Source organism: Parabacteroides sp. AF18-52 (assembly GCF_003479145.1).
In the GTDB taxonomy this organism is placed as follows: domain Bacteria; phylum Bacteroidota; class Bacteroidia; order Bacteroidales; family Tannerellaceae; genus Parabacteroides; species Parabacteroides faecis.
Window position 1 is genome coordinate 173,014 of record NZ_QUGR01000005.1, and the last position, 57,671, is coordinate 230,684.

49 protein-coding genes and 3 tRNA genes (3 of these 52 cut by a window edge) are annotated in these 57,671 nt (G+C 47.2%); 28 read left to right on the forward strand and 24 right to left on the reverse strand.

What is annotated here, in order from left to right; genetic code table 11:
- Nucleotides 1-120, forward strand: partial view of a DUF3788 family protein gene (locus DWX23_RS10860; RefSeq protein WP_122374507.1) — the end only. It extends 297 nt beyond the left edge of the window; the window shows 120 of its 417 coding nt (coding positions 298-417); its start codon lies beyond the left edge, outside the window; its stop codon occupies nt 118-120.
- A 134-nt stretch (nt 121-254) separates the two neighbouring features.
- Complete coding sequence (locus DWX23_RS10870; protein ID WP_122374508.1) at nt 255-1,043, forward strand: aspartate dehydrogenase domain-containing protein; 789 nt, start codon at nt 255-257, stop codon at nt 1,041-1,043.
- Here the strand turns inward: DWX23_RS10870 and DWX23_RS10875 are convergent.
- Complete coding sequence (locus tag DWX23_RS10875) at nt 1,026-1,910, reverse strand: D-isomer specific 2-hydroxyacid dehydrogenase family protein (protein ID WP_122374509.1); 885 nt, start codon at nt 1,908-1,910, stop codon at nt 1,026-1,028. The two genes, DWX23_RS10870 and DWX23_RS10875, sit on opposite strands and share 18 nt — an antisense overlap.
- A 196-nt stretch (nt 1,911-2,106) precedes the next feature.
- Here DWX23_RS10875 and DWX23_RS10880 point away from each other — a divergent pair, with 196 nt between their 5' ends.
- From DWX23_RS10880 to DWX23_RS10895, 4 genes are all read left to right on the forward strand, one after another.
- Nucleotides 2,107-2,496 carry a VOC family protein gene (locus DWX23_RS10880; RefSeq protein ID WP_122374616.1) on the forward strand — a complete coding sequence of 130 codons (390 nt, stop codon included), beginning with the start codon at nt 2,107-2,109 and terminating at the stop codon, nt 2,494-2,496.
- Nucleotides 2,497-2,539: 43 nt separating this feature from the next.
- The gene (locus tag DWX23_RS10885) at nt 2,540-3,082 is read left to right on the forward strand and encodes a GrpB family protein (protein ID WP_233587578.1); all 543 of its coding nucleotides are present in this window, start codon (nt 2,540-2,542) and stop codon (nt 3,080-3,082) included.
- 68 nt (nt 3,083-3,150) lie between these two features.
- Nucleotides 3,151-3,996, forward strand: a complete 846-nt coding sequence (locus DWX23_RS10890) for a GyrI-like domain-containing protein (RefSeq protein ID WP_122374511.1) — start codon at nt 3,151-3,153, stop codon at nt 3,994-3,996.
- Nucleotides 3,997-4,003: 7 nt separating this feature from the next.
- Nucleotides 4,004-4,771 carry an N-acetyltransferase gene (locus DWX23_RS10895; protein WP_122354039.1) on the forward strand — a complete coding sequence of 256 codons (768 nt, stop codon included), beginning with the start codon at nt 4,004-4,006 and terminating at the stop codon, nt 4,769-4,771.
- Nucleotides 4,772-4,794: 23 nt separating this feature from the next.
- Here the strand turns inward: DWX23_RS10895 and DWX23_RS10900 are convergent, their stop codons facing one another.
- Nucleotides 4,795-5,316, reverse strand: coding sequence for a methylated-DNA--[protein]-cysteine S-methyltransferase (locus tag DWX23_RS10900; protein ID WP_122374512.1), 522 nt, complete (start codon nt 5,314-5,316; stop codon nt 4,795-4,797).
- A gap of 235 nt (nt 5,317-5,551) precedes the next feature.
- A tRNA-Ser gene (locus DWX23_RS10905) sits at nt 5,552-5,636 on the reverse strand.
- Nucleotides 5,637-5,826: 190 nt separating this feature from the next.
- Between DWX23_RS10905 and trxA the strand changes: the two genes are divergently transcribed.
- Nucleotides 5,827-6,300 (forward strand): thioredoxin, encoded by a 474-nt coding sequence (gene trxA / locus DWX23_RS10910; RefSeq protein ID WP_122354041.1) that lies wholly within the window; start codon nt 5,827-5,829, stop codon nt 6,298-6,300.
- 98 nt (nt 6,301-6,398) lie between these two features.
- Here trxA and DWX23_RS10915 read toward each other — a convergent pair whose 3' ends face one another.
- Nucleotides 6,399-6,947, reverse strand: a complete 549-nt coding sequence (locus DWX23_RS10915) for a 30S ribosomal protein S16 (protein WP_122354042.1) — start codon at nt 6,945-6,947, stop codon at nt 6,399-6,401.
- Nucleotides 6,948-7,141: 194 nt separating this feature from the next.
- Between DWX23_RS10915 and DWX23_RS10920 the strand changes: the two genes are divergently transcribed.
- On the forward strand, nt 7,142-8,785 hold the full coding sequence (locus DWX23_RS10920; RefSeq protein WP_122354043.1) for an ABC-F family ATP-binding cassette domain-containing protein: 1,644 nt from the start codon (nt 7,142-7,144) through the stop codon (nt 8,783-8,785).
- 175 nt (nt 8,786-8,960) lie between these two features.
- Here the strand turns inward: DWX23_RS10920 and DWX23_RS10925 are convergent, their stop codons facing one another.
- A complete protein-coding gene (locus DWX23_RS10925) occupies nt 8,961-10,436 on the reverse strand; it encodes a DUF3943 domain-containing protein (protein WP_122374513.1) in 1,476 nt (491 codons plus the stop codon).
- A gap of 160 nt (nt 10,437-10,596) precedes the next feature.
- Here DWX23_RS10925 and DWX23_RS10930 point away from each other — a divergent pair, with 160 nt between their 5' ends.
- The 7 genes from DWX23_RS10930 (at nt 10,597) to DWX23_RS10960 (ending at nt 14,609) form a co-directional block, all read left to right on the forward strand.
- Nucleotides 10,597-11,208: a trimeric intracellular cation channel family protein gene (locus tag DWX23_RS10930; RefSeq protein ID WP_122354045.1), complete on the forward strand. Its 612-nt coding sequence runs from the start codon at nt 10,597-10,599 to the stop codon at nt 11,206-11,208.
- 30 nt (nt 11,209-11,238) lie between these two features.
- On the forward strand, nt 11,239-12,297 hold the full coding sequence (locus tag DWX23_RS10935; protein WP_370449275.1) for an asparaginase: 1,059 nt from the start codon (nt 11,239-11,241) through the stop codon (nt 12,295-12,297).
- Nucleotides 12,298-12,343: 46 nt separating this feature from the next.
- Complete coding sequence (locus tag DWX23_RS10940; RefSeq protein ID WP_122354047.1) at nt 12,344-13,147, forward strand: MBL fold metallo-hydrolase; 804 nt, start codon at nt 12,344-12,346, stop codon at nt 13,145-13,147.
- 115 nt (nt 13,148-13,262) lie between these two features.
- Nucleotides 13,263-13,335, forward strand: a tRNA-Lys gene (locus DWX23_RS10945).
- Between the two features lie 18 nt (nt 13,336-13,353).
- Nucleotides 13,354-13,426: transfer RNA gene (locus tag DWX23_RS10950), tRNA-Lys, on the forward strand.
- Between the two features lie 195 nt (nt 13,427-13,621).
- Nucleotides 13,622-14,245 carry a hypothetical protein gene (locus DWX23_RS10955; RefSeq protein ID WP_122374514.1) on the forward strand — a complete coding sequence of 208 codons (624 nt, stop codon included), beginning with the start codon at nt 13,622-13,624 and terminating at the stop codon, nt 14,243-14,245.
- 130 nt (nt 14,246-14,375) lie between these two features.
- Nucleotides 14,376-14,609: a YecH family metal-binding protein gene (locus DWX23_RS10960; RefSeq protein WP_122354048.1), complete on the forward strand. Its 234-nt coding sequence runs from the start codon at nt 14,376-14,378 to the stop codon at nt 14,607-14,609.
- 206 nt (nt 14,610-14,815) lie between these two features.
- On the opposite strand, the gene DWX23_RS10965 is transcribed toward DWX23_RS10960, so the two are convergent.
- Nucleotides 14,816-15,106: a hypothetical protein gene (locus tag DWX23_RS10965; protein ID WP_222941130.1), complete on the reverse strand. Its 291-nt coding sequence runs from the start codon at nt 15,104-15,106 to the stop codon at nt 14,816-14,818.
- A gap of 317 nt (nt 15,107-15,423) precedes the next feature.
- Here DWX23_RS10965 and DWX23_RS10970 point away from each other — a divergent pair, with 317 nt between their 5' ends.
- The gene (locus DWX23_RS10970) at nt 15,424-16,284 is read left to right on the forward strand and encodes a pyridoxamine kinase (RefSeq protein ID WP_122354049.1); all 861 of its coding nucleotides are present in this window, start codon (nt 15,424-15,426) and stop codon (nt 16,282-16,284) included.
- A gap of 74 nt (nt 16,285-16,358) precedes the next feature.
- The gene (locus DWX23_RS10975) at nt 16,359-17,291 is read left to right on the forward strand and encodes a ketopantoate reductase family protein (RefSeq protein ID WP_122354050.1); all 933 of its coding nucleotides are present in this window, start codon (nt 16,359-16,361) and stop codon (nt 17,289-17,291) included.
- 187 nt (nt 17,292-17,478) lie between these two features.
- Here the strand turns inward: DWX23_RS10975 and DWX23_RS10980 are convergent, their stop codons facing one another.
- The gene (locus tag DWX23_RS10980; RefSeq protein ID WP_122374515.1) at nt 17,479-18,453 is read right to left on the reverse strand and encodes a type I phosphomannose isomerase catalytic subunit; all 975 of its coding nucleotides are present in this window, start codon (nt 18,451-18,453) and stop codon (nt 17,479-17,481) included.
- Between the two features lie 21 nt (nt 18,454-18,474).
- Entirely contained in the window at nt 18,475-20,493 is a 2,019-nt protein-coding gene (locus DWX23_RS10985; RefSeq protein WP_122354052.1) for an alpha amylase C-terminal domain-containing protein, read from the reverse strand.
- A gap of 102 nt (nt 20,494-20,595) precedes the next feature.
- Between DWX23_RS10985 and DWX23_RS10990 the strand changes: the two genes are divergently transcribed.
- Both DWX23_RS10990 and DWX23_RS11000 read left to right on the forward strand, forming a co-directional pair.
- Nucleotides 20,596-22,902 (forward strand): cation:proton antiporter, encoded by a 2,307-nt coding sequence (locus DWX23_RS10990; protein ID WP_122354053.1) that lies wholly within the window; start codon nt 20,596-20,598, stop codon nt 22,900-22,902.
- A 598-nt stretch (nt 22,903-23,500) separates the two neighbouring features.
- Entirely contained in the window at nt 23,501-24,004 is a 504-nt protein-coding gene (locus DWX23_RS11000; RefSeq protein ID WP_122354055.1) for an RNA polymerase sigma factor, read from the forward strand.
- Between the two features lie 235 nt (nt 24,005-24,239).
- On the opposite strand, the gene DWX23_RS11005 is transcribed toward DWX23_RS11000, so the two are convergent.
- The 5 genes from DWX23_RS11005 to DWX23_RS11025 form a co-directional block, all read right to left on the reverse strand.
- Nucleotides 24,240-26,132, reverse strand: a complete 1,893-nt coding sequence (locus DWX23_RS11005) for a TonB-dependent siderophore receptor (RefSeq protein ID WP_122374517.1) — start codon at nt 26,130-26,132, stop codon at nt 24,240-24,242.
- Between the two features lie 86 nt (nt 26,133-26,218).
- Nucleotides 26,219-26,620: a nickel-responsive transcriptional regulator NikR gene (gene nikR, locus DWX23_RS11010; protein ID WP_122354057.1), complete on the reverse strand. Its 402-nt coding sequence runs from the start codon at nt 26,618-26,620 to the stop codon at nt 26,219-26,221.
- Nucleotides 26,621-26,844: 224 nt separating this feature from the next.
- Nucleotides 26,845-28,464, reverse strand: coding sequence for a SusD/RagB family nutrient-binding outer membrane lipoprotein (locus DWX23_RS11015; protein WP_122374518.1), 1,620 nt, complete (start codon nt 28,462-28,464; stop codon nt 26,845-26,847).
- 15 nt (nt 28,465-28,479) lie between these two features.
- Nucleotides 28,480-31,866 (reverse strand): TonB-dependent receptor, encoded by a 3,387-nt coding sequence (locus tag DWX23_RS11020; RefSeq protein WP_370449276.1) that lies wholly within the window; start codon nt 31,864-31,866, stop codon nt 28,480-28,482.
- A 163-nt stretch (nt 31,867-32,029) separates the two neighbouring features.
- Nucleotides 32,030-33,058 carry a FecR family protein gene (locus tag DWX23_RS11025; RefSeq protein WP_122374519.1) on the reverse strand — a complete coding sequence of 343 codons (1,029 nt, stop codon included), beginning with the start codon at nt 33,056-33,058 and terminating at the stop codon, nt 32,030-32,032.
- A 149-nt stretch (nt 33,059-33,207) separates the two neighbouring features.
- Here DWX23_RS11025 and gpmA point away from each other — a divergent pair, with 149 nt between their 5' ends.
- The 7 genes from gpmA to DWX23_RS11060 all read left to right on the forward strand — a co-directional run bounded on the left by gpmA (nt 33,208) and on the right by DWX23_RS11060 (nt 38,929).
- Nucleotides 33,208-33,960 carry a 2,3-diphosphoglycerate-dependent phosphoglycerate mutase gene (gpmA, locus tag DWX23_RS11030; RefSeq protein ID WP_122354061.1) on the forward strand — a complete coding sequence of 251 codons (753 nt, stop codon included), beginning with the start codon at nt 33,208-33,210 and terminating at the stop codon, nt 33,958-33,960.
- Nucleotides 33,961-34,067: 107 nt separating this feature from the next.
- Entirely contained in the window at nt 34,068-34,628 is a 561-nt protein-coding gene (locus DWX23_RS11035) for an RNA polymerase sigma-70 factor (RefSeq protein ID WP_122354062.1), read from the forward strand.
- A 270-nt stretch (nt 34,629-34,898) separates the two neighbouring features.
- A complete protein-coding gene (locus DWX23_RS11040; RefSeq protein ID WP_122374520.1) occupies nt 34,899-35,780 on the forward strand; it encodes a DUF3078 domain-containing protein in 882 nt (293 codons plus the stop codon).
- A gap of 130 nt (nt 35,781-35,910) precedes the next feature.
- On the forward strand, nt 35,911-36,930 hold the full coding sequence (gene pheS, locus DWX23_RS11045) for a phenylalanine--tRNA ligase subunit alpha (protein ID WP_122354064.1): 1,020 nt from the start codon (nt 35,911-35,913) through the stop codon (nt 36,928-36,930).
- A 75-nt stretch (nt 36,931-37,005) separates the two neighbouring features.
- The gene (gene crcB, locus DWX23_RS11050; RefSeq protein ID WP_122354065.1) at nt 37,006-37,392 is read left to right on the forward strand and encodes a fluoride efflux transporter CrcB; all 387 of its coding nucleotides are present in this window, start codon (nt 37,006-37,008) and stop codon (nt 37,390-37,392) included.
- 4 nt (nt 37,393-37,396) lie between these two features.
- Nucleotides 37,397-38,038 (forward strand): endonuclease III, encoded by a 642-nt coding sequence (nth, locus tag DWX23_RS11055; RefSeq protein ID WP_122354066.1) that lies wholly within the window; start codon nt 37,397-37,399, stop codon nt 38,036-38,038.
- Nucleotides 38,039-38,041: 3 nt separating this feature from the next.
- Nucleotides 38,042-38,929 (forward strand): hypothetical protein, encoded by an 888-nt coding sequence (locus DWX23_RS11060; protein WP_122374521.1) that lies wholly within the window; start codon nt 38,042-38,044, stop codon nt 38,927-38,929.
- An 89-nt stretch (nt 38,930-39,018) separates the two neighbouring features.
- Here DWX23_RS11060 and DWX23_RS11065 read toward each other — a convergent pair whose 3' ends face one another.
- The 3 genes from DWX23_RS11065 to DWX23_RS24860 form a co-directional block, all read right to left on the reverse strand.
- Nucleotides 39,019-39,774, reverse strand: a complete 756-nt coding sequence (locus DWX23_RS11065) for an MBL fold metallo-hydrolase (protein ID WP_122374522.1) — start codon at nt 39,772-39,774, stop codon at nt 39,019-39,021.
- Nucleotides 39,774-40,787 carry a UDP-N-acetylmuramate dehydrogenase gene (murB, locus tag DWX23_RS11070; RefSeq protein ID WP_122374523.1) on the reverse strand — a complete coding sequence of 338 codons (1,014 nt, stop codon included), beginning with the start codon at nt 40,785-40,787 and terminating at the stop codon, nt 39,774-39,776. The genes DWX23_RS11065 and murB overlap by 1 nt, the downstream gene beginning before the upstream one ends.
- A 128-nt stretch (nt 40,788-40,915) precedes the next feature.
- Nucleotides 40,916-41,875 carry a hypothetical protein gene (locus DWX23_RS24860; protein WP_158583194.1) on the reverse strand — a complete coding sequence of 320 codons (960 nt, stop codon included), beginning with the start codon at nt 41,873-41,875 and terminating at the stop codon, nt 40,916-40,918.
- A 274-nt stretch (nt 41,876-42,149) separates the two neighbouring features.
- Between DWX23_RS24860 and DWX23_RS11085 the strand changes: the two genes are divergently transcribed.
- Both DWX23_RS11085 and upp read left to right on the forward strand, forming a co-directional pair.
- The gene (locus tag DWX23_RS11085; RefSeq protein WP_007652950.1) at nt 42,150-42,440 is read left to right on the forward strand and encodes an HU family DNA-binding protein; all 291 of its coding nucleotides are present in this window, start codon (nt 42,150-42,152) and stop codon (nt 42,438-42,440) included.
- Nucleotides 42,441-42,784: 344 nt separating this feature from the next.
- Nucleotides 42,785-43,438 (forward strand): uracil phosphoribosyltransferase, encoded by a 654-nt coding sequence (gene upp / locus DWX23_RS11090; RefSeq protein ID WP_122354072.1) that lies wholly within the window; start codon nt 42,785-42,787, stop codon nt 43,436-43,438.
- A 6-nt stretch (nt 43,439-43,444) separates the two neighbouring features.
- Here the strand turns inward: upp and DWX23_RS11095 are convergent, their stop codons facing one another.
- A complete protein-coding gene (locus DWX23_RS11095) occupies nt 43,445-45,817 on the reverse strand; it encodes a PAS domain-containing sensor histidine kinase (RefSeq protein ID WP_122374524.1) in 2,373 nt (790 codons plus the stop codon).
- A gap of 159 nt (nt 45,818-45,976) precedes the next feature.
- The gene (locus tag DWX23_RS11100; protein WP_122374525.1) at nt 45,977-49,435 is read right to left on the reverse strand and encodes a DUF1080 domain-containing protein; all 3,459 of its coding nucleotides are present in this window, start codon (nt 49,433-49,435) and stop codon (nt 45,977-45,979) included.
- 35 nt (nt 49,436-49,470) lie between these two features.
- Nucleotides 49,471-50,727, reverse strand: coding sequence for a Gfo/Idh/MocA family oxidoreductase (locus DWX23_RS11105; protein WP_122354075.1), 1,257 nt, complete (start codon nt 50,725-50,727; stop codon nt 49,471-49,473).
- Nucleotides 50,728-50,827: 100 nt separating this feature from the next.
- A complete protein-coding gene (locus DWX23_RS11110) occupies nt 50,828-51,718 on the reverse strand; it encodes a sugar phosphate isomerase/epimerase (protein WP_122374526.1) in 891 nt (296 codons plus the stop codon).
- A gap of 83 nt (nt 51,719-51,801) precedes the next feature.
- Nucleotides 51,802-53,583: a RagB/SusD family nutrient uptake outer membrane protein gene (locus tag DWX23_RS11115; RefSeq protein ID WP_122354077.1), complete on the reverse strand. Its 1,782-nt coding sequence runs from the start codon at nt 53,581-53,583 to the stop codon at nt 51,802-51,804.
- Nucleotides 53,584-53,594: 11 nt separating this feature from the next.
- On the reverse strand, nt 53,595-57,107 hold the full coding sequence (locus tag DWX23_RS11120; protein WP_122374527.1) for a TonB-dependent receptor: 3,513 nt from the start codon (nt 57,105-57,107) through the stop codon (nt 53,595-53,597).
- A gap of 74 nt (nt 57,108-57,181) precedes the next feature.
- Nucleotides 57,182-57,671 carry the 3' portion of a FecR family protein gene (locus tag DWX23_RS11125; RefSeq protein ID WP_221267813.1) on the reverse strand. It continues 38 nt past the right edge of the window, so only the last 490 of its 528 coding nucleotides appear in the window; the start codon falls outside the window, past its right edge; the stop codon is at nt 57,182-57,184.
- Nucleotides 57,669-57,671, reverse strand: the final stretch of a protein-coding gene (locus DWX23_RS11130; protein WP_122374528.1) for a FecR domain-containing protein. Its footprint extends 513 nt past the window's final position; 3 of the gene's 516 nt are visible here — the last part of the coding sequence; its start codon lies off the right edge, out of view; it ends in the stop codon at nt 57,669-57,671. Before DWX23_RS11130 ends, DWX23_RS11125 begins: the two co-directional genes overlap by 41 nt.

A 57,671-nucleotide genomic window follows, 5' to 3' on the forward strand; every position in this document is an offset into this window, starting at 1 on the left:
GAAGAATTCTACCGGGCCAAACCCAGCGGAAAACTCATCCCTATGACCGTTGCCATCACCGAAAAAGAGCAGGTGAAGGATGCCTTATCGATGATACTTTTCAAAAAAGGATTAAAATAGACGCATATGCAACCCAACGAGATCATAAAGAAACATATCGCCCCCTGCGGACTTCACTGCGGAGGCTGCTTTGCCTTCACATATTCGCCAGTCCCGTTTGGGAAATCAGATTAAAATCGAGTACCTTTGCCTGCATGGAAAAGTTAGTAATTGTTGGATGCGGACGGCTCGGAGGTATCGTAGCCGACGCTGTGATCAAAGGCATTTTGCCTGAATATGAGTTAGTGGGGGTCTACTCCCGCACAGTCTCCAAAGCAGAAAACCTGGCTGCCCGGATGCAACAACACGGGAAACCTTGCCGGGTATGTGCGACCATCGAAGAATTGCTTGCCCTGAAGCCGGACTATCTGGTGGAAGCCGCCTCGCCTGCCGCCATGAAAGAGCTGGCGGTGCCTGCACTGAAAAACGGCACTTCCATTGTCACCCTTTCGATCGGGGCACTGGCCGACGACCTCTTTTATCGCGAGGTAGCGGAGACAGCCAAGGCAAACGGCACCCGTGTCTACCTGGCCTCCGGGGCTACCGGCGGCTTCGATGTGCTGCGGACTACCGCCCTGATGGGAAACGCCACCGCCCGTTTTTTCAACGAGAAAGGCCCTAACGCCCTGAAAGGAACCGCCGTCTACGATGAATCGCTGCAAACGGAACAGCGCGTCGTCTTCTCCGGAAATGCGGTGGAAGCCATCCAACTCTTCCCGACGAAAGTCAATGTTACGGTAGCGGCCTCGCGGGCTTCGGTAGGACCAGCGAACATGGAGGTGACAATGCAGTCCACCCCCGGATTTACGGGCGATACCCAGCGGGTAGAGATCAGGAACGATCAGGTGCATGCCGTCATCGACGTCTACAGCGCAACGGCAGAGATAGCAGGATGGTCGGTAGTGAACACCCTGCTCAATATCACCTCACCCATCGTATTCTGAGAGGTTGGCCAGTACTTTTTCGCTCAGGCGGTCGAACGCCTGGCGTGTACGGCCGGTCGACACCTGCATGCAACGTACGTGCGGATGGCTCAACAACTGGGCGTTGCCCAAAGCACCTGCGGTATCGCAGAAACAAAGGTTGTCGCCTTCCAGCCACTTCACAAACGGAGTCTCGTCCCAGGCGGGAGACAACCCCGTATTGAACAATATCTTTTTATTACCGAGCTGCTTAAATTCCGCTTCATGCAGCAAGACCGTGTTCTTATTCAGGCAGCAGCAAACCACTTCACTTTGTGCCAGCAGCTCACCCAGTGGCAGGAAACGGTAGCCCTTCCTACGTGCCTCTTTCTTCTCGCTCCGGGCGAAATAGGCGACATCGGCACCGAAGAACTTCAAGGCATCGGCAATCATCCCACCGGACTTACCCAGCCCGACGATCCCCACTTTCAATCCGGTGATCTCGCGAGGCATCTCATCCCATGCCTCCTGTCCGAAGCCGTGCAGGCAACGAACCAGCTCGCTGATAACATACTCCACCACCCCTTCGTCGCCATAATCGCGGATACCGGTCACAACAATCCCCCGCTCGTTGGCATAGCGGATATCGACATTGGCGCTCTCCGGCGAGTAAAGGGAACAGCACATCCCGATATAGCGGACATTCGGGCATTTCTCCAGTGCCGCCCGTTCGATCCGGGAGGTGTAACTCAAAAGGACAGCGTCCGCATCCCCGATACGGGCAGCCACCTCTTCATCTCCCGCGGGTATGTCATCGTACATAACTACTTCTTTCGCAAAATCTTGCAATTTCTTTTCTGCTGACGGAATCAGGCTTACAGGCTCTATCGCCACTAATTTATTGAACATGAATATTTCTGCTTATTTGTTTCCTCACAAAATTAATCCTTTTCGGTAAGAAACAAAAGACTATTTCCATCCATTCTTCCCTTCTCTCCCCTATTTGCGCATCTGTTATGCTGCCGGGAAGCATCTGTTATGCCTCCGAATAGCATCTCTTTCCCGGAAATTCCATATCTCGAAAACTTATCTTATCTTTGGAAACATGGAAACAAAGCAAGCAACAATCAACCGGATCAACATCGTGATCGACTGTAAGGACGCGGGCCTCATGGCTTCCTTTTACAGCCGCCTCCTCAACTGGCAGTGGACACACCCGCAGGCAAACGGCTGGTCGGCCATCACCTCTCCCACCGGCATGGTCATCGCCTTCCAGGAGATAGAAGAATACGAACCGCCCGTCTGGCCCTGGCAAGAAGGGAGACAGGGACAAATGCTCCACCTCGACTTCTACGTCGACGACCTGGAAGAAGCCATCCGCCACGCCCTCAGCCTGGGAGCCAGCTTGGCCGGCGAGCAATACTTCAAAACTTCCCGTACACTGCTCGACCCCTCCGGCCATCCTTTCTGCCTGGATACGGACGAACCGGAATAACCTTTCCAACCCTACCGTCATGAAAAATAAGAATTTAAACGAAATGAGTAACGAAGAACTCTGGCAGCTGTTCCCGATCATCCTCTCGGCACACGACCGGGACTGGCCCAATCGTTACGAAACAGAAAAAGACCGCCTCGTGAAAGCCATAGGAGCGGAAAACATCGTCCGCATCAGCCATATCGGAAGCACATCCGTACCGGGACTGACAGCCAAACCGACGATCGACATATTGCTGGAAATACAACAGAAAACCGACCTTGCCCGCTTCATCCCGACCATCGAAGCGGAGGGTTACATCTATTCCCCCCAACCCGGGAATCCGCCTCCTCATATGATGTTTATGAAAGGCTATACCCCCGAAGGCTTTAAAGGTCAGGCCTTCCACCTCCACATAAGATACTCCGGCGACTGGGACGAACTCTATTTCCGCGACTACCTTCTCTCCCATCCCGACACGGCGCAAGCCTACGGAGAATTGAAAGTCAAACTACAAAAAGAGTATGAACATGACCGCGACGGCTACACCGATGCGAAAACCGGTTTCATCCGCGAAATAACGAACCGGGCAAAAGAACAGATTTGAATTTGGCCGGATTGGACAACTCCCGGTCAGTATAGATTGCCTACTTTTGTCGCTAAAGAATCAGAAGCATGCGAAGCAGTACCGAAAATATCTATCAGGAAAAGGTGAACCAGGTAATCGATTACATCAGCGCTAACCTGCACCAGCCGTTACAACTGGACGTTATAGCCGGAAGGATCTGTGTATCCCGGCGGCAGTTGCTCCGCATCATGCGCTCCGCCCTCGATGAATCCCTCTATGCCTACATGGCCAGGCAGCGGATGGAACGGGCCATCATGTATATGCAGACGGAGGAGATGACGCTTGCCGAACTGGCCGCGCGGGTAGGCTACGACAATCCGCAATCGTTCTCGAAAGCCTTCAGGAAGCTGTTCGGAATCTCGCCGAAAGCCTATATCAACGAGTTGAACGCCCGCTTGCAGGAATATGTGAAAAGCAGCGGTGGCAAATACGAAACCGTCCCTTCGGAAATCTGCGAGGAGGAAGACCTGAATCTGATTTATATCCGCATCGTGGGACAATACGGGGAGGAAAAGCCTTACGAAACGGCCTGGAACAAGCTGATAAAGTTCCTGGAAGAAAAGCAGGCACTATCCGCCGCCACCCGCTTCATCGGCCTGAGCTTCGACGATCCGAATGTCACCACAGCCGGACAATGCCGCTTCTACGCCTGTGCAACGGTGGATAAGCCGGTCGAAGCGGCAGGCGTCTTCGGCACACTCCGGCTGCGGAAAGGGAAATATGCCGTTTATACGTTGAAAGGCAGTTATTCCAGCCTGCAGGAGTTTTACAACAACATCAGCGTCAGCTTCAACCACACCATCCGCCACGGGATGCCTTTCGAGGAATACATCCATTACACCGGGACGAACAGCGAAGCGGCTCTAACCAAGATTTACATACCCATAAAATAAGATCATCATGGAAACGAAATACATCACCCTGACGAAGGAAAACATCGCAACCGAACATATCTGCTGCGCCTTCTCCGACAAGAAATGCAAGGAAAGTTACGAGCTGAAAAAAGAATGGCTCAGGAAAGAGTTCGATAACGGATACGTATTCCGCCGTCTCGACGAACGCGCCAAGGTATTTATCGAATATGTTCCCGCCGAAAAGGCATGGGTTCCCGTCGATGCCCCCGGTTATCTGATGATAAACTGCTTCTGGGTTTCAGGGCAGTACAAAGGATGCGGGCACGGAAAGGCCCTGTTGCAATCCGCCATCGACGATGCCAGGACACAGGGAAAGGCGGGGCTGGTCACCGTAGCGGGCACCTCCAAGTTCCATTTTATGAGCGACACCAAATGGCTTTTGCGCCAGGGTTTCCAAACGGTGGAGAAGCTGCCTGACGGTTTCAGCCTGCTGGCTTTGAAAATCGACTCCGAAGCCCCCGACCCGTCGTTCAGGGCAAGCGTGCGAAGCGGGGAATGCGAGGAGAAGAACGGCGCGGTCGTCTATTACACCAACCGTTGCCCGTTCACGGAATTTCATGTACGCGGTACGCTGGCAGAGATGGCCGAAAGGAAAGGTATACCGCTGAAAATCATCAAACTGGAGACGATGGAACAGGCACAGGACGCTCCTACCCCGGCTACCCTGTTCACTCTTTTCTACAACGGGAAGTTCGTTACGACCGACGTCAGCGTATGTATGGAGAAGCGGTTCGAGAAGATTGTCGGGATTTGATCGCCCGTCTGCCAGCAGACGGGTTACCCGAACAGGCCGGCAGGCGACTCCAATTCGAGCAGCAGCTTCTTTGCCGGAAGACCTCCGGCATAACCTGTCAGTTGGCGGTTGCTGCCGATAATACGATGACAGGGCACAAAAATCGAGATAGCATTCGCACCGTTAGCCGCCGCCACCGCACGCACTGCCTTGGGATTGCCCAGGCGTTGGGAAAGCCCGGCGTACGACTCGGTCGCTCCATAAGGGATCTTCAGTAGTTCATTCCAGACCTTTTTCTGAAAATCGGTTCCGGCAAAAAGCAGGGGGATATCGAAAAAGGTACGTTTATGGTCGAAATATTCGTCGAGCTGGGTGATCGCTTCTTCGATCGCCGCGGATCCGCCCTCCTCATATCCGGCATGCAATTCTTTCTGAAGCCGGGCGTCGATCAGCTTTCTACGCTCCTCATCCTGCCAGTCGCACAGGCATAGTTTATCACCGTATGAACCGATAATCAATTTTCCGCAAGGGGACTGATAGTATTGTATCCGGATCGTTTCTTCCATTTGGGTATCGTATTTATTTGTATGACAGCAAATCTACAAACTTTACAGGGAGGAAACAACAGGATAACAGGTGTTTTCATACATTTTAAGTTATAGGGAAACTGTCCGTTGTTTCAACAAAAAAGATACATTGCCCGGATAGGATACATGAATTTTCCAGATAAAAGACATTCGAAGTCTGCATAAAAAGAAAAATCCTCATAAACCTAAGTTTACAAGGACTTCTTATACTCTGCGGAGAGATAGGGATTCGAACCCCAGGAACCTCTCAGTTCAACGGTTTTCAAGACCGCCGCAATCGACCACTCTGCCATCTCTCCAGTACGTTTTGCTATCGTTTTCTCTCGATTGCGGTGCAAAGGTAGTGATTATTTTTATATCTCCTAATCTTTGGAGAGATTTTTTTCTTTTTACGCTAATATTTTTCTTTTAACCGCAAGGGATGGGAGTTGTATCCGTTTTATTGCTATTTTTGTATTCTATAATTATCAATGAAGTAATAAGTTTTATATGAGAAAGTTGAAAGATTTATTCCTGATTTCAGTCGTGTTGCTGCTCGTCAGTTGCTCCATGTCTGCCAAATCGGATAAAAACGAAACGGGAGGTGTCGCTGCTCAGGGCGAAGTGGTCGTTCTGAACAAGGCAGATTTCCTGACCAAAGTATATAATTACGAAAAAAATCAATCGGAATGGGTGTACGAAGGCACCAAACCTTGCATCGTGGATTTCTATGCCGACTGGTGCGGACCCTGCAAGAAAGTGTCGCCGATCCTGAAGGAACTGGCCGGAGAGTATAAGAACGACATCATCATCTATAAGATCAACGTCGATAACGAAAAGGAACTGGCCGCCGCTTTCGGCATACAGAGCATCCCTACCCTGCTGTTCATCCCGGCAAAAGGAAAACCGCAGATCGCACAGGGCGCGCTTTCAAAGGAACAGTTCGTTGAACAGATCAACGGATTCCTGCTGGGTAAAAAGTAATTTTCAGCCACGTGGTTATATCATTCCACGTGGTTTCAACCATAAAAAAAGAGGGCACCTCAACGAGATGTCCTCTTTTTTATTTGGCATTGAGCGAATTATTCAGCGCTTTCTGCTGCGGGAGCTTCTTCTGCAGGAGCGTTGGCTGCTGCTTCTTCAGCTGCCTTTGCTGCAGCAGCTGCTGCTAATTCTGCTTTCTTTTTAGCTACTTCTTCAGCTTTTGCCTTGTTAGCTTCTTTTTCAGCGTCCATACGAGCTTTTTCAGCAGCCTTAGCTGCTTCGCTGTCTTTAGACTTTACTGCTTCAACAGAAGCCTGTTTGTTTTTCAACCAAGCCTGGAACTTTGATTCCGCTGCTGCTTCGTCGAATGCACCTTTCTTTACACCTTCCAGTAAATGCTTTTTCATGCATACACCTTCGCGTGACAGAATGTTGCGAGTTGTGTCTGTAGGCTGTGCACCTACCTGTAACCAATACAAAGCTCTTTCGAAGTTCAAATCTACTGTAGCAGGATTAGTGTTCGGATTATAAGAACCTATCCTTTCAATAAACTTTCCATCACGTGGAGCCCTGCTGTCTGCGACTACGATCTGATAAAAAGCGTAGCTTTTGCGACCGTGTCTCTGCAATCTAATTTTTGTTGCCATGTTTGAATAATTAATTTAAGCTGTTTGTATTAGCGGGTGCAAAGATAAGTTGTTTCGATTCATAAAACAAATCTTCGGAGAGGAAATATCCGGGAAATCCGGACTTTTTATGCGACAAATTGGATCGCCGGTTGCTTTTACAGACATTTTTCCTACCTTTGCGCCTTCTTTTTACACATATATATAATGTACGTATGATTTCTATAGACGGACTTACAGTAGAGTTTGGCGGAAGCGCCCTCTTTTCTGATATATCTTTCGTGATTAACGAGAAGGACCGGATCGCCCTGATGGGGAAAAACGGTGCGGGCAAATCGACTTTGCTCAAAATACTTGCCGGGACACGCGAACCGACACGCGGAAAAGTGTCGGCACCCAAAGATACGGTGATCGCTTACCTGCCCCAGCACTTGATGACGGAAGACGGCCGGACGGTTTTTGAAGAAACGGCACAGGCCTTCGCCCACCTGCATGAGATGGAAGCGGAGATCGAGGCGATCAACAAGGAGCTGGAGACACGGACCGACTACGAATCGGACAGTTATATGGAGCTGATCGAGCGTGTCTCGACACTCAGCGAGAAGTTTTATTCGATCGAAGAGATCAACTATGACGCCGATATCGAGAAAACATTGCTCGGACTGGGATTCAAGCGCGACGACTTCGGGCGGCAGACCAGCGAGTTCAGCGGCGGATGGCGCATGCGTATCGAGCTGGCAAAGCTGCTGTTGAAGAAACCCGACGTGCTGCTGCTGGACGAGCCGACCAACCATCTGGACATCGAATCGATCCAGTGGCTCGAAGACTTCCTGATCGACAACGGACAGGCGGTGGTTGTGATCAGCCACGACCGCGCGTTTGTCGACCATATCACCACCCGTACGATCGAGGTCACGATGGGCCGCATCTACGACTACAAGGTGAATTACAGCAGTTACCTGCAACTCCGCCAGGAACGCCGCGTACAGCAGCAGAAAGCCTTCGACGAGCAGCAGAAGATGATTGCCGAAACAAGGGAATTTATCGAACGTTTCAAAGGTACATACTCCAAGACCCTGCAGGTGCAGAGCCGCGTCAAGATGCTTGAAAAGCTTGAGATACTGGAGGTGGACGAGGAAGACACTTCGGCACTTCGCCTGAAATTCCCACCCTCTCCCCGCTCCGGCAACTATCCGGTGATCGTGGAGGACGTGGCAAAGGCGTATGGCGACCATGTGGTGTTCCGCAACGCCAACCTGACCATCGAACGGGGCGACAAGATCGCTTTCGTAGGGAAAAACGGTGAAGGAAAGTCCACCCTCGTGAAATGTATCATGAAAGAGATCGAACACGACGGCACACTGACGATCGGGCATAACGTGATGATCGGCTATTTTGCGCAGAACCAGGCTTCGATGCTGGACGAGAACCTGACGGTTTTCCAGACCATCGACGACGTGGCGGTGGGCGATATCCGCAACAAGATCAAGGACTTGCTGGGCGCGTTCATGTTCGGCGGCGAAAATTCAGCCAAGAAGGTGAAGGTTCTGTCGGGAGGCGAGCGCACACGTCTGGCGATGATCAAGCTGCTGCTCGAACCGGTCAACCTGCTGATCCTCGACGAGCCGACGAATCACCTGGACATGAAAACGAAAGACATCCTGAAACAGGCGTTGCTCGACTTCGACGGTACGCTGATCGTGGTGTCGCACGACCGTGACTTCCTCGACGGCTTGGTAACCAAAGTCTACGAGTTCGGCAACCAGCGGGTGACGGAACATCTGGAAGGCATCTACGAATTCCTGCAACGGAAGAAGATGGAAAACCTGAACGAGTTGGAGAGAAACCAGAAGAAATAAAACGCTCCGCCACGAAGGTGTGCGGAGAAGAGACAGGCGAGCAACAGGCGGCCGTCCACAGAGCAGCCGACCTATCTCCTGAAAAGGATGCATGCTTTTCCGAAAAAGGGTGCATGCTTTTTCAAAAGAGGATGCACCCTTTTTATCGAAAGGGCGCATCCTTTTTTTTGCGAGTTTAAATCTTCACTCCGAAAGTGAGCATGAGGTCGTAAGTGGCGCGGTTCACGTCGTCATGATAGCTATAATGCGTGCGCCGCGAGAAATAGCGGTTCGAGAGCGCGATATTCCATTTTTTCCCGGAGAAATAAACCAGCTTGATGCCCATCACCGTCAGGCGTGAATGCCCTTTGTCGCCCTGTACGCTGAAGGTATTCGGGTCGACCGTACTCAAATCGATGTCCGGATTGTAACCTTTCCAGGTAAAAATATGGTAGTTCTCCATATTCAGCAGAAACGACCAGTGCCTGTTGTAAGTCAACCCCGTGAAAGCCTTCACACTATAACCGCTTCCCATATTGTAATCGCGTTCGTCGAGGCGGAAATAATCGGACGAGCCACCGCCCAGGGCGACACCGTTCACATAAAATTCGCCGTAAGCATCCACCTTGTCACTCGGTTCCGACCGTTTGTAATAGATCAGGCCGCCACCCACCGCTGCCGCTTCCGAGATGCGGTAAGGGGAAACTTTGTCGCCCTCGCTGTCGCGCAGCTGCGAGTCATAATAGTCAAAATGCTGGAAAATACCTGCCGTCAACGTGCGCGGACCTTTCTCCCACACCCGTTTCCCCCACAGGGCGCCGATGGCATTCACCTGGGTGATGACGGGCTGACTGGAGAAGAAATCGAAACCGGCACGCAGTTGGAACCACTCGTAGGGCGAATAGAACTCATCTTCAAACGGGTCGCCATAATCCAGCCGCAGCGACAGGTGCATACTGGTCGTGCCATGCTTCGAATGCTCCTGTTCGGCCAGGAAACGGGGACCGGCACTCACGATAAAGTTCACGGGCACAAACGAATAGGTACGGCCTTTGTGCGGACGATGACGCCACGCCTCACCTGTTATCAGACGGTTGATGCCGCGCACGGGCGATATCAGTCCCGAAAGGATCTCGCGCCCGACACGCTCGGCTCCCGAGGTACGGTCGTCGATGAAAAGGTCGGACAAGCGGTAGGTGATCTCACCCAGCTCCACGCCGCCGAACGTAGTGGCCATCAGGTCGTTGATGGAGGGCGGCTCCGCCTCCATGAAGAATTCCCACATCAGACTTCCTCCGGCGGCGAAGGGAATGGATTGCCAGAAGTTCATCCCATTGCTACGGGCAGCATTGAAATACAACGATCCATGATAAGGATGCGCCACCAGGTTGGTAGAGAATTTATCCGTGTCCCAGACGGGACCTGTCTTGAAATTGTTCTTGATCGTACGGCCATTGATGCGGGCGAAGTCTTCGTTCATCGCAAAACGGTCGAAGGCCCAGATCGCCATGTTCAGGCCAAACACCTCACCGGCTGCCAGCCAAGGCTTCTTAGGCATAAAGGTGGTCGAGTCGCTCACGTAATTTCTTGTATCCATTTTTGGGAAGTGCTGCGCCCGAATCCATTGGGTCGAAAACAGAGCCAGCACCCCTATCCAAATAAACTTTTTCATTTTTTTTCAATCTTGTGCCTTAAAGACTAATCAACTAACTCATGCAAACTTATACATAATTAACAGTATGGAACTCGTTTGGTTTAAATTATTCTTAGGTTGTGTTGCTAGAAACAGACACAATTCAAAGGAAATACTTACTTTTGCAGAAAAAAACAAAATGATAGATTTCATTACCTTTTGCGACTACACCGGAACGTTCGCCTTCGCAATTAGTGGGATCAGACTAGCTTCTGCCAAACAATTTGATTGGTTTGGCGCCTATGTGGTCGGGCTGGTGACGGCCGTCGGAGGCGGTACGATACGCGATATCCTGCTGAACGCGACTCCTTTCTGGATGGAGCAGACTTCTTATTTAACAGTTTCGGCTCTCGCTTTATTATTTGTTATCATCTTCCGGAAATATGTGATCCGGCTGAATAATACCTTTTTCATATTCGACGCCATCGGCCTGGGGCTGTTCGGCGTGGTCGGGATCGCCAAAACACTCGAATTCGGCTTCCCCATGTGGGTGGCAATCGTGATGGGAACGATCACAGGGTCGTTCGGAGGTATGATGCGTGACATATTGATCAACGAGGAACCGCTGATCTTCCGGAAAGATATCTATGCCCTGGCGTGCGTGTTCGGCGGAGGCGTATATTATTTATGTATGCTTGCCGGGCTGAATCCCTCCATCACCCAGTTCGCGGCGGCGCTGGGCATATTCCTGGCACGTATTATAGCCGTAAAATATCACATAAGCGTTCCCGTATTGAAGGGAGAAGAATAAATTTATTACCTTTGCATTATGACAGTAAATATGAACGATCAGCGAGATAAGGCCTCCATCCTGCTCATCTACACAGGCGGAACAATCGGTATGATTGAAAACCCCGAAACCGGAGTATTAGAATCATTTAATTTCCAGCATCTTAGAGACAATATGCCGGAATTGAAGAAGCTCGGTTACGCGGTTTCGACCTATCAGTTCGACCCGGTGCTCGACTCGTCGGAGATGGGCCCCGACTCCTGGATGAAGATCGTGAAGATCATCGCAGACAATTATGCGAAATACGACGGCTTCGTGGTGCTGCATGGCACGGATACGATGTCGTTTACCGCCTCTGCCTTGAGTTTCATGCTCGAAAACCTGAGCAAACCGGTCATCTTCACCGGTTCGCAGTTGCCCATCGGCATGTTGCGAACGGACGGGAAGGAAAACCTGATCACGGCGATCGAAATAGCTGCTGCCAAGGAAAACGGCGTACCGATCGTACCCGAAGTCTGCATCTTCTTTGAAAACGACCTGTTGCGCGGCAACCGGACAAGCAAGATCAATGCGGACAATTTCAACGCATTCCGTTCATACAATTACCCGGCGTTGGCGCATGCCGGTATCTATATCAAATATGACACAGGCCAGATTTATCACCCTGTTTCGCGCAAACCGCTGAAACCCCACTATCTGCTCGACCGCAACATAGCGATCCTGAAGCTGTTTCCCGGCATCTCGCCGCAAGTGGTGGAAAGCATCCTCAATATTCCCGACCTGAAAGGGGTCGTGATGGAAACCTTCGGCAGCGGAAACGCTCCGAGCTACGACTGGTTCCTGAAGATGCTCAAAGAGGCGGTCGACCGTGGCATCGTGATCGTAAATGTAACCCAGTGTTGCGCCGGAAGCGTTGAGATGCACAGATACGAAACGGGCCATAAATTACTGGAAGCCGGCGTTATAAGCGGGTTCGACAGCACAACGGAAAGTGCCGTCGCCAAGCTGATGTTCCTTTTCGGCCACGGACTTTCTCCGGAGGAAGTGAAGGACCACATGAACTGCTCGCTGATCGGGGAAGTGACAATCCCTGATACGTTCCGTTCCTGAATATACTATGTAAAACAGAATGAGCCGCGAGGCGGAATAGAAAAACATGAAACTATCATTTCTTAGCTTAGCAAGTGGAAGCAGTGGTAACTGCTATTATCTGGGTACTCCCGAGTTCGGGATACTGATTGATGCTGGTATCGGAATACGTACCATAAAGAAGGTGTTGAAAGATAAGGCGATCGACTTTTCTAAAATCGTGGCTGTCCTGATAACCCACGACCACGCCGATCATATAAAGACGGTAGGTTGCCTGGGAGAGAAAATGAACATTCCGGTATATTCTACCGCCGCCGTCCACCGGGGGATCGAAAAGAGCCGCTATGTGGAGGAAACCTTGATCGGTTCGCGCCGGATCATCGAGAAGGAAGTGCCTTTCTCGATACGCGATTTCCTGATCACCGCCTTTGAAGTTCCGCACGACAGCACCGACAACGTCGGCTATTATATCGAGTATGGCGATCATAAGTTCACCTTCGCTACCGACGTGGGCCATATCACGGATACGGTCAGCCATTACATGCGGCTGGCGACCCATCTCATCATCGAAGCGAACTATGACGAGGAAATGTTGAAGTTCGGCACCTACCCCGCTTTCCTGAAAGAGCGTGTAGCAAGTCCGACCGGCCACCTGAGCAACCGCGAAGCTGCCGAATTCCTGGCCGCCAACTACGACCCCAAACTGAAGGATATCTGGTTGTGCCACCTCAGCCGCGACAATAATCATCCGGAGCTAGCCTATAAAACCGTCGATATCCGTCTTTTCCAGGAGGGTGTCCGTGTCGGCAAAGATGTCTCACTTATAGCACTTAAGCGTACGACTCCGTCTGATATATTTGAATTCGAGTAAAATTTAGTCAGAAAAAAGCGACAAAAAAATTTGCAAAGAAAAATTAAACCCCTATCTTTGCACCCGCAATCGAGAGACAAAGATCACGATCAGGAAACGAAGATAGCAACAGATTGACTTGGTAGCTCAGTTGGTAGAGCAAATGACTCTTAATCATTGGGTCGAGGGTTCGAGCCCCTCCCAGGTCACTCCAAGATACCAACATCGACTTGGTAGCTCAGTTGGTAGAGCAAATGACTCTTAATCATTGGGTCGAGGGTTCGAGCCCCTCCCAGGTCACTTAAAAAGAATTACATTCTTATTCTGAAAGCCTTTCGTAAATAAACTACGAAAGGTTTTTCTTTTTTATGAAAAGATAAAAAACGCATCTATTTTTTTTGCATACAATACAAAGAGAATCAAGCAGAAACAACCGCATTCAAATATAAAAAACTTGAAAATAACAAATCAAAAACAATCTAAATCATCTGTCAAATGAAAAAAATTCTGACAACACTGCTACTGGCATTCATTACCCTGTGTACCATAAATGCCCAACTTCCTTATTCAAAACTACTCGGACTCAGCGAAGATGGCTTAAAAGAAGGACATTTCAAGTACGACAAAAATAAAAACCAGTATGTCCTCAAAAAAAGTAACGGACTTAACAGTACCATGAACGTCCTTAGTGCGATAAACGGACAAACGGCAGACATCAAACCTCATCCTGATGATTATGTCATCGTTCTGCAAGAAGGAAAAGAGAAAGTATCTTCATTAACTGTCGTTTTCTATAAAGACGAAACATTCCACGAAATACAAACATGGTTGGCCGATAATAATATCGATGTACTGGAAACCAGTTCCGGAAAACTGACCATGCAGAAATTTAATTATGAAGATTACGCCGTCGAGTTGGACATTGAAAAGGTGGGAGTAAGCACGACTACAGGAAATACGGCTGCTTTGGCTAAGTCGATCGACGAATCCTATAACATATATACCTATACAATATATACAGGTGTACTTCCCTACTCTAAATGGCATGAAAAACAGGCTGGCAAAAAGGCCAAAAGAGATGAAAAAGGGAAAAAGAAAGATCTGGATGATTTAATGTAAAAACATCACCGATGCCAATTACAGGATATTTAGTTTGTATTTGCATCAGTTATTATTTACTGTAACATTTGTTACATTTTTAAATAGAAGTATCGTGTACCTTTGTTCCAAATTATTTAAGAATTAAAATATGGAACAGTTACATGCACACGAAGTCCTTTTCATGATGGAAGGAAATAGTTATTCGGAAGCCAGCCTGCGGGAAGCTATCATCGGGAAATTTGGCCGGGAACAACGTTTTTATGCTTGTTCGGCTGAAAATATGAATGTGGATGAGTTGATCGAATTCCTGAAACAAAAAGGGAAATTCATGCCGAAGGATGATGGTTTCACTGTGGATATCACGAAGGTTTGCAGCCACTAAAAAGATTTCTTCGGAATGAGAATCACACTTTTTCTGATTAAATAGATAATACTATTTAATACGGCAAATAAAAACCGCCCCATTCTCACGAACAGGGCGGATGTTTGCCCACTAAAGGGCTTGGGATACAACGTTATTAGATATGAGGATTAACGTTATAGAGTAAAAAGTATGATTTCACCAATTACATTGAATTCATAAAAAAATTAGTTAGTCCAATCAACTACAAAATCAACGCCGGGGTCCTCTCTTGTACCCTGCGGCTCCTTAGGGATTTCCCAATCCGTAATAAAAGCACCTGTATAATCAGATCCGTAACCTGCCTCCTGGGTTTTATCGTCGCCGTCAGCAGGCTTTTTACAATTCCATACCGGTGAAGCACCACGTTTGCGTCTTGCAAGGCAAACGGCATACACTGATCTCTGTCTTCTTTTGTTCCCTCCACCCTTCCGGGGGAAGGAATTAGTTTCAGCACCAAAATATTCAACTCCAATCATCTATAAATAAATTTTCTCAAGTGACCCTGGTAAGAGTTTTTTTAACTCTGATGTAAAGGTATCCTACCGAATGTATTGTTTTGCACCCATCTCCAACTATTTTATTTACGAAATTTATAAATGTGGGGCATCGCTTAGCCGGAATACTCCAAAAACGCCAAAACGGGAGAGTGGAAAGAAAAAATACTCCTTTTCTATCAAAGCTGACTGTTTGTTGATAAAATCAGCTTATTTTGCAACGGCTGGCAGAAACGGAGGAAATACGCCTCCAACATTTCGCATCCGCCTGTTGTTGTATTGATACAAAAAGAAAGAAAATGAAGAATAAGACACACCAAAAAAGAGTCGCAGCCATACACGACATTTCCGGCTTCGGAAAATGCTCGCTGACGGTAGCGTTACCCATTTTATCGGCCGCAGGAATCGAGACCTCGGCGCTCCCCACAGCCATCCTCTCCACCCATACCGGAGGAATCAGCGGATACACTTACCGGGACCTGACCGACGATATGCGCCCGATCATGCAGCACTGGAAGTCGCTCGGCATACCATTTGACGCCATCTATACCGGCTATCTCGGATCGTTCGAGCAGCTGGACATCGTAAAGGAGTTCTTCGACACCTTCCGCAGAGACGGCAACCTGATACTGGTCGACCCCGTGATGGGCGACAACGGCGAGCTCTACACCAGCTTCACCCGCCAGTTTGCCGCCGGAATGAGGGCGCTCTGCCAGAAAGCGGACATCATCGTGCCCAACCTGACCGAGGCCGCCTTGCTGCTGGACGAACCTTATCAGCCGGGACCTTATACGCACGCCTACATCGAAAGTATGCTGCACAAGCTGGCTGACCTCGGACCGAAACAGGTGGTCCTGACAGGCGTTTATTTCAAAGATGACGAGCTGGGCGCGGCTACCTACGACCGGACGACGAATGCGGTGGACTATGCCTTCACCAAGAAAGTGCCCGGCTATTACCACGGGACAGGCGATGTGTTCGCAAGCGCCTTGCTGGCCGCCTTGCTGAACGGCTTCACCCTGATCGGAGCGGCCGCTATCGCCGTGCATTTCACCGCCGAAAGCATCCGCCGCACCTATGAAGCAAAGACAGACTACCGCTTCGGTGTTAATTTTGAAGAAAGTTTTCCCGACTTTCTAAAAGAACTGAAACTCATATAAATAGTTTCGATTTTATTTTTCATCTTTGCGCTATTATAATAAAGTATAAACTTGAAACCGCCGATATTACAGATATGAGTAAAGTAAAAATTGCTATTTCCGGAATAGGAGCTGTAGGAGGCTATTACGGTGGGTTGCTGGCAGCCTACTATCAGAACTCGGAAAACGTGGATATCTTCTTCATTTCACGGGGCGAAAACCTGCAGGTTATCAGAAAAGACGGATTAGAAATAAAGAAATCATTCAAGAAAATAAACGCCCGACCGACGCTGGCCACCGACGATCCGGCAGAGATCGGCCCGGTAGACTACCTGTTCTGCTGCACTAAAAGTTACGACCTGGAGGATAATATCCGGAGCCTTGCCCCGGCGATCGGTCCCGACACCGTGATCATCCCGCTGCTCAACGGCGCGGATATCTCCGAACGGATACAGCAGGTGTTGCCCGGCAACAAGGTATGGAAAGGCTGCGTTTACATCGGCTCGCGGCTCGTCGCCCCCGGCTATGTACAAAAGTTCACGCTGAAGGACCGTCTGTTCTTCGGACTCAACGGCAAGGACAAGGAAAAACAAGCCGAGTTGCAGAAAATACTTAGCAGCGCACGCATCCTGTCGACCAATCCGGACGACATAGACTTCGAGATCTGGAAGAAATTCTTTATGATCTCTACGGCCGCTACGGTCACCTCCTATTTCAACGAGACGATCAACGAAGTGATAGACAAGCACATCGACCTGTTCATCACCCTGGGATACGAACTCCAAAGCGTAATAGAGGCCAAAGGGATCAAACTGCCGGAAGACATCGTTTTCTCGTCGATCAAGTCGCAGCAGATGATGCCGAACGGTTCGACCACCTCCATGCACAGCGATTTCAGACGCGGAAGCAAGACCGAAATAGAGACGCTGACCGGCTACGTGATACGCGAAGCGGAGGCGCTGGGGCTGGAAGTCCCGACCTACCAGTTCATGTACAAAGGGCTGACCCAATTCCCCTATCCCCGCTAAGGTTCACGGAGAACGTCCGGACAGCCTGACAAAACAAAAGGGAACGCAGACAACGCAAAATACGCAGAGAAGTGCAGGTATCATATTGATCGGTAATCAAATATCCTGCAAGACTCTGCGTATTCTATTTTATCTGCGTTCCCTGATATCTGTTTTCAGAAAGACGCATACCGTTTTTCCCGAAAGATCAGCCGATATAAGTTTCCATAAACTTCGCATTCGGAGCCGGCGAGATCGTCACCACTTCCGTATCAGCCGGGATCAGCACGGTCTGCCCCTGGTGGACAAAGACCTCGTTCCCCTTATTGTCGCGGATGGAAGCCTTGCCCTCCATACATATATATACGACAAACGAATCGAGTTCGGAGAAGTCGCGCACCATCATCGTATCCAGGTCGAGCAGGTTGGTCGTGAAATACTTGCAGTTGGCAAGCTCGACCGTAGCGTTGGTATGAGCCTTGTAATGCGTGCGGTAGTCGGGAAGCGTCGTATAGTCGATCGCATCCTTAGCCAGTTCGGTGTGCAGCTCGCGCCCGTTGCCGTTGGCGTCCTTGCGGTCGTAGTCGTAGATGCGGTAAGTGATGTTGCTGGTCTGCTGTATCTCGGCGATGAAGCACCCGGCACCGATGGCATGCACGCGTCCGGCAGGCAGGAAGAAAACATCGCCCGGAGAGACTTCATAGCGCTGCAAAACATCCATGATGGTGTTGTCGCCTACCCGTTTCACATACTCGTCCGCGTCGATCTGCTGCGAGAAACCGGAGTAAAGCCCTGCGCCCTTTTCGGCCTTTATCACGTACCACATTTCCGTCTTTCCGAAAGAGTGATGCCGTTTCATGGCCAGTTCGTCATCCGGATGCACCTGGATAGAGAGGTCATCGCGGGCGTCGATGAACTTGATGAGCAGGGGGAAGGTGGAACCGAATTGCTCCATCACCTTCTCACCCAGCAACTGCTTGCCGTAGGTACGGATCAGTTCGTCGAGCGATTTGCCTTCCTGTTCGCCGTTATCGACGATCGAATAGTTTCCTTCCACATGAGAAAGTTCCCAGCTTTCGCCGATACCTTCTTCTACTGGCGTGATGCCCTTGAACGGGCAGATGTCTGCGCCTCCCCAAATGATCTTCTTGAGGATAGGCTTAAATGTCATTGGATATAACATAACTGTGTTTTTGTTGTTTGGTTATTTCTTTACTTTTACTTTTCTCAGTACAACAGCACTGCGTGCCGGAATGTACAGTTTCAACCACTCTTTTTTCTCTTTTTTATACAAAGGGTCAAATTGTGTGAAATGATGTACCGAATCGTCCGCGATGCCGAAGCCTCCGAAACGGGTAGCATCGGTGTTCAAAACCACCTCATACTCGCCTTGGGGCACAAGGAAGCCGTAATCGGTATAGGATTTTGAAGGACTGAAATTGAAGACGAACACGAGGTCTTTGCGCATATAGGCCAGGATCTGGTCGCCATCGCTGTCCCACACCTTCTGTATCGGGGTGGACTGGAAATTCTTCACACTACGGATCAACTCGATCATCTCGCGGTCGAAATCGCCCAGGTAGTGGTATTTCAAATCCATGTTGTCTACCAGCTCCCACTGGCGGCGTGCGTACTTGCATGACCAGCCGTTGCCCTCGCGCGGGAAATCGATCCACTCCGGATGCCCGAACTCGTTGCCCATAAAGTTGAGGTAGCCGCCGTTGATGGTCGAAGCCGTCACAAGGCGTATCATCTTATGGAGTGCCACACCGCGTTCGACCACGAAGTTACGGTCGTCCTTCTGCATATGCCAGTACATATCCGCATCTATCAGGCGGAAGATGATGGTCTTATCTCCTACCAGCGCCTGGTCGTGGCTTTCGGCGTAACTGATCGTCTTTTCGTCGGCCCTGCGGTTGGTCGTCTCCCACCAGATGGAGGAAGGATGCCAGTCCTCGTCTTTCTTCTCCTTGATCGTCTTGATCCAGTAGTCGGGAATGTTCATCGCCATGCGATAGTCGAAGCCATAGCCGCCGTCTTCATATTTGGCTGCCAGTCCGGGCATGCCGCTCACTTCCTCGGCGATGGTGATGGCATTTTTATTCACTTCGTGTATCAGTTTGTTGGCAAGGGTAAGGTAAGCGATCGCGTCGCCGTCTTGATGCCCGTTGAAGTAGTCGCCGTAATTGCAGAAAGCCTCGCCCAACCCGTGACTGTAGTAAAGCATCGAGGTGACACCGTCGAAACGGAAACCGTCGAACTTATACTCTTCGAGCCAGAATTTACAGTTGGAAAGCAGGAAATGCAGCACCTCGTTCTTACCATAGTCGAAGCAAAGCGAGTCCCAGGCCGGATGCTCGCGGCGTGAACCGCTGAGGAAATACTGGTTGTAGGAGCCGTCGAAACGTCCGAGGCCCTCCACCTCATTCTTGACAGCATGGCTGTGCACGATGTCCATGATCACCGCAATACCCATCCCGTGCGCATCGTCGATCAACTGTTTCAGCTCTTCGGGCGTGCCGAAACGCGACGAAGCGGCGAAGAAGCTGCTGACATGGTAGCCGAAGGAGCCGTAATAAGGATGCTCCTGGATAGCCATGATCTGGATGGCGTTGTAGCCTTCGCGGGCGATGCGGGGCAGAACGTTGCGGCGGAACTCATCGTACGAGCCGACCTTTTCCTCGTTCGTCGACATGCCGATATGACATTCGTAAATGAGGAGCGGGGCGGTATCGGGTTTGAAACGCTTGTTCTTGAACACATACGGCGTAGCCGGGTTCCAGACCTGTGCGCTGAATATCTTCGTCGTGTCGTCCTGTACGACGCGCCGTATCCATGCCGGGATGCGTTCGCCGCTGCCCCCGTCCCACTCGACCAGCAGCTTGAACAGGTCTTCGTGGTGCAACAGATCTTCTTCGAGAGCAATCTCCCAGACGCCATATCCCTGGCGTCTCATTTTATATCGTTCTTCTTTTTTCCAGTCGTTGAATGTACCGATCAGGTAGATGGCCGTGGCGTTCGGGGCCCATTCGCGGAATACCCAGCCCTTGTTGGTCTTGTGCAAACCGAAGTACAGATATCCGGAAGCCATTTCCGACAAGGTTTGTTTTCCTTTGTTCGTCAGGCTCCTTTCCTTATCAATCACGTATTGATACCGTCCTTCTATCGCCTCTTTATAAGGGGCAAGCCAAGGGTCATTCTTTATTAGATTCAGAGACTCCATGATTTATTTGAGATTGGTTTAGCGCAAAGATAAAAGAAAAAAACATACTGTATTGATATTCCCGGGATATTTCTTAATTTTGCGTCAAACCCCATATAACATATGAGTAAAGGAACAAAGAGTATTGCCTTTTATTTTATAATGATCCTGGTTTTTGGTTCATTAATGTATCTGATCGCCAAAGAAGGAGAAAGACAACAGATTGAAAGCGCCATCACTGCTGCCTACGACGCCCCGAAAGACCTTGGTGAAGGTTTTTCTTTGTTCTGGGAGCTGATGACGCACCATATACAGTCGCCCATCGGAATATTATTGTTGCAGATCATCACGATCCTGCTGACCTGCCGCCTGTTCGGATGGTTGTTCCAGCGGATCGGGCAGCCGACGGTGATCGGCGAGATCGTGGCGGGTATCGTGCTGGGCCCCTCGGTGCTGGGGCATCTCATGCCCGAAGTTTCGGGGTTCCTCTTCCCGGTCGAGTCGCTCGCCAACATCACCATCCTGAGCCAGTTCGGGCTGATCCTGTTTATGTTTGCCATCGGTATGGAGCTGGATATCACCGAGGTACGGAAGAAGCTGAAGGAAACGATCCTGATCAGCCATACGAGCACCATCGTGCCCTTCTTCTGCGGGATGCTTACCGCCTACTTCGTCTACGACACCTATGCAGATAAAAGCACCCCCTTCCTATCGTTCGCCCTGTTTATCGGTATCGCCATGAGTATCACCGCCTTCCCTGTGCTGGCACGCATCATACAGGAGAAGGGACTGACGCGGACGCATCTGGGGACGATCTCGCTCGCCAGCGCCGCCAACGGCGACATCACGGCCTGGTGCCTGCTGGCTGTCGTGATCGCCATCGCACAGGCGGGCACGATGCTGAGTGCGATCTACAACATTCTCTTCTCGATGCTTTACATCGCTTTCATGTTCTTCGCCGTCCGTCCGTTCCTGAAGATGATCGGGCATATCTATCATAACAAAGAAGTGATCGACAAGGGTCTGGTCGCCTTTATGTTCCTCCTCCTGATCATCTCGGCTTACCTGACGGAGATGCTGGGGCTGCATGCACTGTTCGGTGCGTTCATCGCGGGCGTGGTGATGCCGAGCAACGTGAAGTTCCGCAAGATCATGACCGAGAAGGTGGAAGACGTCTCGCTGGCGTTGTTCCTGCCGTTGTTCTTCGTCTCGACGGGATTGCGCACGGAGATCGGGCTGCTCAACAGTCCGGAGCTGTGGTGGATGTGCGGGGTGTTCATCGTGGTGGCCATCGTCGGTAAGTTCGGCGGGGCGATGTTCTCCGCCCGTTTCGTGGGCGAGAGCTGGAAAGACAGTTTATATATCGGCGCGCTGATGAATACGCGCGGACTGATGGAGCTGGTAGTGCTTACCATCGGTTACGAAATGCATATCCTCCCCCCCTCTATTTTCGTGATGCTGGTGCTGATGACGTTGGTAACGACGTTTATGACGATCCCGCTGGTTTCGTTCATCAAGTTCTGCTTCCAGACGCGCGAGAAGATCAAAGAATACAAGGCGGTAGACGTGGCCGACGGCACCTACAAGGTGTTGCTCTCGTTCGGACGCGCGGGTAACGGGCAGATCATGCTCGACGTGGCGTACCAGATGTTTGCCCACCGCCGCCACCAGGTAGACCTTACGGCACTCCATCTCACCGTCGGCTCGGACGTGAACCCGCTCCACACCGACAACTTCGAGGAAGTGAGCTTCGGCCCTATCCTTTACGGAGCGAAAAAGCTGGGGATCAACATCGAGACGCGCTACGAGGTGTCGAACAACGCCGGACAGGATATCACGGACATCGTCAACACGGAGGGTTTCGACTTCCTGCTCGTGGGCTCGGGCATCTCGATGAGCAACCAGCCTGACGACATCGAGGCGAACCGTTACCGCACGTCGTTCTACAACCGTTTCTTCCGCCGTTTCAAAGCGCCCGAATCGTGGTTTTACCCCGGCGCGCTGCTGAAAGACAAGACGAAGATGTTTATCGGGAAAAGCAATTGCGACGTGGGCGTATTCGTGAACCGGGGATTCGTGAAGGCGAGCAATGTGATCGTGGTGATCGACTCGGAGAAGGATCTCTTCCTCCTGGATTATACCTCGACGTTGCTCAAGACGACCCACGGCTCGGCTAGCATCCTCGACCGCAGCAGCTCGACGACGCCGGGCAGCGAGAAGATACAGTATGCCATCCGCCAGTTCACCGAATCGGCCAAGCAGGCGAACCTGCTGGCGGAAAAAGACATGACACCGGCTATTTTCAACGGCTACAACTTCATGCTGATCAGTTACGATAGCTGGAACGACGTCTCCGAACACCGCCGCGAAGCGTTGCAGAAGATGCCGTCGACGCTGATCCTGAACCATAAGGAACGGACGGAGGAATAAAAGAGGGCTTCCAACAGAAAAAATAAATAAAACTATGGAACTATACACACAAAACTATGGGATTTATATATGCATAGAAACAGGCTGAAAAAGGGCCTGAAAAGATGAAAAGCCACAGGGCGCATGCTGAAAAAAAAGCATGCGCCCTATTTTTTAAAAGGGTGCGGGCTTTTTCCAAAAAGGATGCATGCTCTTTTCGGAAAGGGTGCACCCTTTTTGGGCAAGAGGATGCGGGCTTTCAGGGCGGTCGTCCTCTATATACTGTTTTTAGGGAAGAATGCCGCGATATTTCCCCCTCTTCCGCCCCGGAAACAGACCGCTCCGGAACCGGCCGCCGGAAACAAACGAAAACGCTTGATTATCATAGCAGTTGAAAATTATGACGCACTACTTGCAAATATTACAATTTACAAGTGGAAAACTTGTATATTCCGTTCAAATTCAGACGGTTTTAGCATACAAATATTAATAGTGAGGCTGCATCATTAATATTAGTAAAATAATTAGTTTTTTATAAAGTATAAGTTTATTTTTGTATTGTATTAGTTGTTGAATTACAGCTATTAACCGACTTATAAACATTCAAAAAGTTAAAATTATGAATGGGATACAATTTCAACAAAAATTATTGGGCTTACAAGAGAACATGATGAATTTCGCTCTTATGCTCACAGCAAACCGGGACGATGCCCAGGATTTATTGCAAGATACAGCACTTAAGGTTTTAGATAATCAGGATAAATTCGTTGACAACGTTAATTTCAAAGGTTGGGTTCTGACCGTCATGCGTAACATTTTCATCAACAACTACCACAAGGTGGTACGCGTGCAGACGGTGGTAGACTCCAGCGCAGACCTTTACAACCTGGACGTGGCCAACGACTCCGGTTTCGACTCGCCTGAAAAGGCATACAACATTCAGGAGATCACGAAAGTAATCAACGCCTTGAATGACGACCTGAAAATGCCGTTCTCCATGTTCGTCAGCGGCTACAAGTACAACGAGATAGCCGAAAAGCTCAATCTTCCGCTCGGAACAGTCAAAAGCCGTATCTTCTTCGCCCGGCAGGAACTACAGAAGAAGTTGCAGGATTTTAGATGATAAAATTCAAAAAGTCAAGTCCTAAATAACCGTAAAAAGTTATTTAGGACTTACTTTTTTCTCCCTGCCTTTCTCAAAAATAACCTATCCCGATTCATACGTGAAATCAAACAGAGGTACTGCTCCGGGAAACCGGAAGACATAAGTTTTTTTCCCGCCTGCCACATTCACCACACAGGAGATTGCCCCAAATATACGGAACAACCTCCTTTAGAAGTAATTTATTTAACAGGAACTAGAATGTCACATCAATCCCTCCCATAAACACAGCCTTGGGCATCGGATAACCATCGTTGATGGAGTAGCGGGTGGCCGTCAGGTTCTCTCCTTTTACAAACAGCTTCAACCCTTTATCCTGTGAGCCGAAACGATAAGAGGCACGAGCGTTCAGTACCGTATAGTCTTCCTTTCTATTATCTTCCGGCTTATTCCCTACATTTGTATACAGGTCGAAAATAGATTGCACACTCAGATTAAATGTAAAGCGTCCGGGCATATAGGTAGCACTGGCATAAAATTTATGGGCAGGGGCGGCTACTATATCTTTGTTCATATACAGGTAACTGTAGTTCATATCCACGTTCAAGTTGTTCAGAATCTGATAACCGGCTTCAAACTCGACACCCTTATTATAAAAACGATCGATATTCGACATCTGACGGTCTACAACAGAGATCATATCTTTACCTTCAATATAAAAAGCTGTCAGTTCGGCATGCAGGCGATTATCGAGTAGATATTGCCCGACGGATAACTCATAACTCAGCATACTTTCCGGCTTCAGATCCGGATTCGCTTTTGAATAAGGGAGATATGAGATATACAATTCACGCAACGTCGGACTCCTGTAGCCTTTTGAGAAAGATCCTTTGATCGTATTTCCTTCAAACGGACGGAGTGCAAATCCCGCCTGTGGCACCCATTCGTTGCCATAAACACTGCTATGTTCATAACGCACACCGGCATTCAGGCTCAGGATATCAAATAAATCCTGCTGCATGATTGCATAACCGGCCACCTCGTTCACCGATTTCTTGACAATCTCTCCGATCGGTCCGTTAATCGAATCGTTCCAGGCATGCCCTCCCCAATTCTTATAATCGATACCGGCTGTAAACGTATTTCCTTCCACCAAACGGAAAGACTGGTATAGTTGTACCCCCGTGTTGTGGTCGTCGGAATAGAAAAGGAACTCGCTAGGATCGGCATTTACCGCATGCCCGTCGTTGATTTTATGGTGGCCCCAGTTATAAAAAACGCGCAGGGCACCGCTTGTCTTCTCATGGTGATTCTCCAAAGCGAACGAGGTTGTACCGCGAAGGATATGCATATCATGGTCTAACAACGGGCTCGTGATCGTCCCGGGGTCTTCGGTATTGTACTTGGCCAGGCTCAAATTGCCGGTAACCTTATATTGGTTGTTGATACGGTATCCGAGGTTGGCAAAACCGTTGGTGATATTAAATTTGGAATCCGGCCTATGCCCATCCGAACGATCATGGTTCAAAGAGATGAAACTGCTGAAATTTCCTATGTTATAGCCGTTGTTAACCATGTATTTCTGTGTATTGTAAGAACCGAACATCACCCGGGCCTGCGTACGGCGGCCTTGCTGTTTATGCTGCCGGGTTATAATGTTGACCACGCCACCCATCGCATTCGATCCATACAACAACGAACCCGGCCCGCGGATCACCTCCACCCTTTCAATATCAGAAGCCACATAAGTATCCGGCAAGGAATGTCCGAAAACGCCTGCCCACTGCGGCTGGCCGTCAAACAGCATTAGTACCTTACTCCCTTGCCCTACCCCGCGGATGTTCACGGTTCCCGCCGATCCGGTAGAAACTCCGAAGCCAGTCACACCCTTCTCGGTCACAAACAACCCGGGAACCCGCTCCGATAGAACCGGCAGTAAAGCCGATTCGCTACTTGCTTCTATCTGATCCCGGTCTATCACCGAGACAGTCAGCGGGACACTGTTACGGTTCACCTGTATCTTATTCGCAGATACGACAACACCCTGCAGATTAATCAGACTATCTATTTCCATTGGTTCGACAGGTTCGGTTGCATAAGCTGTCGCTCCTGCCAACAATCCTGAAATAAGTAAAAATCCTTTCTTCATAATTTATTCTTGTATAATGTAAAATCGTCCCTATCGGTGACACAAAACAATCAAATCGTGTTACCTTTCGAGCAAAAAAAATAGACTCAATCCGCCCGGCTCATCACCAATTTGCCGTGTTTAATTCCCTTGATAGCAGTCAGTTTATCCGACAATTCAGTCAGGCGATGGGCGGTTCCCATCACAGTAACGATGTGAAGGCAGAAATTCTGATTGACATAATATTGGGAAGAAGACAGTATCGCATCCTGATAGTCCTGCTGGATGCTTACGATCTTTGCAGAAATAGCCTTCTTTTCCTGGTCGTACATGATAATAATTGTGCCGGCCACGATGTGATTGCATTGCCATTTCTTCTCAGCCACGTTCTTTTCTATCAGGAAGCGGATGGCCTGCGAGCGGTTGGCAAAGCCATTCTCGTCCACATACTGATCCAGCGATTCCAACAGGTTGTCTTCCAAAGAGACGCCAAAACGTTTTATCGACATATAGTGCTTCATTTATTTTGAGCGGTAAATATACTATTTTATTACCGGTACAAAGATAATTTGTCTAAAAAGAAATAATGTAATATAAATTACAGATATTATTACCAGTATTACTGATTTCACAAAAAACGGGAGTCACATTCCTGCAACTCCCGTCCTCATTACCTCATACTCTAACTATAATCTAATAACTCTGTGTTATCAATCTAATAACGTTGTATCCTTTAAAAGTTTCTTCCGGTGTCCCACCACAGGGGGGTTCCGCAATTGTCTGCACCACCTAAAGCCGTTACTAAAGCAGCATACTGATCAGGATTGGCTGTTTTGATGCCGACAAAGAAATTCAACCTGCGCGGGCCCAGCTTCGAGTCGATCGTACCCTGGCTGTCGTTCACCAGAACCGGGAACAACTTAGGATAACCCGTACGTCTCTGTTCAGCCCAGGCTTCGCAACCTTCCGGGAAGCAGGCGATCCATTTCTGGGTGATGATTTTTTCCAGCTTCTCCTCATTCGTTGCAGCATTATCCCATGCCGGTGTGACGGTACCTACCGCTTTTGCGTTGAAAGAGGCATCGAAAGCATCCAGATAGTCTTTCGGAGTTTTCGTACTTTCCAGGTAAGTAGCCACCTCTTTAGCACCCCACTGGGCAAAAGAAGCCTTGACGCCATTTTCGTAACAAGAACCCGGATTTTCAGAAGACCAGCCTCTCAAAGCAGCTTCTGCACGCAGGAACCATACTTCGGCTGCCGTCATCAGGACCGCATCGGTTGTCTGTGCGACGGTACTCTTTGAATGCTTGCTGTAATTTTTATGTTTGAAACCTGTACCCTGGCGGATTCCTTTGTAGGTACCCTTTACCGGGACGATCTCAGTGCCTTCGCCACCGGCCGCTTTATCGAAGTACTTCGGCAAGCGGGGATCTTCATAACCTCCCATATAGGATTCCATGTTCGCGTTCAGGAATACTTCGCCCCATCCTTTGTTGATCTCACCAAACGGATTATTGTAGCCGGTGCCATCGGTAGAAACAGCCACGATATCGTTGTCGTCTTCCAGCAAACCACCTGCATCCGCGAATGCTTTTTTCGCTTCTGCGGCAGCCAGCTGAGGATCGGCCATAGCGATACGGACAGCCAGACGGAGGCGCAGCGAGTTAGCGAACTTGATCCATTCGGAATAGGTCCGTTTGCCTTGCGGCATCAGGATATCGAACTTCGCGAAGTTCTCCACATCCGGATGAGCTTCCATGTAAGCGCGGATCAAACCGATCCCGTTATCGAGGTCTTCAAAGAAAGCCTTATAGGCAACAGCCTGCGTATCCGGCATGGAACCGGTCTTCGATCCGAACTGTGTATAGACAACAGGGCCGTACAAATCGGAGACGCGATGTATCAATTCCACTTTCAGAATCTGGGTGATCCCGTAGAAAGAAGGATAATCCTTTTCTGTCAGATCCTCGGATTTCTGTATCTCCGTCATGATATACCCGTAGGTATTTTCCCAAAACGAGCCGTTCCATCCGTCCTGCATGTTGTAGGTTGTGTTCGCACGGCCTTCGTTAAACGGGTTGAAGTCGTGCACATAACCGGAAAACATATCGGCACTCAGGTTCTGCATGACCTGGAAAGGCCAGTTTTTACCACCACCCCAGTCGTAATTGAAGTAAATGCCCTGCTGAACAACTCCCAGAGGAATCCCGTATTTATTGAACTCCTGCTCCTTCGACTTGTCCGGGAAACCGGCCTGGTTCGTATTATAAGATTCAAAATCATCCGTACAAGCTGAAAAACCGATCAATCCGCCCAGAAAAATTGCGGCTATATATTTATAATTCTTTTTCATAATATACTGTCTTTATTAGAATGTAAATTTAACATTGAAACCTAAGCTTCTGGTAGTCGGCATACCGAATACATCGATACCCTGGTTGTCGTTGCCTGTTGAAAGGACTGCATCCGGATCGAAAGGAGCCGATTTGTGGAAGAAGAATAAGTTACGACCGACAAATGACAACTGTACATCCTGGAAAACCTTCGTTTTCTCCAGCAATCTCTTCGGGAACGTATATCCTAAAGATAGTTCGCGCAGGCGGATATTGGTTGCACTATACATATAATATTCGGTACATCCGTTACGACCGCTGACAGCCGTATAGAATTTATCCGGTTTCACTTGCGTACCTTCCAGGTCTACAAATCCGGCATTACGTGCTGCGGCTGATTCGACGCTCACACCCTTCTGGTCCATATCGGCCTGTGTCTGCGACAAAACATCGCCACCAAAGCGGCCATCGATCAGGAAGTAAAGGCTAAATCCTTTATAAGTCAGGGTATTTCCCCAGCCCAACATAAAGTCGGGGTTGCTGTTGCCAACCTTGATCGTGTTGCCTGAACCGACCACGTTAGGGATCAAATCGCCATCATCATCCTTCGAGAAAACAATTTGGCCTGTCGCTTCGTCGCGTTCAAACGCCTTACCATAGATATCACCCAGTGCACCCCCTTCTACAAGGCGCATAGAGTAAGAAGAAGAGAAACCTTCGTCGCCATAAACAAATGTCTTCAGGTCAGGGTGAAGCTCGATCACTTTGTTCTTGTTCGTCGAGAAGTTAAAGGAAGTCTTCCAGCGGAAATCTTCCGTCATCACCGGCGTGATACCCAAACTGATTTCAATCCCCTGGTTCTGGATGTTACCCGCATTCACATAGTAATATTTATAAGCTGCACCGGCAGAAGAAGGCAACGTAAACAACTGGTTCTTCGTGTTTGTCTTATAGTAAGTGAAATCGAAGTCCAGGCGGTAGTCGAAGAATTTCCACTCCGTACCCACTTCCCATGAAGTACTCATTTCAGGTTTCAGTTCATCGAACGGAGCTTTTGAATTTGTCTGGATAGCTCCACCGGCGACGATCAGGTCGTTGCTTCCGGCAATCGGGTTGCTGATGAAAAGAGGCAGGTCATTACCTACTTTACTCCACGAACCTCTCAGCTTGCCGAAGTTGATCCATTCCGGCATCGTCAGCGAGTTGTTGATGATCCATGACAGACCTACCGAGGGATAGAAGAAGCTGCTGTGCTTCGTATAAGCCAGGGTCGACGACCAATCGTTACGGGCGGTCAGGTCCAGGTACAGACTTTCTTTCCATCCCAGCTGGGCGGTTGCGAAGATAGACTGCATCACACGTTTCTGGTCGATCTGCTGGTCGATGTAAGAAGCCGTAGACATCATAATGTTAGCTACCGAGAACTGGTTGGGGTAATACAGTGAAGCCGTCTTCGAGTCGAGCCTCAGCGAGTTGACGGTCGTGCTGTTGATGCTACCACCGATGGCGCCTGTCAAAGCAAAGTCGTCCCACTTTTTATTAAACATGGCCATAACGTCGCCATAATAGAGCGTCTCCGTATGATTCAGATCGATATAACGGCCGTTCGATCCGGCGATAGCCGGGGCGGTGGTGGCATACATTTTCTGGTTGTATGTATCGTGTGTATAATCGACTGTTCCGCGAGCTTGCAGACTCAACCAATCTGTCACCTTCACGTTGGCAGTCAAAGAAGCGATGGCGCGCGAACGTTTGTCGTTACTTTGGATGCGGTTGGTGATCCAGTAGGGATTCTGTTCCATATCGCGTTCGGCATCCGTGTACCAGTTTTGCTGCATCAGGTTGCGGTCGTTGTTGAAAGTTTCAAAGTTCGTGCGGTACTCGCCGATGTTCTCGCCACGCGGGAAACGGTAAAGGCCCACCAACGGGTTCATATAATAACCACCGGAAGCCGGTCGGTTCTTGATACTTTGCGACATCAGGTTCACGTTAGCATCCAGTTTCAGGTAATCGTCGAAGAAACCGGCGGTTTCACGGAAGTTCAGGTTATGCTTCTGCATCTTGTTATGTTCCACGATACCCTTGGCACTGGTGTTGGCATAGGAGAAGTAAGTCTGCATCTTTTCGTTACCGGTCGTAAGCGACAGCGAGTTGATGGCCGTCACCCCGTTCTGGAAGAAGTCGCCGGCATTATCATAATCAGCCAGATTCCCCTTCGCGCCCCAGCTCGTCTTCGTTTCCTTGTCCATGCCATATTCGTTCTGGAATTCGGGCAAACTCATCGCATGATCCACCGTCAGGTTGGAAGAGAAAGTTACTTTCTGCACGCCCGCTTTTCCTTTCTTTGTAGTGATCAGGATGACACCGTTGGCAGCTTGCGAGCCATACAGGGCAGCAGCCGAGGCCCCTTTCAAAATGCTCATGCTCTCGATGTCGTCCGGGTTAAGGTTGGAAATACCGTCGCCACCGTCGCGGTTACCAGCGTCCGCCGTACCACCGATTGCGCTGACTGCCTGTTCGTTGCTGCTGTTCAGCATCGGCACACCGTCGATAACGTATAACGGCTGGTTGTTACCGCTTACCGAGCGGTTACCACGGATAGAAACTTTGGCAGATCCACCTAAACCGGAAGAACTCTTGTTGATCTGCACACCGGCGGTCTTACCTGCCAGGGCATTGATCATGTTCGGGTCTTTGGCACGAGTCAGCTCATCGCCGCCGACCTGCTGGGTCGAATAAGTCAGGGAGGATTCTTTTTTCTTGATACCCAAAGCAGTCACCACCACTTCTTCGATATTCTGTGAATCTTCTTCCAGCAGCACCTTCAGGGATGCTTGTCCCGCATATTTGATTTCCTGCGGGTTATATCCGATATAAGAGATAACGATGATGGAATTATCGGGCAAGGTCAATGTAAACTGGCCGTCGACATCGGTTATCGTCCCGTTCGTTGTTCCTTTTTGCAGCACGTTCGCACCGATGATCGGTTCGCCGGACTTATCCGTAACAACTCCTTTGACAGTCTTGGCTGCCTGCTGCATGATCGCTTCTTTCTTGTTGAGGATAATTTTGGTGTTTACCACCGTGTAGGCCACATCGGAGTCGCCGAACAACTTGTTCAAGACATCGAAAATGTTTTTTTCGTCCACTTTCACCGACACCTTACGGCTGGTGTTCACGATACTGGCATCATAGATAAAAGAGAAATCCGTTTGGTTCTCAACGGCTTCGAGCACGTTGGCTATCGTGCTGTTCGACATATCCAGCGAGAGCGTAGCATTCTGTGCATACGTATTACCCGCTACTGCGATACCAAGACTAAGGAAAAAGAATACAACGCTCAATCTCATAACTAATGGTATTTTTCGGAAAAGATGAAAACTTTTCTTCCCGATAATTTCTAAGGTTACAATTTTATTCATAATTTTGTGATGCTTATTATTTAATATAAAGTTAACTATAGCTGCGTCAACAGCTTGGACTTTTGCATGCGGGGAGATGCGTCAACATCTTTCCGTATGTTTTTGGACTTTTTTTCTACTTCCACATAGGCATTTCGATTTAAAAAGGTTCTACACTATTATTTTACTCTTTTGATATTTCTATGACTGACATTTCCAGCCGATTGTCGGCCGTTATCGCCGGTTTGCTGATCTTAAACTTGACGTTCGACGCCAGTTTGAGATATTCCATCACCTGCGGCAACTGTTCCTCTTTGAACTTCGCGGTGATGATGGCTTCGAGCACTTCCTTGTCTTTCACATCGAACCGTACGTTATAATGGCGCGTCAACGCCTTGAGTACCCGCGACATGGGTTGATTTTTGAAGATGATCTCGCCGTTGCGCCAGGCGGTATTGTTGTCGGCGTTGACCGAAGTGATGTACAACTTACCGCCCACCCGTGTAAACTCCGCCCGCTCGTCGGGTTTCAGGATCTGATGGGTGACGTGGCCGCCTGCCTGCGCGATGTTGAGCTGCACCGAGCCTTCGACGAGGGTGGTCGAGACAAACTCGTCATCCTTGTAGGCCGATACGTCGAAGCGGGTTCCGAGCACTTCCACCGAATAAGACGGATCGACTTTCACGATAAAAGGTTTCTCCGGATTCTTCGCCACCTCAAAATACCCTTGTCCGGTCAGTTCGACCTGGCGGCATTCGGGCCAGAAATTTTTAGGATATTTCAATGAACTTCCTGCGTTCAACCAAACTTTCGAACCGTCCGGCAGGTCAAACGTCGAAACTACCCCGGGATTGGTGCGCACTTCGACCATGCGCACCTCTTCTTGCCCAATCTGCATGAAAAGGTATGCAGATAAAACTAACACCGGGATAAAAAGTACGGCTGCAACTCTTTGCAGCATCTGTAGGGAACGGTGTAAACTAACTTTCTTATTTTGTTTACGTACTTTCGATTTGAAACGGACCAGGGCCATTTCGGGATCGACCGACTCCATCACCCGTACGCGGTCTGTCACCTGCAAGGTAAAATAAACCTGCTCCAGCAACTTTGCGTTTTCCGGCGAGGCTGCCACCCAGTCGTCAACCTGGGCGCGTTCGTCGTCGGGCAGTGTCCCTTCGATATATTTTATCAGTATGTATTCGTCTACTATCATCGCTGTTTCTCCTGTTTCTATTATTAATACAATTCAGAAAAAGGATATACTAAACGAAAATGTTACTTTTTTAAGAAAAAATTCAAAATCTTTTTCCTATCCCCGTTTGTTATCTAAAATACAGACAGTTATCATAAATAAAAAAGAACATGAAAAAGATAGTTTTGCTCCGCCACGGCGAAAGTGCCTGGAACAAGGAGAACCGGTTTACCGGATGGACCGACGTCGATCTTACCGAAAAAGGTATTGAGGAAGCTCGCAAGGCGGGCGATTTGCTGCGTAAAGAAGGGTATGTTTTCGACAAAGCCTATACATCTTATTTAAAGCGTGCTGTTAAGACATTAAATAATGTACTCGACCGGATGGACCAGGACTGGATTCCGGTAGAAAAAAGCTGGCGCCTGAACGAGAAGCATTACGGCGCACTGCAGGGCCTCAACAAAAGCGAGACGGCCGAGAAGTATGGCGACGAACAGGTGCTGATCTGGCGCAGAAGCTACGATGTGGCACCACATGCCCTGAATGAGGACGATCCGCGTAACCCACGTTTCGAGATCCGTTATAAAGATGTACCCGACAAGGAGCTGCCGCGCACGGAGTCGCTGAAAGATACCGTCGAACGCATCCTGCCTTACTGGAAAGACGTGATTTTCCCGTCGCTCGAAACTGCCGACCAGATCCTGGTGACGGCCCACGGGAACAGTCTGAGGGGCATCATTAAATATGTACGCAACATCCCGGACGAGGATATCGTGCATCTGAACCTGCCTACGGCCGTTCCTTACGTACTCGAATTCGATGACAACCTGAACCTGGTAAAAGATTATTTCCTGGGTGACCCGGAAGAGATCAAGAAATTGATGGAAGCCGTTGCAAACCAAGGAAAAAAAGAAAAGAAATAGTTGTTTTTCACAGTCCGCGCCCGGGATTTTTTTGGAAATTTTCCGGGCGTTGATTCTTTATTCACCAAATATTTGTTTAAGTTTGCATTCAATCAAATTAACTATCAGTGATTACAAGCAACGAAGAGACCTTAAATAGACTAAAAACCGGCGACGAAAGCGTATTTGATACGGTCTACAAACAATATTACAGGGGGCTATGCGCATTTGCATCCCAATATGTGGCCGAAACAGAAACTGAAGAAATCGTGCAGGAAGTGATGATGTGGCTTTGGGAAAACCGTTCTGCGCTGATCCCGGAAATGTCCCTGAAATCGCTGCTGTTCACCATGGTAAAAAATAAATGCCTCAACAACATCACGCACAACCAGATCAAACAACGGGTACACGAGGCGCTATATGCCCGGTTTGAAGAGCAATTTGAAGATCCCGACTTTTACATGGAAAGCGAACTGATCGCCCTGGCGGCCAAGGCAATCCACGCGCTGCCGGAGGAATACCGGAAGGCGTTCGAGATGAACCGCTTCGGCCACCTTACCTACAACGAGATAGCCGAACGCACCGGCGTATCGCCCAAAACCATCGCCTACCGCATCTCCCAATCACTGAAAATACTGCGCACGGAACTCAAAGATTACATGCCGCTGCTGATGGCGTTGCTGAACTGACCGGCGAACTTCACCAGCCCCAAACAAGGCACTTTTCCCCCGTCCGGAAAAGGACGCATCCCTTTTCTAAAAAGGGCGCACCCTTTTTCGGAAAAGCATGCACCCTTTTCCGAAAGAGCATGCATCCTATTTTACAGAGAGCATATACCCGATCATTTATTAAAAAGCATGTATCCTATTATTCAATTATAACCTTTACTGAACAAAAATTAATCAAGCATGTTTAAATAATAGGGCGCCCCTTATAAAACAACTAAAATAAAACAGAATATGAAACGTACATGCTTAATGATAGTATTCGCCGTGCTGGCCGGCATCACTCATGCCCAGACCGACGATAAAGGATATGAAGAAGGAAAATGGGTATTGAAAGGCGTATCAGGCCTCAACCTGTCGCAGACCGCCATGACCAACTGGTCGGCAGGCGGCGAAAACTCCGTTGCCGGAAATGCTTACCTGAACGGCTCGCTGACACATAAAAGCGGTAACTGGCTATGGATGACCACCCTGGTTGCCGACTACGGTCTGGCGAAAACCAAATCGCAGGGTGTCAGGAAGAGCACCGACAAGATCGGAATCTCGACCCAGCTAGGCTATTCGACCAACAATGTCTGGTTCTACACCCTGATGGGCGATCTCAACACCCAGTTCGCCAAAGGCTACAATTACCCGGACAAGGAACATTACATCTCCAACTTCTTTGCCCCGGCCTACTCCAACATTTCGCTGGGTATGGAGTACCGCCCCAGGAGTAACTATTCGGTCTTTCTCTCGCCCGTCTCCGCGAAGATGACCTGGGTGGCAGACGATTACCTCTCCGACATAGGTGCATTCGGCGTCGATCCGGGCGACCGTTTCAAGATCGAATGCGGCGCTTACCTGAAAGCCCGTGCCGAAATGCCGGTGATGGAAAACGTGAGCCTGATCACGACGGCCGACTTCTTCACCCCGTACAACGACCAGTTCGGGAATATCGACGTCAACTGGGATGTATTGATCAGCATGAAGATCAACAAATTCCTCTCGGCCACGCTCAACACCACCCTGAAATATGACAACGACGTGAAAACGTTCGACGACAACGGCACGAAGCACGGCGCGAAAGTGCAGTTCAAAGAGATACTCGGTGTAGGACTTGCCTATAACTTCTGACCGGATTAAGGAACAAGAATATAGCAATCAACCCGCAGAATCACGTTTTTAATAAAAAACCTGCTGCAATCGGTTGCAGTATCCAAAAGAAAGGAGTAAATTTGCACGTCGAAAACAAATATGATTAGAAATGATCGATAAAATTAAAGCTCTGCTTCAGGAAGTAGAGAATATGAAGGCTGCAAATGCCGAAGAACTGGAAGCTTTACGTATCAAATATCTCAGCAAGAAAGGTGAGATATCTTCCCTGATGAACGATTTCCGCAACGTTGCGGCCGATCAGAAGCGTGAAGTGGGACAGTTTCTGAACCAGCTGAAAGAAGCTACTCAAAATAAGATCAACGAACTGAAAGAAGGTTTTGACAACGTACAGACAGGCAACGACGACATCGACCTGACCCGTACCGCTTATCCGGTGCAACTCGGTACACGCCACCCCCTTTCGATCGTTAAAAAAGAAATCTGTGATATTTTCGGACGCCTGGGATTCAGCATCGCTGAAGGACCGGAGATCGAAGATGACTGGCACGTGTTTTCTTCCCTGAATTTCGCTGAAGATCATCCTGCGCGTGATATGCAGGACACATTCTTCATACAACATAACCCGGACGTTTTACTGCGTACGCACACTTCGTCGGTACAGACCCGCGTGATGGAGAATCAAGAACCTCCCATCCGTATCATCTGCCCGGGACGTGTGTACCGTAATGAGGCCATCTCTTACCGTGCTCACTGCTTCTTCCACCAGGTGGAAGCGCTTTACGTCGATAAGAATGTCTCATTCGCCGACCTGAAACAGGCATTGCTTTTCTTTGCAAAAGAAATGTTCGGTCCGGAAACGAAAATACGTTTGCGCCCCTCCTACTTCCCGTTCACGGAACCTTCTGCGGAAATGGATATTTCCTGCAACCTCTGCGGCGGTAAAGGATGTGCTTTCTGTAAACATACCGGTTGGGTAGAGATCCTCGGCTGCGGTATGGTAGACCCGAATGTACTCGAAAATTGCGGTATCGACAGTAAAGTCTATACCGGCTACGCTCTGGGAATGGGTATCGAACGTATAACCAACCTGAAATACCAAGTTAAAGACCTTCGAATGTTCTCTGAAAACGATGTCCGTTTCCTGAAACAATTCGAATCAGCCAATTAAATTGAAAACCTAAATCATGTACCATCATCCCCGGGCCTCTAACCAGCCCGGGGAAAACACACTGGAGGATGAAAGATGATAAAGGTTTTGATTTTAATTACAGGAGGAGCAATCGGATCGGCACTACGCTATTGGGTTTCCATGTGGGTGCAGCGGTCGTTGCTTTACTCCTTTCCCTTCGGGATACTTTCCGTTAACGTAATCGGCTCTTTCCTTATCGGCTTCTGCTGGAGCCTGGCCGAAAATTACAACTTCTCTGCCAACACAAGAGCTTTCCTGTTCACCGGACTTTTCGGCGGATTTACTACTTTCTCTTCGTTCGCACTGGATACAATGTCGCTCATGAAAACGGGCGATTATAAATTAGCATTTCTAAATATACTGGCTAGCAATATCTTAGGACTTATTGCGGTATTTTTGGGTTTGTTACTCGGAAAAAATGTCTTATCTTTATTGAAATAACAATATGAGAAAGGAAGAACGATATAAAGGTGTATTGAACTGGTTCGAAGAAAACGTACCGGTTGCTGAGACGGAGCTTCATTACGACGATCCGTACCAACTGCTTATTGCCGTGATCCTGTCGGCCCAGTGTACCGACAAGCGTGTAAATATGATCACCCCCGCCCTGTTCAGGGATTTTCCTACAGCCGAAGTGCTGGCTGCATCCACGCCGGAGGTGGTGTTCGAATATATCCGCAGCGTCTCGTATCCCAACAACAAATCGAAACATCTGGTCGGCATGGCACGGATGCTGATCTCTGATTTCGGAGGCGTGGTGCCGTCCGACATCGACGAGTTGCAGAAGCTGCCCGGCGTAGGACGCAAAACGGCGAATGTCATCGCATCGGTGGTCTACAACAAACCGACGATGGCGGTAGACACACACGTCTTCCGCGTAGCCAACCGCATCGGCCTGACCAACAACAGCAAAACGCCGCTCGAAACGGAAAAGGAACTGGTGAAAAACATACCGGAAAGGCAGATACCCATCGCCCACCACTGGCTGATCCTGCACGGACGATATGTCTGCGTGGCACGAAAACCCAAGTGCGAAGCCTGCGGCCTGAAGCCCTGGTGCAAGTATTTCCTGAAGGCAAAAATATAAAGCATGAGAATATACAGGCGGGAAATAGTGATTACCATTTTAACTGCTCTCGCTACCCTGTCGGCAGTCTGCTACTTTTTCGGTGACATGAAGAAGAGTAAGGAGCTGGCACAAACCGACCTGTACACCCTGACCGCACCGGCACCGGAAGCCATACTGGCCGTCAACCGCCCCGCCGTCTTCGCCAAGGTCATACTGACGAAAGAGCCTGTTTATCAGGCGTTCGCTTCCGAAATTCCGGATATATACCTGAACATCATACGGAAGAATCCGGAGATCGCCTCGCTGCATCTCTCGTTTCATCCGCAGGGTGTCGTCATGTATGCGAAAGCGGACAACAACATCGTGCGGCAAATCGAGGAGAATGTGCTGAAACAGGCTTTCAGGTCGTTCGCTCCCCAACAACAGGCAAGAGGGGGAATTACTTTCACCTATTGCCCGGATACGGGAAACAAGTTCTTCGGCTATTACGAATATAATGGTGTCTGGGTGGCCAGTTACAGCAAGAAATTGCTGGAGGAAGTGGCCGCCATACAAAGGAAGCAGAAAAACAACCTGTCGAAAGAACAGATGAGGCTTCGCAAAACGCTCGACAACAATGCCCCGGTCAACCTGCTGATACAGTCGAAATTGCTCGACTTATACGTGAAGAGCAACGATTCGACGCAGTGGAGGGTCAGCGACAGGTGGCTGGCAGCGGATTTGTTCGAGAGTGAAGGGAATATCTGTTATTTCAGCAGCCTGTCTTATCTTGAACCTGCCGACACGCTTTTCCGGACGATAGCCGATACACTGGCGGTCAGGCTGGAACAGCGTTTCCCACAACTCCATATCTCCAACCAGATTTACGAAGAGAACGGAAAGTTCTTTTATACGGGATGTACTTTCTAGTTGACAGGTGACAGTTGACAGATGACAGATACGGATTACTCACAATCACCAGACTGTTCTTCCAACTGTCAACTGTCACTTGTCAACTGTCAACTGAAAAGCATCAGTCCGTCGTACGCAAAATGCACATGCGGGGGTAATTCTTTTTCTACCTCGGCATGCAAACCGATGCGGTGACTCATATGAATAAGGTAGGCTTCCTTCGGACGCAAACGTCCGATCATGGCCAGCGCCTCTTCCAGACTCTCGTGTGCCGGATGCTCTCCTTTCCGGAGGGCGGTCAGGATAAGCACGTCCAATCCCTGCAATTTGGCAAACTCTTCCTCCGGCAGCGACTTCAGATCCGTCAGGTAGGCCATATTCCCTATCCGGTAACCCAGGATAGGCAGGCGCCCGTGCATCACACGGATCGGCACGACCGGCAAACCGGCGGCTACGAAAGGTGTATTGTCTATAGTGTGAAGTTCCAGTTTGGGGACACCCGGATATTTATGTTCGCGGAAGACGTAAGGTATGCGGGTACGGATCGCTTCGGCCACATTCTCCTCCGCGTATATATCCACACTCTTGTCACGGGTAAAGGGACGCAGGTCGTCCAGCCCTCCGACATGGTCATAATGTTCGTGTGAAATCAGGACTGCATCCAGCTGATACGTTTTACTTTGGATCATCTGCCAGCGGAAATCCGGTCCGCAGTCCAACAAGATATGTTTGCCCTCCGTTTCTACTAATACCGATGTGCGCAGACGCCAGTCGCGAGGGTCTTTGCTTGTACATACTTCACACTGGCAGCCTATTTCGGGAACCCCGGTCGAAGTTCCCGTTCCCAGAAATGTAATTTTCATTATCCTACATATTTAACCTCAGGCATTATTTCGATGCCAAAACGATCTTTTACGGCGGTACGGATACTTTCCGCCACCAAAGCAATCTCGTGCCCCCTGGCCTCTCCCAGATTGACGAGGACCAACGCCTGCTTCTCATATACCCCTACCTGGCCATGCGACTTTCCTTTGAAACCGCACTGTTCGATCAGCCAGCCGGCAGGGACTTTCACTTTCCCCTCGCCTGCCGGATAAGAAGGTATCGCAGGATATTGCTCCTTCAGTTTTCCGAACTGGGCGGCCGAAATGACCGGGTTCATAAAGAAACTGCCTGCATTTCCCAGCTTCTCCGGATCAGGCAGCTTCTCCTCACGGATCGCGATCACCGTCCGGCGAACGGCATCCAGAGTAAGCTCCGGACAACCGGCCAGCGCCTCCTTCAGGTTACCGTAGTTTATGGAAAAAGCAGGGCGCTTATCCAACCGTATCAGTATATATGTAACAATGTACGGATCGTTATGTTCGTTTTTGAAGAAGCTGGAACGATAACCGTACTGACATTCCTCGTTCGTAAAAATCCGCTTTTCAAAAGTCAGCTGGTTGTATGCTTCCACACTTTCTATCACATCTTTTATCTCCGCCCCATAGGCTCCGATATTCTGGATAGCGGCGGCACCTGCCTCGCCGGGGATTAGCGATAGGTTCTCGATCCCTCCCCACCCGTTGGCAACGGCATGCGCAACAACGTCGTCCCACTTCTCGGCGGCTCCGACGCGCAGCCAGATATGTTCGTCGGTTTCCTTCTCCACACTGATGCCTTTGATGGCCGAGTGCAGAACGATACCGTTAAAGTCATTTATAAACAACAGATTGCTTCCGCATCCGATATGCAGCGACAAACACTCCTGAAAATACTCGTCCCGTAAGATCCGTCCTAATTCTTCTTCATCGGTATATTCCATGAACCACCGTGTTTTCACCGGCAGATGGAATGTATTATGCTTCTCCAGGGAGTAATTTTCTTCTATCCTCATAATATCTGTTTATTATTTATTGCAGGACAAAAGTAGTAATAATGTGCCAATAGGTCAATATGCCGATCGGCCAATTAAGAAATATCTTTATAATTGGCTGACCGGCATATTAGCACACGGCTACATTATTATAATGTATCGACGATCTCACGCTGCTTCGTGAAAAAGATCATTCGCTGTATCTCCCCGCTCTGCGATATCAAAGTGGAATAACGTTTCAACGACTGGATCCATTCTTTCTGGGCACGGCAGATCTCCGGATGCTGCGAATCCATATAGTTGATGGCATAAAGGCGGAACATACATAGCTGGAAACTTCCCTTTTCCAGAAATGTATAGGTTGCTTCAAAATTGATGTTCGACAGGTAAAGATACGCTTTGTTGCCGTTCGAATACTCTCCCCGTGCCGCGATCAGCTCCATTTCGTCCAGCAAACGGTGGAGTTCCTGCTTCATAACGTCGATATCGTCGTCGGTCAGCATATTCAATCCTGCAAAGTATTTGATCTCCCTGACCATCGACTGGAAAATATTGCTATCTAATATGGTATAGGAAGACGGGACCTGCCGGAGTTCCTGCATCAACTTACGCTGCGACTCCAGCACCTTCTCCGGAACTACAACATCAGACATGCTGGCAGTGATCTTCATCCCGTTGTTCTGATGCATCCAGCGGCAGAGGCGAAACTTCGTCAAACGTTCGAAAGGCGAATAGAAAGTGAACGGCACGATGTTGCATGCCGCGCTGAGGACTGCCTTCGGATCGTCCTTGATGAAAGCAAATAGCTTATGGTACCGTTTGAGAATATCATGGTAATTATCGATCTGACTCATGGTATTAGAGACATTCAGATTGAAAACGGCCCCTTCCGCCCGGTTGGTTCCCACGATCTGATCGAGTGAGATCCCCAGACTTTGGGATAATAATGATACTTCAAAAAAAGTAAACGGAACCTCTCCGCGTAACCGGCGATAAACAGCTTCTTTTCCTATGGATATAATATCCATAATATAGTTAGCTAGGTTCGTCTCCTCCGGGAGATGTTCTCTCATGGCTTTTATCAGCCCGTTATTCAATGCATCTTTCATAATTATTAGTATGTTATTTTACTGTTTTTACTCATATTGTTTTTACAAAAATGTCCAAAGAACGATTCCACTCAATAGCATAAATGCCTTCCTTTGTTTCGATTACCGCAACCCAATGCAAATTAACGTTTTTTGTTTCTCTAATCGTAACAAAAGCCTACAGCTATTGTTTAATAAGAAATGAACGCCATTTTGCTTACTTGGAAAAAGACACCATATAGAAAAAGCAATGGCTTACATTTGCAATGTATATAATCATTAAAAAGAAACACTCATGAACAAAGCAGAACTTATCGAGGCCTTAGCAGATAAGGCAGGGTTACAAAAACAGAAAGCGAAAAAAGTATTAGATGCTTACATCGAGATCGTAACCGAAAAAATGTCGCAAAAAGAGGAAATTACTCTTATTGGTTTTGGTACTTTAATACCGAGACCTCAAACAAGTCGCCTGGCTCGTAATCCAAAAACTGGTACTCCAGTACAAATTCCAGCCAGAACAACGGTAAAGTTCAAACCCGGTAAATTCTTGCTGGAGGCTATGAACGGCACTGGCGAAAAAAAATAATATGATTTTTCTCTATAACATCCTTCTTGCTTTTGCGGGAAGGATGTTTTTTTACACCTCCTTGTTCTTTTACTTTATCATATCTGCAAAAATACATACAGATTTCTAGTAAAATGAGGTGTTTTTAATGAATATCGAAACATTCAGGTTCTAATTAAACAACCGCCAGCATGTCCCCTACTCAATTATCGCAATTCCAGAATCCGAACAACCTACCCTGTTTCGGAATATGAAACTTTTGCCCTAAATTTAGAATTTTACAGAGAAACATTTGTGTGATGCTCTAATTATATATAATTTCGGCTCCGAAAAAAAATTAGTCTGCATAATACAACAGAATACACATGAAAATAGTTAATCTTGGGGAATCAAACTCCGTCCTGAACAGGTTCGTTTCCGAACTCAGAGATGTAGATATCCAGAAAGACAGTCTCCGCTTTCGCAGAAACATCGAACGTATCGGTGAAATCATGGCTTATGAGATCAGTAAAGATTTTACTTACACCCGGAAAGATATCCAGACTCCGTTAGGGATCGCACCGATGAATACTCCCGACGACCGGATAGTGATCAGTACCATATTACGGGCAGGACTGCCTTACCATCAGGGCTTTTTGAGTTATCTCGATTATGCAGAAAATGCCTTTGTCTCTGCTTATCGCAAATACAAAGACCGTTTGAACTTTGATATTCATATCGAATACATAGCCTCTCCAAGACTTACCGAAAAGACATTGATCATTACCGACCCGATGCTTGCCACCGGAAGTTCGATGGAACTCGCCTACGAAGCATTACTGACCAAAGGACACCCGGCGCATATCCATGTGGCATCCATCATCGCCAGCAAACAAGCGATAGAATACCTGCAACGGAAAATGCCGGATGACAAAACAACCATCTGGATCGCTGCTCTCGACGATGAGCTGGATGATCATTCGTACATCATCCCGGGACTGGGAGATGCCGGAGACCTGGCTTACGGAGAAAAGGAATAAAATCTTTTATCGGGGTAAGGAGAACCAGAAACGCGAACCTTTGCCAATTTCTGAACTTACTCCGATCTTGCCTTTCTGCTGTTCCACAATACTTTTACAGATAGAAAGTCCAAGACCTGTCCCTTGCTTAAAGTCATTCCCTTTATAGAAACGGTCGAAAACGTGCGACTGGACTTCTTTACTCATACCCTCTCCCGTATCAGTGACCGAAAATTCGATTTCATCCGGACGAAGTTCATAAGCCAATGTAATAAAGCCTTTTTCCGTATGCTTGATCGCATTATTGATAAAATTGGAAAAGAGCTGGCTCAACCGTACATGGTCGAACGTGAAGATGCAAGGCTTCAGACCCGGTTGACTGCAAAGCTCCACACCTCCATGAAGTTTTATTTTCATGGATTTTACCAAATCTTCCAAAAAGTCTTTCAGTTGTATATCTACCGGTTTGAATTCGATCGTATTCGCTTCTATCTTCGCCAGATCGAGCACATCGGATATCAGCTGCAATAAAAGTTCATTGTTCTTCTGGATTATCTCGACAAACTGCAATTGTTCTTCCTTGTCTTCCGTTTCGGTCAACAGGGTCGAAAAGCCGACAATAGCGTTTAGCGGAGTACGTATCTCGTGGCTCATATTTGCCAGGAAAGCCGATTTCAACCGGTCCAGCTCTTCTGCCTTTTCCCGCTGCTGCTCTGTCTCTTTCAACTCGGTAATATCATAATTCACACAGATCATTTCGATCTTGTCTGAATCACTCAACTGGGAAGTACACATCACATTGACACGTATCCATTTCCATCCGTCTTCATGTTTGATACGTAGCTCTTTACGGATACTGGTAGCTTCCCCCTTCACTACTTTATCAAAAAAGTCCAGCATCACGGCACGGTCTTCCGGATGTACACTTTTATAGTTTCCTATTATTTCAGGTAAAGGTGTCCCATCTTTTTCCCCAAGGTTCTGATACCACTGGCTGATCGCATATCCTTCGCGAGTCAGCAGGTCGAATTTGGCATATCCCACTTTCGCATAACGGCTGACCAATGTGAAGAAATATTCGAACTCTTCAATACGATTGTAAGCAATCGTTTTATCTGTATTATCCAGATTGATAAAAAGATAGTTTATCAACTCACCCTTATTATCATAAAGCATGCTGACCTTTGTTATCAGGTCGATCGAATCGTTCTTCCTGGTTGGGTAATATTTATAGGATCTGATATCCGTAAAAGAATAATTCAACCGGAACGAGACAGGTTTCTTCCTGGACATCTTGTCCAGTACATCCTGTGGAAGCAGCGGATTGTCAAAAATGTTGATCCCTAACGCATCTTTCTTGGAGTTCAAACCAAAGATCTCTACATCCTTATTATTCATATCTATCAGAAATCCATCCTTGTCGTACAACTCGATCCCGACAGGTATGTTCGTATAAATATTGCGCAACAACTTTTCACCCCGGTCGAGCGCCTCGTTGATACGCGCCATCTTCGTTATGATACTGATAATATTGGCGATGGAAGAAAGCCATTGATAATCTTCCAGGTTCCACATACGATATTTGTCGACGATATCGATGCCGATATAACCCCATGCCTTTTTCTTAATGATCAAAGGGATCAGGATAAAGGAAAGTACGCCTCTCCGCTGCAAGTATTTTTTCTCTTCGCCCGCTTCTGCCGGCAGTTCATCCAGATTACTGATCATCACCGGGTACAGATTCCGTATCCGGCGTGTCGACCACGGCAATGTGGAAACTGGAATATTCTGCAGCGATGAACGGACAGTCGAAACGCCGTCACTACACACTTCGTAGGTACAACTAATCGTTTTTCTGTCGTCACTGTATTCCATAATACAGGCTCGTCCCTTTGTGTCGATGGAAAACAGAATTTCGGTAAGGACCAGTTGGATAGAAGTCAACAAGTCGTTTGTCTGGATGAAAGAATGCAAAGCGCGGGATATGGTGTTCAGGTGACGGAGAAGACTGTCCACCTGATTATTTACGGCTGGCTTATTTTCTTCTGTTTCACTAAAAGGAACTAGCTGCAGGATACCCAGTACATAGATCTTTCCGGTAGCATCGATCTCCCGTTTACAGATCTTTGTCCGTACAAAGCGAAGACCATAACAGGTCTTCATCGGGAAAATCTGCTCATAAATGCCTACTTCTTTAAAATAAGCAAACTCATTCGCTATCCTGGCCCTGTAGTCCTCGCGGATCAAACCAAGAAAATCATCTGTCGGAATGGCATTGTCTTTCAAGCCTAACAGACTGACCAAATAATCTGAACAGATATAGCACTTTCTCTTGAAATCAATTTCCCACCAACCAACTTGTGCCGTATCCAATAATAACTTATACTGATCTGTACCCATACATTACTCATACTAGTATGAACACAAAATTCGGTATTAAAAATCATTCCAGCAAATTAAAGTTCATTTATATTCAAGGCTTTTCAAAGATTCTACGTTAAAATAAAAAAAGCGGAGACCGGTAAACCGAGCTCCGCTTTCCTTTCAGATAAGAATCTGTTATTTCAATTCTTTGATCCGGATATTACGGAATTTCACAGGTGAGCCATGTCCCAGGAATCCGATATGTCCTTTCTTGTTGAACAAGCCCGGATGTTCCTTACCGTCAGGTGTTCCGTTCTTAACGGCATCACGGATGTTACCTTCCAGGATCACCACTCCATTCACTGTTACACGGATATTATCTCCGTTAGCAACAATCTCCTCTTCATTCCATTCACCCACCGGCTTGAATGCTTTGTGGTGATCGGCATTCGTTGGGATGATACCGTAAACGGAACCGTGGTGCTGATACTTGGTAATATCTTTATAGATAGGATGTTCGCAGTCCAGTATCTGGATCTCCATACCTACATAAGCAGCATCGCCTTCCATCGGAGTACGGATACCTACGCCGTTATTAGCTCCAGGAGTCAACTGGAACTCAAAACGATAAACGAAGTTTCCGAATTCATCCTTTGTATACAGGTTTCCACCATAACTCTTGCTGGGTATCATAGAGATACAACCATCTTCAATCGTATAGTCGACTGTATTTCCAGTCCACTGATGCATGTTAGTACCGTCGAACAAGACTTTGAAACCTTCTTTCTGTTCTTCTGCCGACAGTTTGAACGGTTCCTTGCGTTCCAGTTCCTTTACATATATATTACGGTAGTACACTTTACTGCCATGAGCCTGCAATTCGATCTGTTCGATCGGGAAGATCGGTTGTTTACGATCCCAATAGTTTTCAAGGATCACGTCGTCTACTACCTTTTCTCCGTTCAGGATTACAGTTACGCGGTCGCCAACCATCTTGATGTAGAAGCTGTTCCACTCGCCCAGCTTGTTATCTGCCACTTTAGACGGCTTACTCGGGTTCACCTGGTTATTATACAGACCGCCGGAACCAACCTGGGCACCTACATTGACACGGGAAGTATCCCAGATCTGCACCTGAGGTGTTCCGCGCAGATAGATACCTGCATCTGCTTCAGGACCAGCCGGATCAAGCATCCAGTCTACATACATTTCAAAGTCGCCATATTGCTTTTCCGTACACAGGTTGTCATAACCGGTACCATCGAACATCAACAGTCCGTTTTCGACTTTCCAGTCACGACGCATATTATCGTCAGCCTTCTCTTGTGCTTTTGCCAATTGGGCTGGCTTCATCTTTGCACGTGCGATCGGATTTTCAACCAAGCCTTTCCAGCCTGTCAGGTCTTTCCCGTTGAAGATAGAAACGAAACCTTCACCCTGCGGCATTTCAGCCAGATGTTTCTTGATCGCTTCTTTCTGATAACCGGCATCCGGATTGTCAAGTACCTGCATTACTTTGTTCAGCAATTCACGTACATTGGTTCCTGTATAGTCTTTATTTCCTAAAGCAATATTCATGACTGCGTTGGCTGCTGCCTGCTGAACAGGTTTCTGATCCAGGAATTCACCGGCATACAACATTCCCAGGAATGTTCCTGTCCGTTCAATCTGTTTCAGGATGATATTCTTCTGTTCATCTGTTTTAGCAATTTCCATCGCTTTACGCAAACTCAATAAGCGATTCTCGCCGGTAAAGGCAGGATTAGAAACCAACTTCACATAGGCTTTCAGAGCACGATCGAAATAAGCGGAAGAAGGAGCATCCGCACAGATGACATACAGTTCATCGGCAGCTTCGATACCTTTCCAGTTCAATAAAGCATCAAAAGCAGCATCGCGGGCAGCACCCGATCCCTTACGGAAACCATCGACGATAGTAGCCAGTGCATCTTTTTCACCGGTTGTAGCCAATACGGTATAATACAAATACTTTTTGCTGTCGCCGGCCTGGAGCATACGACGGCTGATCGTTTCTTTCTGTTTTGCAGGAGACATAGAAGAGATCGCGGAGATCACAGCCTGCTGGATCGGAGCCACGGCAGACGCATCTGCAGTTTCGAGCATTCCGCACAGATTGACCAGGTCGCCTTCCGATACGACATCTTTCAATGCAGTATAAGCCGCTTTCTTCACTTCCGGTGAACCGGACTTGATCAGTTCGAGTACCGTCGTCAGGTTGGCCGTCGCTTTACGCATAGCCAGCAATTCAGCACCGGCAATCTTTCCGGCATCCGTAGCAGACGGGATAGCACGTGCTACAGCCTGGTCGATATCACCGCTGAAGGCAGCCAATGCATCCTGTCCCAACAGGATTATATCTTTATTGTCGCTTGTCAGTAAATCGGCAAGAGCAGGGATAACCTGTTTGTCGCCTATCTTAACCATTGTCCAGACAGTTGCCTGTTTCACATCGAAGTTCGCGTCTTTCAACTGACCCAGCAGAACCTGCATAGCTGTCAGATCGAAACGAAGTTCAAGATTCTTGATCACATCATGTTTAGACGGGCATTTAGCTTCACGGCCGATCCAGTTGATAACATCCACTTTCACTTCCGGTTTTGCTTTCTGCATCGCCTTCATCACTTCGATATATACTTCTTTATTTGCAAAATCGGATGCATAGTTCAATGCTGCATTACGATATTCCTTGTTGCCGTCTTTCAGAGCTGAAAGCAATAATTTAGTACTGTTTTCTTTCTTCAGCGATAACAGGATCTGCAAAGCTGCGTCACGGGTCTGAGTCTGTCCTGCTTTGGTAGCTTTCTTCAACAGATCGTTGGCAGCCTTTTCCACTTCCTTTACATCTCCCTGTGCAGCTACGCGTTTCAGCAACGCGATATATGCTTCGTTCGCATTTGTCTTCGTCATTGTATATCCGGCAGCCGCTGCAGCATCAGCCAGTTCTTTGATAGAGGCCTTGCTTCCCACACGACTTAATGAGTGCAGGACAGCCTTCTGCATACTTTCATCTCCCGAACCCACTAACGCTTTCAGAAGATCTTCCGTTCCTTCCACCTGTGCCTCACCGATCGCAACGATAATATCTTTTTGTGTCTTCGGAGTACCCATACGGCGCATTAAAGCGGCTTGTAAAGCCTTGCCGGCATTCTCGCTGCCATTAGCAGCCAATGCACGTGCAGCCGGACCACTCAGGCTTTCATCACCCAGATAAGCAGACAGCGCATCGATACATTCGTCTTGTCCCAGGATTTGAAGCTGACGGATGATAAATGCTTTGGTTTCACGTTCGTTCACCATATCTAAGGCTTTCAGATATGCATTTGCTGTTGCCAGGCGGGCACTTTCTTCTCCTTTCGCCATCACATAATGCGTCAGGCCGCTCAAAGCGTAATCCACCTGTGCATTGCTACCCTTTCCGGGAGCGTTTATCATGTTGACCAACATCAGTACCCCTTCTTCGCCGGTACCTTTCAGGTCATTGATCAGTTTATTATATTCAGCCTGTTTCTCAGCAGGCATCTGGGCCAGTACATCTGCCGCAGTTGTTTTAGCTGTACGGTTTGCCGGAGACTGAGCCATCAGTACGCTGCCGAATAATAGCAAGCTGGCAATCGATATATATGCTTTTCTCATTTTATTCTCTTTTGATTTAGTATATTAACCCCTAATTAAATGTTCCATGGCGCACGCATCGGCTGGTCGAGCAGACGGTTAGCGGCCTCATCGTTCACAAATTCAAGTTTCACCGGATCGAATTCCAACGTACGATTCAGACGAAGTGCGGTAGCACCCATATTCACGATCGTAGACGAGCGGAATCCATTCCGTTCATTCAAGGCAAAAGGCTGGCGTGTCTTTACACACTCGATAAAGTCGGTCACCTGTGGTTCAGGTTCCGGGAAATCGGCCAGTTTCTTTTCCCAATCAGGGATATCACATACAAAATTCTTATAAACGTTACCGTTCGGACCGGAGATATACGGCGTATTAGGATCGCCGAAGTCGCCACCCCAAAGAACGATCTGGCAACCGTCGTCGTATGTATAAGTAATAGAACGCCATGTTCCTACGGCATCCGGATGTTGTTGAGGAGCATCCACTTCCACCTTCACAGGGCTTGTGTTATCTTTTCCGAGGAAATACTGTACAGGGTCGATATAATGTTGTCCCATATCACCTAGTCCGCCACCGTCATAATCCCAGTATCCGCGGAATGTCTGGTGAACACGGTGTGCATTATAAGGTTTATAAGGAGCCGGGCCTAACCACATATCGTAATCCAGTTCGGAAGGAACTGTTTGCGGTTCGAGATATTCTTTACCTACCCAGTAGAATTTCCAGTCGAAACCGGTATGTTTACTGATCGTTACTTTCAACGGCCAGCCAAGCAGACCACTCTGAACCAATTTCTTCAACGGTTTAACGGGAGTACCCAGTCCGTAGAAGGGGTCAGCGAAACGGAACCAGGTATTCAGACGAAACATGCGTCCGTTCTGTTTTACCGCTTCCATCACACGTTTACCTTCACCGATCGTACGTGTCATCGGTTTTTCACACCAGATATCTTTTCCTGCTTTGGCAGCTTCTACCGACATAATACCATGCCAGTGGGGAGGCGTCGCAATATGCACGATATCAACGTTAGGGTCGAGTATCAGATCACGGAAATCATGATAAGCGGCGATCTTATCCTTCACCAATTGTTTCCCCAGTTCAAGATGTTTCTTGTCGACATCACAAACGGCAACCAGACGTGTTCCGGCATAGTTCACATGACCACGTCCCATTCCGCCTGTACCTATAATACCTTTTGTCAACTGGTCGCTTGGAGCGATAAAGCCATTTCCAAGCACGTGACGCGGCACAATCGTAAAGGCCGCAATTCCCCCAAGGGTTTTAAGGAAGTCCCTTCTGTTTGTTCTCATAGTACAAATTAATGTATAATATTGATTAGCAATTGTAATTTTTTCCGTATTAAAAAAGACGTTAGAAAGCAAAATCTCCCTCTAACGTCTCACAAAGATATTATTTATCCAATAACTCTTGCAAATATTTACGAGTTTTTATGACATAATCATGCTGGGAACCGTTCAACTCACACTCGATGGTGACAGCTCCCTGGAAACCCTGTTTCTTCAATTCGGCAATAACTGCTGGAAAATTAACATCTCCGGTTGGGATAGGTACTTCCGCCCCCAATTCATAAGGGTTATCGGGGTCCGGATATTTTCCGTCTTTAGCATGAAACTCTTTGATAAGAGGTCCGAACTGTTTCACGGCATCCAAAGAGTTAGCCTTTCCGTACATCAGCAGGTTTGCCAGGTCACAATTGATGAACACATTTCCGGTTCCTATATCTTTTATGGCACGGATCAATGTTGTCGGTGTCTCCTGCCCTGTTTCAAAATAGATCAGGACATTGCGTTCTTTCGCATAATTCGCCAGGTCCTGCATTACCTTGACAAAATCTTTATATTGTTCGGAAGAAGGATCTTCCGGAATAAATCCGAAATGGGAGTGCATTGCCAGAATATCAGCCATCGCACAAAAGTCGATCATTTCATGGTACACTTTGATCTTTTCTGCCCGTTCGTCTGTAGGCACCAGTCCGATCGTTGCCGGTCCCTTCCGGAAGTTCCAGGTACTTTTACTACCGGGCACACCAACCAAAGTAGTCACTTTGATATCATATTTCTTCGAAGCCTCTTTTACCTTTTCAGCAAAATCTTTCGTCAGCGTATTTTTCCTGTAACTGATTTCGCAGGACCCGAATCCCTGGTCATGCAAATCTTTGAAACTTTTATCGATATCAGTCAGATCATACTGGATGACACCGATCGTGATTTTATCAGCGGCATACGCCGTTGTAAAGGCAAACAACAAGGCTGCTGCCACCAAACAATGCTTTACTTTCATAATGTAGAAATTTATTTTAGTCAGTACAAAGTTAAGACGGAAAGTTTAAAAATAAACCTTCCGTCTCAAAATTATCCGTTCAATTATTCCATAGTAGGATTGAATGTGCCGCCCCAGTTATTATTTTGTTCCAGATTCGGATTTTCTAATATTTTACTTTCCTGGATCGGAAAGAAATAATAAGATTCCTGAATCAAAAATTTATTTTCGGCAATGGCACTGATCGGTACCATTCTAAGTATATATTTAAAATTATCAGGAACCAATGAATACGTCTTGGCTTTTTGGGTAGCTTCAGCAATATCCATTTCAGTACCATCCTCATTGATAGCGATAGCTTCGATTCCATATTTTTGCAGTCCGTTCAATTGCATCATTTTACGAGTTCTTCTCAGATCCATAAAACGATGCCCTTCAAAGCACAATTCTACATTACGTTCATCAAGAATAGCCTGGCGAATCTCTTCACGACTGCTGACTTTCAATCCATACAATCCGTTTTCTCCAGCTTCGATACCAGCCCGTTTACGAATCTGCTTCAACATATCTATGGCTGTATCTTCGTGACCTGTTTCATTGGCTGCTTCAGCATAGATAAACATGACTTCAGCTAATCTCATGAATGGGTAATCATGGTCATAGGTCGATACCAAATCTTGACTTAAAGACAGATCAGATCCTTTCCGCACATACATACCACTGATTGCATCATTTTGTGTGGCAGTACTACCTACATTCGGATTGATTCCATAGGAATCTTCTCTAACCGCTATACCCACCGAAGTGTATTGGCGGTATCCTGAAGCGGTTCCTGATACAGGATACAAATCTGCATTATATAGGATACAATCCTCAAATCTAGGATCACGGTTCTTCCAATATTTCTGTAAAAACTCGGATTCTTCACCAACATAATACTTGCCGTCCGGATCATCAAACCTCTTTCCATCCATCATAGGAAAAGCTTTTACCATGTCCCAGGTAGGTGTATTACTGGCATTACTACGACTCAAAGAAGACGGACGAATAGTATTTTCCCATCCTGCAGTCTTATCCGGATTGCTGTATATAATAGGAAAAACGACCTCTGAATTACCGTCCACTAACCAGTTATCAGCATAATTAGCAGTCAATTTAATTCCTTGGGATATACAGAAGTCATATGCCTCCTTTGCTGCCGTATAAGCTTCGCTCCAATATTTATTATCATACATGTTACTCGGATTAAACTGCGGAGAAGCTTTATAAAGCAACATCTTTGCCTTATATGCTTTAGCAAAACACTGATCTATACGTCCATAATTATTACCCGTAGCTTTTGCCGGAAGCAATGCAATAGCATCATTCAGATCTTTTATTATCAAATCAAAGCATTCCGCTGTAGAATTACGAGTTACATACAGGTCGTCTTTATCTTTATCCTGAGCTTTGGTAATATAGGGCATACCTCCATGATAAACGACCATTTCACCATACTCATAGGCTCTCATAAATAGCATCTGACCTGTCAGACTATTCTTAACGGATTCGGAACAAGCTCCCTCCGCAAGATATTCGATACCTAAATTAATATTACGGATATTGGTATAATTCCATCGTTTATAACCACTCCCCGATGTCGTTATAGTACTTAACATAAACGGAATACCAGTTTGTTGTTCTGCTGTATTATCGGCACTTGTAGACCATCCACTGAAAATATCGCCATAGAGATCGGTCACATACGCTGTTGCCAGGTTATCATCATTCCAAACCAGGTCCGCATCATAATTCCACAAATTTGATATATCCAAACTATTGCATCCATTGACCAGCAATATAGTTACCAAACCAACCAATGATTGTTTTAATTTATTCAGTTTCATATTTTTTAATTTTAAAATGAGAAGTTAAGACCAAATGTAAACGATCTCATCAAAGGGAATGAATCGTAATATTTTTGTTCAGGATCCATGAACTCATTCATCGCAGAGATAGAGAATAAGTTGGTTGCGTTCATAAATACCTGGGCATGGGTCAGTCCCAACGGACGAAGAACCACCTTAGGCAAATCATATCCTACGTTAAGGTTCTTCAAACGTAAATACGCACCATTTCGCATCCAAAAATCAGTATCACCATAACCTGATTCATACTGGTTCTTACCGATTACACGAGGATAAATACCATCAGGATTCTCCGGACTCCAGCATTTTTCACTTGTCCAGATAGGATAATACGGACGTGTGTTACCACCATACTGCGGCATACCCTTGGTTGCCTCACATCCTACTAACCGATCATAGTTACCAACACCTTGAAAATGCATATCAACAGTAATCCCCTTCCAACTGAAGCTACCTCCGAAACCATAGTTAATACGGGGAGTCCCATTTGTGGACAACAAGTTATACGCATCATTTCCATCAATTTTACCATCCGGTCCCGGAGCATAACCATCACCACGAGTATCCTGAAATAAAAGGCCGCCAAGGTACGGATCACGTCCATACTGCTTAAATCCTTTAGCGATCAATTCATCCACTTCTGCTTGATCTGTTAACAAATGATCCACTTTCAAACCCGTGATACGTCCTGCCGACATTCCAACCAAAGACAAGTCTTTCAGATTACCTGTCATATAAATTACCGATTCATCCAATACATCCCAGCGATCTTTGGAATAGCCTATATTCATATAAAGAGAATAGTTTATTCCGTGTTTAGCTTTATCTCTCCAACTTAATGTGAATTCTCCACCTCTCCATGAACGTTCAGCATAGTTTTCAGGAGCCAACGATGCACCATAGGTACTAGGTAAAGAAGAAGTTCTTGAACCCAAAATATCAGTTTCCTTTCTATAGAATCCATCGATAGTACCACTTAACTTATTACCTAAAAATGTAAAATCCAAACCACCATTGACAGTCGATGATGTAGCCCAGGTCAAATCATAAGTCGGCATACTGCCTGATTGAATACCATTAGCTAACCCATTGCCAAACATATAACTGTTACCGGAAGTGTATCTTTCTATATACTGGAAATATCCGATCGACGCATTCGATGTATTCAAATCGTTACCGGTAGTACCGTAAGAAGCACGTATTTTTAAGTCATCAAGCCAATTAGAAGCACTCTCCATAAAGGCTTCTTTACTGATACGCCATCCAAGTGAGGCCGAGGGGAAAAAGCCCCATCTGCTTTCTTTTGGAAATTTATTATTTCCATCATAACGGAATGAAAACTCTGCTATATACTTGGAATCATAATTATATGTAGCACGTCCGATCCACGACAAATGCGAGCCTAAATTCTCCGATTCATTTACTGAAACCGTTCGTCTTTCCGGATCGGTCGAAAACACAAACCATTGGTCATAAGCCGTCAGCGGATCATTCGCTGTTGCATAGATGGCTTCACCCTGACTTTGTGCCTGTTCGAAAGTGATCATTCCGCCTACTTCATGCTTGCCAAACTTATTTTTATAGTTCACCGTCCAGTCAAACTGTTCATTCCAGAATTGGCGGGAACCATAAGTCAGATTCTCATAATTGGAACCAAACGTGAAGATATTATATTTATTCAAATCCAATGGTCCCGGAACAAAACGGTTATTAGGATCAGCCGATTGAAAATTGTAGGCTTTCTGATGAGTAAGATATTTCTTACGAGCATAATCATTGATGATGTAATTTCCAGTTACTTTTGTTGATAATCCGGGTAAAAGCTTACTCAAGTCAATGTTTAATGATAAAATACCATTTACATTCCGTCTGCGGGTTTTGATATAACGATCACCCAATATCACATCTGCAACATTCCATCCTTTAAAATTACTGACATCCGGATAAACAGGATAATCAGTCTTTTCGTTTGCCGGAGTACCATCCAGATACGCATAAGACGGAACCGTCCTCAAACAATTAAACGTAGTTCTATAAAAGTCGAATATATCCTCACTATCATCGCCACTTCCAGACCAATTGAATCGTCTATCGTCTTTCTGGTAGCCGGAAACATTTGCATTCAATGATATATACTTACTCAGATTTACGGTCAAATTAGATCGGAACGAATACTTATTATTTTCCAGATTCTTGTAAGAACCTTCTTCTCTGATAAAACTTCCTAAAACGTAGTATTTAACTTTTTCAGTACCACCTGTCGCACTAATAGAATGCTTTGTATTCCATGGATTTTGCCAAATCAGGTCATTCACATTATAATCATGCGTCTTAGCATATTCCATCTCTTCGTCATTATTAGGTCTGACCAGTCCATTAGCTTCAGCAACTAAATTCTGATAAACCAACTCTTTGTAAGCACTCATCTCATCTGTAAATAACTTACGAGTGGGTTTATTAAACGTATATGATCCCTGATATTCAAATTTGGGTTTCCCCATACTATCCGCTCCCGACTTAGTTGTCACCAGGACCACTCCATTACCCGCTTTCGATCCATAAACAGAAGCTGTTGCAGCATCTTTTAAAAAACTCAACTGATCGATCTCGTTCGACTCAAGTGCATCGAATGCCGCTTTATCCCGGATAATTCCGTCAATAACAAATAACGGATCACCGAACCCACCACGCATACGGATTTCTGAACTTGCTCCCATGAAACCTGAACTCCCGACAATTGTCAATCCCGGTGCACGACCCGCTAAAGTATTAGATAAATTGGTCGTTGAAATTGTAGATAACTCTTCTGTCTTCACATTAGTAATAGCTCCGGTCATATTTATTTTTTTCTCTACACCGTATCCGACAACGATCACTTCATCCAACTTTTGGGTATCTTCATGTAATGTGACCTGATAAGAGACCTTCCCATCTTCCACCCGAATTCTCTGCTCTAAATAGCCTATATAGGAGACAAGTAAAGTAGCCCCGGCAGGAATATTGCTTAAGACAAACCTCCCATTAGCATCTGTTACTGTTCCAACACTGCTATTTCCCTCGAGAGTAATGTTTGCACCAATGATCGATGCTCCTTCTTCATCGACAATGACACCAGATATTCTCCTCTCCTTCTGTTGCACTTCATTTACAACCTGTTCTGTGCGAACATTCCTTTTCACACTATTGTCTTTCAAAAACACACGGTTATTCACAATCTTGTAAGAAATACCGGTATCTTTAAAAACCTCTTTGAGCACTTTTTCTATGTGTTCATTTTTTAAATTAACAAATACGTTGGAGATTTTCTTATTTAACAAAGATTCATCATAAGAAAATTCATACCCAGTCTGTTCACTTATACTTTGTATTACTGCACCGACTGTCGTACTATTCAGCGTCAGTTCCAGATTCACATACAAAGATTGCGAACCGTTTACCGCCATTACAGGCGATACAGATGTCAAAAACATTGCTAATGTCGCAATAGAAACTTTTTTAATCATACATGTGATTTAATAATGTTAGTACTAATTTTTCAGTTAGATTTCTTGTTGTGTGTTCATTTTTCTACTCTCGGTCATTTTATCATAGGCATTGCTTTTTGGGGTTGTTCATATATAAAAACTTCTTTTCCTTCCACCTTATAATGGATCGGTGCGAGGTATCCCAACAGATTCAGGATATCGGCAAGTCCTTCGTCCTCATTGATCACACAGCGAAATTTACGCCGTGCAAGAGCCGAAGACTCGATATTGATGTTCACATTAAATTTTACGGATAGTTTATTTACTATTTCGCGCAGGGTAGCATTTTCAAACACAAACTGCCTTAACCGCCAGGCTGTCGAAATATTTACATCTATAGCTTCCGAGGTGTATTCATTCTTGTTTTGGTTATAAGTCACTTTCTCTCCGGGAGAGACATCCAATACTTTATTCCGGTTAATATCCAACAGTTCTATCTGACCACTGACCAGAACAGTCTCAACTTTCTTATTTTCATTATCGATCTTTACATCAAAGGAAGTACCTTTTACCTGGATATTCACATATCCGGTAAAAACATTA

Coding starts and splice junctions, on each gene's coding strand:
- DWX23_RS10870 (WP_122374508.1), top strand. CDS start 255: ATGGAAAAGTTAGTAATTGTTGGATGCGGACGGCTCGGAGGTATCGTA.
- DWX23_RS10875 (WP_122374509.1), bottom strand. CDS start 1,910: ATGTTCAATAAATTAGTGGCGATAGAGCCTGTAAGCCTGATTCCGTCA.
- DWX23_RS10880 (WP_122374616.1), top strand. CDS start 2,107: ATGGAAACAAAGCAAGCAACAATCAACCGGATCAACATCGTGATCGAC.
- DWX23_RS10885 (WP_233587578.1), top strand. CDS start 2,540: ATGAGTAACGAAGAACTCTGGCAGCTGTTCCCGATCATCCTCTCGGCA.
- DWX23_RS10890 (WP_122374511.1), top strand. CDS start 3,151: ATGCGAAGCAGTACCGAAAATATCTATCAGGAAAAGGTGAACCAGGTA.
- DWX23_RS10895 (WP_122354039.1), top strand. CDS start 4,004: ATGGAAACGAAATACATCACCCTGACGAAGGAAAACATCGCAACCGAA.
- DWX23_RS10900 (WP_122374512.1), bottom strand. CDS start 5,316: ATGGAAGAAACGATCCGGATACAATACTATCAGTCCCCTTGCGGAAAA.
- trxA (WP_122354041.1), top strand. CDS start 5,827: ATGAGAAAGTTGAAAGATTTATTCCTGATTTCAGTCGTGTTGCTGCTC.
- DWX23_RS10915 (WP_122354042.1), bottom strand. CDS start 6,947: ATGGCAACAAAAATTAGATTGCAGAGACACGGTCGCAAAAGCTACGCT.
- DWX23_RS10920 (WP_122354043.1), top strand. CDS start 7,142: ATGATTTCTATAGACGGACTTACAGTAGAGTTTGGCGGAAGCGCCCTC.
- DWX23_RS10925 (WP_122374513.1), bottom strand. CDS start 10,436: ATGAAAAAGTTTATTTGGATAGGGGTGCTGGCTCTGTTTTCGACCCAA.
- DWX23_RS10930 (WP_122354045.1), top strand. CDS start 10,597: ATGATAGATTTCATTACCTTTTGCGACTACACCGGAACGTTCGCCTTC.
- DWX23_RS10935 (WP_370449275.1), top strand. CDS start 11,239: ATGAACGATCAGCGAGATAAGGCCTCCATCCTGCTCATCTACACAGGC.
- DWX23_RS10940 (WP_122354047.1), top strand. CDS start 12,344: ATGAAACTATCATTTCTTAGCTTAGCAAGTGGAAGCAGTGGTAACTGC.
- DWX23_RS10955 (WP_122374514.1), top strand. CDS start 13,622: ATGAAAAAAATTCTGACAACACTGCTACTGGCATTCATTACCCTGTGT.
- DWX23_RS10960 (WP_122354048.1), top strand. CDS start 14,376: ATGGAACAGTTACATGCACACGAAGTCCTTTTCATGATGGAAGGAAAT.
- DWX23_RS10965 (WP_222941130.1), bottom strand. CDS start 15,106: ATGATTGGAGTTGAATATTTTGGTGCTGAAACTAATTCCTTCCCCCGG.
- DWX23_RS10970 (WP_122354049.1), top strand. CDS start 15,424: ATGAAGAATAAGACACACCAAAAAAGAGTCGCAGCCATACACGACATT.
- DWX23_RS10975 (WP_122354050.1), top strand. CDS start 16,359: ATGAGTAAAGTAAAAATTGCTATTTCCGGAATAGGAGCTGTAGGAGGC.
- DWX23_RS10980 (WP_122374515.1), bottom strand. CDS start 18,453: ATGTTATATCCAATGACATTTAAGCCTATCCTCAAGAAGATCATTTGG.
- DWX23_RS10985 (WP_122354052.1), bottom strand. CDS start 20,493: ATGGAGTCTCTGAATCTAATAAAGAATGACCCTTGGCTTGCCCCTTAT.
- DWX23_RS10990 (WP_122354053.1), top strand. CDS start 20,596: ATGAGTAAAGGAACAAAGAGTATTGCCTTTTATTTTATAATGATCCTG.
- DWX23_RS11000 (WP_122354055.1), top strand. CDS start 23,501: ATGAATGGGATACAATTTCAACAAAAATTATTGGGCTTACAAGAGAAC.
- DWX23_RS11005 (WP_122374517.1), bottom strand. CDS start 26,132: ATGAAGAAAGGATTTTTACTTATTTCAGGATTGTTGGCAGGAGCGACA.
- nikR (WP_122354057.1), bottom strand. CDS start 26,620: ATGTCGATAAAACGTTTTGGCGTCTCTTTGGAAGACAACCTGTTGGAA.
- DWX23_RS11015 (WP_122374518.1), bottom strand. CDS start 28,464: ATGAAAAAGAATTATAAATATATAGCCGCAATTTTTCTGGGCGGATTG.
- DWX23_RS11020 (WP_370449276.1), bottom strand. CDS start 31,866: ATGAATAAAATTGTAACCTTAGAAATTATCGGGAAGAAAAGTTTTCAT.
- DWX23_RS11025 (WP_122374519.1), bottom strand. CDS start 33,058: ATGATAGTAGACGAATACATACTGATAAAATATATCGAAGGGACACTG.
- gpmA (WP_122354061.1), top strand. CDS start 33,208: ATGAAAAAGATAGTTTTGCTCCGCCACGGCGAAAGTGCCTGGAACAAG.
- DWX23_RS11040 (WP_122374520.1), top strand. CDS start 34,899: ATGAAACGTACATGCTTAATGATAGTATTCGCCGTGCTGGCCGGCATC.
- pheS (WP_122354064.1), top strand. CDS start 35,911: ATGATCGATAAAATTAAAGCTCTGCTTCAGGAAGTAGAGAATATGAAG.
- crcB (WP_122354065.1), top strand. CDS start 37,006: ATGATAAAGGTTTTGATTTTAATTACAGGAGGAGCAATCGGATCGGCA.
- nth (WP_122354066.1), top strand. CDS start 37,397: ATGAGAAAGGAAGAACGATATAAAGGTGTATTGAACTGGTTCGAAGAA.
- DWX23_RS11060 (WP_122374521.1), top strand. CDS start 38,042: ATGAGAATATACAGGCGGGAAATAGTGATTACCATTTTAACTGCTCTC.
- DWX23_RS11065 (WP_122374522.1), bottom strand. CDS start 39,774: ATGAAAATTACATTTCTGGGAACGGGAACTTCGACCGGGGTTCCCGAA.
- murB (WP_122374523.1), bottom strand. CDS start 40,787: ATGAGGATAGAAGAAAATTACTCCCTGGAGAAGCATAATACATTCCAT.
- DWX23_RS24860 (WP_158583194.1), bottom strand. CDS start 41,875: ATGAAAGATGCATTGAATAACGGGCTGATAAAAGCCATGAGAGAACAT.
- DWX23_RS11085 (WP_007652950.1), top strand. CDS start 42,150: ATGAACAAAGCAGAACTTATCGAGGCCTTAGCAGATAAGGCAGGGTTA.
- upp (WP_122354072.1), top strand. CDS start 42,785: ATGAAAATAGTTAATCTTGGGGAATCAAACTCCGTCCTGAACAGGTTC.
- DWX23_RS11095 (WP_122374524.1), bottom strand. CDS start 45,817: ATGGGTACAGATCAGTATAAGTTATTATTGGATACGGCACAAGTTGGT.
- DWX23_RS11100 (WP_122374525.1), bottom strand. CDS start 49,435: ATGAGAAAAGCATATATATCGATTGCCAGCTTGCTATTATTCGGCAGC.
- DWX23_RS11105 (WP_122354075.1), bottom strand. CDS start 50,727: ATGAGAACAAACAGAAGGGACTTCCTTAAAACCCTTGGGGGAATTGCG.
- DWX23_RS11110 (WP_122374526.1), bottom strand. CDS start 51,718: ATGAAAGTAAAGCATTGTTTGGTGGCAGCAGCCTTGTTGTTTGCCTTT.
- DWX23_RS11115 (WP_122354077.1), bottom strand. CDS start 53,583: ATGAAACTGAATAAATTAAAACAATCATTGGTTGGTTTGGTAACTATA.
- DWX23_RS11120 (WP_122374527.1), bottom strand. CDS start 57,107: ATGATTAAAAAAGTTTCTATTGCGACATTAGCAATGTTTTTGACATCT.